A 55801-nucleotide genomic window follows, 5' to 3' on the forward strand; every position below is an offset into this window, starting at 1 on the left:
CACGAGTCGGAGAAGGAACTCTCCGCCGGCCTCCAGCGCTCGATGATGCCGACCGTCCAGCCGGACATCCCCGGGATGACCGTGGCGGCCCGCTATGTGCCGACCGGCGGCGGCCTGGAGGTGGGCGGCGACTGGTACGACATGATCCCGCTGCCCTCCGGCCGGCTCGCGCTGGTCATCGGGGACGTCCAGGGGCACGACGTCCGCGCCGCCGGACTGATGGGCCAGCTGCGGATCGCGCTGCGCGCCTACGCCTCCGAGGGGCACCACCCGGACGCCGTCCTCTCCCGCGCCTCCCGCTTCCTGTCCGGCATCAACGAGAGCGGCCTGTCCGGCGTCGACGACGGCGTCCCCCAGGACCCGCGCTTCGCCACCTGCCTCTACATCGAGGTGGACCCGGCGACCGGGCTGCTGGTCATCGCCCGGGCCGGCCATCCGGACCCGGCGATCCGGATGGGCGACGGCACGATGCTGGTGCGCGCCACGGCCGGCGGGCTGCCGCTGGGCATCGACCCGGACACCGACTACCCGACCACCCGGCTGCTCCTGGAACCCGGCGAGACGATGCTGGTCTGCACCGACGGCCTGATCGAGACCGGCGGGCACGACCTGGAGACCGGCTGGTCGCGGCTGCGGGAGGTGATCGAGGCCGAGCGGGCGGCGGACGACCCGGAGTTCCTGGAGACACTGGCGGACGCCCTCGTCCAGGCCGTCCACGGCCCGTCCTCGCACTACACGACCGGCCCGCTGGTGGACCGGCGGGAGGACGACATCGCGCTGCTGCTGCTCCGCCGCGAGCCGCCGGCCTCCGCCGCCGCGCGGGCCGGGGAGCTGCCGCCGCGGCGGACGGTGATGAGCATCGCCCAGGCCGAGCCGGAGCGCATCGCGGAGGCCCGGCAGCAGGTGCGGGACCTGATGCACGACTGGCCGGACGCGGACCAGACCGACTCGGCGGTGCTCATGGTCTCCGAGATGCTCACCAACGTGCTGGTGCACACGGACGGGGACGCGCTGCTGAGGGCCTCCGTGGCCGGGGAGCGGGGGCGCCGGCGGGTGCGGGTGGAGGTCGCGGACACCAGCGACGAGCTGCCGCACCGGCGCCACCCCGGCGAGATGGCCTCGTCGGGGCGCGGGCTGGTGCTGATGGAGTTGCTCGCCGGGGCCTGGGGGGTGGACCCGCAGGGCGAGGGCAAGAACATCTGGTTCGAGCTGTACGAGGCGGGGCGGCCGTCGCCGGACGAGCTGGCGGCGATCACCTGAGACGCCGGAGCGCGGGGCGGTGGGGGCTCACCCCCTGAACCGGGTGAGCCCCCACCGCGTCCGGGGCGCCCCTTCCGGTGGGCCCGGAGGGGCCGGGCCCGCGCGGGAGGGGCGGGCCCGATTACTTCCCCCGCGCCGGGCGAGGGGAACGCCGACCACCTTCACTCGTTGGAGTGATTCACCGGATGAATGGACCGGTCGTCGGTGGGCGCGGCGGCGCGGTCAGGACGCCGGGATCGTCCCCAGCCGTCCGGCCTTGAAGTCGTCGAAGGCCTGGGCGAGTTCGGCGTGGGTGTTCATGACGAACGGGCCGTAGTGCATCATCGGCTCGCGCAGCGGCAGCCCGCCGAGCAGGACGACCTCGAACCGCTCGCTGCGCGAGTCCTGGGCGTCCCCGGCCTGGACCACCAGCGCGTCCCCGGCCCCGAAGACCACCGCCTGCCCGCTGCGGAACGGCCGCCGCTCGGTGCCGGCCGTGCCGTGCCCGGCCAGCCCGTAGGCCAGCGCGTTGAAGTCGGGCCGCCAGGGCAGCACCAGGCGGGCGCCCGGGGTGAGCGAGGCGTGGATCATCGTTATCGGGGTGTGCGTGGCGCCCGGGCCGCTGTGGCCCGCGACGTCCCCGGCGATCAGCCGGACCAGCGCGCCGCCGTCCTCCGAGGCGAGCAGCTTGACGTTGCCGCCGCGGATGTCCTGGTACTTGGGCGCGATCATCTTGTCCCTGGCCGGCAGGTTGACCCACAGCTGGAGGCCGTGGAACAGCCCGCCGGAGACGACCAGTTCCTCGGGCGGCGTCTCGATGTGCAGCAGCCCGGAGCCGGCGGTCATCCACTGGGTGTCGCCGTCGGTGATCACGCCACCGCCGCCGTGCGAGTCCTGGTGCACGAAGGTGCCGTCGATGATGTACGTGACGGTCTCGAAGCCGCGGTGCGGGTGCCAGGGGGTGCCCTTCGGCTCCCCGGCCGCGTAGTCCACCTCGCCCATCTGATCCATCATGATGAACGGGTCGAGGTGCCGGTAGTCGATGCCGGCGAAGGCCCGGCGGACCGGGAAGCCCTCGCCCTCGAAGCCGGCGGGCGCGGTGGACACCGCCAGCACCGGGCGGGCCGCCGGGCCCACGGGTGCGGTCACGCGCGGCAGGGTCAGCGGGTTCTCCGCAGTTACAGCAGGCATGTCGCCCTCCTTCGGACGTTCCGTCCCCCGGGTTGCCTCCAATTTAGTTGAAGAGTGAACAACCTGCAAGGAGCGGGTGTTCCCGGCCGGTCTCCTGGGACACTTGATCAATGCGTGCCAGATCCGCCCGTCCCGGACCACGTCCCGGCCCCGGCAAGGCCGGGTACACATTCCTCTTCGCCGGCGTGCTGGCCCTGGCCCTGCTGGGCGTCCTGGTGGCGACCCGCGGCGCGGCCACCGACGGGCCGCTGGCCGCGGGCGAGCCCTCGGGGCACTACGCGGAGCCGGAGGGCGTGGGCGACGCGGCCGCGGACGCCATGGCCTCGGCGGTACGGATCGAATCGGGCGCGTCGGGGCGTCCCGCGGCGCGGGCGGCGGACCGGGGGGCGCGGCGCGTCGAGCCCCTGCCGCCCTCCCGGCCCCTGGAGGCGACCCCCCGGGAGCCCTCGCCCGCCATCGGCCCGCTCTTCTCCACCGAGCAGGACGAGCCCGGCCACGGCTGCACTGCGAGCGTCGTCCACAGCCGGCAGCGGGACCTGCTGGTCACCGCCGCGCACTGCGTGTACACCGACGGCTTCCACACCGACATCGCGTTCGCCCCCGGCTACCACGACGGCGAGGCGCCCTACGGCGTCTGGGTGCCGACCTCGATCGACGTCGACCCCGAGTGGATGACCGGCCGGGACGAGGACCACGACGTCGCGTTCCTGCGAGTGCGTCAAGTCGGCACCGACGCGCGGGTGGAGGACGTCACGGGCGCCGAACGCATCGCCTTCCGTCCGACGGCGGACCGCCCGGCCCGGGTCCTCGGCTACCCCGGGGACGCCGAGCGGCCGCTGGCCTGCCAGAGCGTGGTGCGGCGGGAGAGCGCTTCGCAGCTGCGGTTCGACTGCGCGGGGCTGCCCGGGGGGACGAGTGGGAGTCCGCTGCTCACGGATGTGGACGCGGGGTCGGGGCTGGGGACGGTGGTGGGTGTGCTCGGGGGGAAGGACGAGGGTGGGGACGATGAGACGTCGTACAGCTCGTACTTCGGGGACGCGGTGGAGCGGCTGTACCGGCGGGCGACCGCCGGGTAGGGGTGCCCCGGTCCCTCCCCCAGAGGGGGCACCCCCATTCACCGTTTCCTGCGGGGGCAAGCCCCCGCACCCCCTGAAACCGCGCTCCGCGCGGTTGTCCTCAAACGCCGGACGGGCTGAAGACCAGCCCGTCCGGCGCTTGAGGACGAGCGGCGAAGCCGCGAAAAAGGGGGTCTGGGGCGCAGCCCCAGGAAACGGCGAAGGGGCGGGTCCGGGGCACCCCCCTCACCCGTACATCCGCCGCATCGCGAAGTCCACCATCTGCTCGACCGCCTTCGCGTCGAACACCATCCGGTGGTCCCCCTCCATGTCGAGGACGAACCCGTACCCCGTCGGCAGCAGGTCGATCACCTCCGCCCCCGTGATGACGAAGTACTTCGACTCCTTGCCCGCGTAGCGCCGCAGCTCCTTCAGCGAGGTGAACATCGGGATCACCGGGTGCTGGGTGTTGTGCAGCGCGAGGAAGCCGGGGTTGTCGCCGCGGGGGCAGTAGACCTTGGAGTTGGCGAAGATGACCTGGAAGTCCTCGGCGGACATCGAGCCGGTGGTGAAGGCCCGTACCGCGTCGGCGAGCGACGGCGGGGACGGCTCGGGGTAGAGCGGCTGCTCGCCGTAGCCGCCGGGCTGCTGCGGCGGCGCGTAGCCCTGTTGTCCCACGTTCTGGTCGTAGCCGTACATGGGCCAAAGCGTAACCAGTCACAGTTGGCCCAACAGGGGTTGCTTCTTATTACCGGTGGGTAGCATCATGCAGATTACCGATCGGTACGCACTCGGTAAGCACGAGGAACGCCCTCCCGTCACCCCTTACGGAGCCGTTGTCATGGGCCACTACAAGTCGAATCTCCGCGACATCGAGTTCAACCTCTTCGAGGTGCTCGGCCGCGACAAGCTGTACGGCACCGGCCCGTTCGCGGAGATGGACGTCGAGACCGCCAAGGACATCCTGTCGGAGATCGCCCGCCTCTCGGAGAACGAGCTGGCCGCGTCCTACGCCGACACCGACCGGAACCCGCCGGTCTTCGACCCCGAGACCAACACCGCGCCCATCCCGGACACCTTCAAGAAGAGCTACCAGGCGTACATGGACGCCGAGTGGTGGCGCCTGGGCATCCCGGAGGAGATCGGCGGCACGGTCGCGCCGCGCAGCCTCCTCTGGGGCTTCGCGGAGACGATCCTCGGCTCCAACCCGGCCGTCTGGATGTACTCCTCCGGCCCGGCCTTCGCCGGCGTGCTGTTCGCGGAGGGCACCGAGCAGCAGAAGCACATCGCGAAGATCGCGGTGGAGAAGCAGTGGGGCTCGACCATGGTCCTCACCGAGCCGGACGCCGGTTCGGACGTGGGCGCCGGCCGCACCAAGGCCGTCCAGCAGGAGGACGGCTCCTGGCACATCACGGGCGTGAAGCGGTTCATCACGTCGGGTGAGCACGACATGGCCGACAACATCCTCCACTACGTCCTCGCCCGTCCCGAGGGCGCCGGACCGGGCACCAAGGGCCTGTCCCTCTTCCTCGTGCCCAAGTACGAGTTCGACTTCGAGACCGGTGAGCTGGGCGCGCGCAACGGCGTCTACGCCACGAACGTCGAGCACAAGATGGGCCTCAAGGCGTCCAACACCTGCGAGATGACCTTCGGCGACAAGCACCCCGCCAAGGGCTGGCTCATCGGCGAGAAGCACGACGGCATCCGCCAGATGTTCATGATCATCGAGTTCGCCCGGATGATGGTCGGCACGAAGGCCATCGCCACCCTCTCCACCGGCTACCTCAACGCCCTGGAGTACGCCAAGGAGCGCGTGCAGGGTCCCGACCTGGCCAACTTCACCGACAAGAAGGCCCCCAAGGTCACCATCACGCACCACCCGGACGTGCGCCGCTCGCTGATGACGCAGAAGGCGTACGCGGAGGGCATGCGCGCCCTCGTCCTCTACACGGCCGCCGTCCAGGACGAGATCATGGTCAAGGAGGCCGCGGGCGAGGACACCAAGGCGCTGAACGGCCTCAACGACCTGCTGCTGCCGATCGTCAAGGGCTACGGCTCCGAGAAGTCCTACGAGCAGCTGGCGCAGTCGCTCCAGACGTTCGGCGGCTCCGGGTACCTCCAGGAGTACCCGATCGAGCAGTACATCCGCGACGCCAAGATCGACACCCTCTACGAGGGCACCACCGCCATCCAGGGCCAGGACTTCTTCTTCCGGAAGATCGTCCGCGACCAGGGCCAGGCGCTGACCACCCTCTCCGAGGAGATCAAGAAGTTCCTCGCCGAGGCCGCCGGCGGCGAGGAGCTGGCCGCCGCCCGCGAGCAGCTCGCCAAGGCCGCCGGGGAGCTGGAGGCGATCGTCGGCACCATGCTGACCGACCTCGCCGCCACCGAGAAGGACGTCAAGTCCATCTACAAGGTCGGCCTCAACACCACCCGCCTGCTGATGGCCTCCGGTGACGTCGTCGTCGGCTACCTGCTCCTCCGCGGCGCGGCCGTCGCCGCCGAGAAGCTGCCGGCCGCCGCCGCCAAGGACAAGGCGTTCTACACCGGCAAGATCGCCGCCGCGAAGTTCTTCGCCGCGAACGTCCTGCCCGGCGTCTCGGTCGAGCGCACCCTCGCCGAGAACGTCGACCAGTCGCTGATGGAGCTGGACGAGGCCGCCTTCTGACAGCCCCCCACCCCCTGACGCACGAGGCCCGCTCCACGCCGGAGCGGGCCTCCGCGCGTTCCCGTCGCGCCCCTTGCCCCGCTCCTTATCCTGAGGCCATGAGCACTGCGCACCGCTTCGACCGCGGCCATACCGACGACCTCATGTCCTTCCTGGCGGCGAGCCCCTCGCCGTACCACGCGGTGGCCAACGCCGCGGCCCGGCTGGAGAAGGCGGGTTTCCGGCAGCTCGCGGAGACGGACGCGTGGGACGCGTCGGCGGGCGGCAAGTTCGTCATCCGCGGCGGTGCGCTCATCGCCTGGTACGTACCCGAGGGCGCGACGGCCGCCACCCCCTTCCGCATCGTCGGCGCGCACACCGACTCCCCCAACCTGCGCGTCAAGCCGCGGCCCGACACCGGCGCGCACGGCTGGCGCCAGATCGCCGTCGAGATCTACGGCGGCACCCTGCTCAACACCTGGCTCGACCGCGACCTGGGCCTCTCCGGACGGCTCACCCTGCGCGGCGGCGAGCACCGGCTCGTCCACGTCGACCGCGCGCTGCTGCGCGTCCCGCAGCTCGCCATCCACCTGGACCGCACCGTCAACGAGGGCCTGACGCTGGACCGGCAGCGGCACATGACGCCGCTCTGGGGCCTGGGCGACGTCCGCGAGGGCGACCTCGTCCGGTTCGTCGCCGAGGAAGCGGGCGTCGGCGCCGACGAGATCACCGGCTGGGACCTGATGACGCACAGCGTCGAGCCCCCGGCGTACCTCGGCCGCGACCGCGAACTCCTCGCCGGGCCGCGGATGGACAACCTCGTCTCCGTACATGCCGGCACCGCCGCCCTGGCCGCCGCCGTCAGCTCCGAGGCGCTGCCGTGCATCCCCGTCCTCGCCGCGTTCGACCACGAGGAGAACGGCAGCCAGTCCGACACCGGCGCCGAGGGCCCGCTGCTCGGAAACGTCCTGGAGCGCTCGGTGTTCGCGCGCGGCGGGACGTACGAGGACCGGGCGCGCGCCTTCGCCGGCACCATCTGCTTCTCCTCCGACACCGGCCACGCCGTGCACCCCAACTACGCGGAACGGCACGAGCCCGGCCACCACCCCGTCGCCAACGGCGGCCCGATCCTGAAGACCAACGCCAACCAGCGCTACGCGACGGACGGCGGCGGGCGGGCCGCGTTCACGGAGGCGTGCGAACGGGCCGGTGTGCCCTGGCAGCACTTCGTCTCCAACAACTCCGTCCCCTGCGGCAGCACCATCGGCCCGATCACCGCCGCCCGGCACGGCATCGCCACCGTCGACATAGGCATCGCTATCCTCTCCATGCACTCCGCCCGCGAACTCTGCGGCGCGGACGACCCGCATCTGCTCGCCTCGGTGCTCACCGCCTTCCTGGCGGGCTGACACCCCGTCGGGGCCCTGGCCGCGAACCGGCGGTCCCCGCGGGCGGGTTGGGCGGCGCACCACCGAACCACCGACATCCCACCCGGGGGACCCCATGACCCACCGCCTCCTGCGGACCACCGCCGTCGCCCTCACCGCCGCGGCCGCCCTGACCCTCACCGCCTGCGGCGGGGGTGGGGGCGGCGGCAAGGGCGACGGGGACGGCAAGAGCGACCAGGCGGCGGCGACGGCCTCCGACGCGCCGCCCGGCGGCGCGGGCGAGGACAGCGCGGGCAAGGGCGCCAAGAAGGGCGACGCCTGCGCGCCGGCCGACGTCAAGGTCGAGGCCCGGCCGGCGAAGAAGCCGGCCGGCGCGCTGCTCCTCGTCGCCACCGCGAAGAAGGAGTGCACCGCCTACGGCTTCCCCTTCCTCCGCTTCGACAAGGACCAGGCGACCGCCGACATGGACGCCGCCAGCAAGCCGAAGGAGCCGGTCCGGCTGGCGCCCGGGAAGGCCGCGTACGCCGGCGTCCGGCCCACGTCCCCCGACGGCGGGACGGCCCGCGAGGCCAAGGCGTTGTCCATCGGCCTCCAGGCGGCGAACGGGGATCCGGTGGAGGGCGGTGAGGTCCCGGCCGCGCTGCCGGGCGGGAAGCTGCGCATCGACGACTCGGTGCGGACGTCGTACTGGGTGGCGAGCGAGGCGGCTGCGCTGGGCGGGTGAGGGTGCGCCCCGGTCCCGCCCCTTCGCCGATTCCTGGGGGCTGCGCCCCCAGACCCCCTTTTTCGCGGCTTCGCCGCTCGTCCTCAAACGCCGGACGGGCTTGATTTCGCGCCCGGGCGCACACTTCAGCCCGTCCGGCGTTTGAGGACAACCGCGCGGAGCGCGGTTTCAGGGGGCGCGGGGGCTCGCCCCCGCAAGAAACTGGGGGCACCTCCCAGCGGTAGCTGGGGGAGAAAGGGCGGGACCGGGGGCACATCCCCACCCCACCCGGGGGTAGGCGCGTCGATGAACGGCCGACCGCTCCCGGAAGGAGACACCCCATGGGCATGGGATGGTGCATCGGCCTGATCGCGACAGGAGCGATCCTGACCTTCGCGGTCGACTGGCACATCGAAGGCGTCAACCTCACCCTCGCCGGCCTGATCCTCATGGCCGCCGGTCTCATCGGCCTCAACGCGTACGTCGCCGTCTTCAAGCGCCGCCGCACGCAGCCGCCCCCGCCGGCGGCCCCGGTGGTCGAGGAGGACCACCGGTTCGTCCGCTGACCCCCTGACGACGGTCAGGCGGTGTCGAGCCCGGCCAGGACCAGCGGCAGCCGGTCCGCCCCGCCGGGGACGATCCGGACCGGAACGCCCCAGTCCTGCTGGTGCACATGGCAGGCGGGGTACTCGTTGGCGGGGTCGTCGTCGCAGGACGCGGCCATCGCCGAGACGTGCAGCACGCCCTCCCCGACGCCGTCCGCGAGGACGACGCGCCGGGCGAGGTCGCTGCCCGCGCCGGCGCCCTCCGCGAGCAGTTCCGGCGGGGTGGCACTGACCAGCAGCCGCGTGGACGGCCCGTACCGGGTGTCCAGCTTCTGGCCGGCCGGCGCGTGGAAGACGACGTCGAGCAGCAGCTCGCCGGGCGCGACCTCGGTCGCCTCGCGCCGGGCGCGGTGGGCGACGGACTCGACCCGTACCGCCTCCTCCGGCAGCCGCAGCCGCGTCAGCCGGTGCCGGGCGGACTCCACGACGACGATGTCGTCGCCGTCGAGGACCGCGTCGGAGGGCTCGCGCAGGTCGGTCGCCAGGGTGGTGACCTGGCCGGTCGCCGGATCGTAGCGGCGCAGCGCGTGGTTGTAGGTGTCGGAGACGGCGACCGAGCCGTCGGGCAGCGCGGTCACGCCCAGCGGGTGCTGGAACAGGGCCTGTGCCGCGTCGCCGTCCCGGTGCCCGAAGTCGAACAGGCCGGTGCCGACGGCGGTCCGGACCGCGAAGCCGTCCCCGTCGCGCTCGACGTAACGCAGCGCAGACGTCTCCGAGTCGGCGACCCACAGCCGGTCCTCGGCGGCGGCCAGCCCGGACGGCTGGGCGAACCACGCCTCCGCGGCGGGCCCGTCGACCAGGCCCTCGTTGGTGGTACCGGCCGCGACTCCGACGGTGCCGGCGGCCGGGTCGTAGGCCCACAGCTGGTGGACGCCGGCCATGGCGACCCAGAGCCGGTCCGCGAACCAGGCCAGGTCCCACGGCGAGGACAGCGCGACCTCGCGCGCGGGGCCCTCGGTGGCCGCGCCCTGCCACCACTGGCGGCCGGTACCGGCCAGGGTGCCGACCTCGTGGGTCTCCGGGTCGTAGACGCGCAGCGCGTGGTTGACGGTGTCGGCGACGGCCACCCGCCCGTCGGGCAGCAGCGCGAGCCCCTGCGGCTCGCTGAACCGCGCCGGGCTGTCACCGAACCCGCGCTCCCCCGTCCCGATCCGCCGGACGACGGTCTCGCCGTCCGCGGCGAGCTCGACGAGCTGGTGCCGGGTGGTGTCCGAGACAAGGTAGCCGCCCCCGGGCAGGGCCAGGGCCTTCCCCGGGAACCGCAGTTCCCCCGCGACCGGCTCGGGAGCCACGTACGGGGTGTCGCCGCGCCGCAGCGTCCCCTTCGCCTCGTGCTCCGCCTCCAGCTCGCTGACCAGCGCCTCCAGGGCGTGCGCGTGCCCCTCGCCCGCGTGCTGCGCCACGACGTACCCCTCGGGGTCCACGACGACGAGCGTGGGCCAGGCCCGGACGGCGTACTGCTTCCAGGTGACGAGCTCGGGGTCGTCCAGGACGGGGTGGTGGACCTCGTACCGCTCGACGGCGTCGACGACGGCCTGGTGCTCGGCCTCGTGCACGAACTTCGGCGAGTGCACCCCGACGATCACCGTGGTGTCCCGGTGCTTCTCCTCCAGCTCCCGGAGCTCGTCCAACACGTGCAGGCAGTTCACGCAGCAGAACGTCCAGAAGTCCAGGATCACGATCCGGCCGCGCAGCGCGGCCAGGGAGAGCTCCTCGCCTCCCGTGTTCAGCCAGCCACCGGCACCGACGAGCTCGGGGGCGCGGACACGGGGGCGGCGGGGGGCGGGCGAAGCGGCGTTCATGGTTCAAGGGTGCCATCCGCTTGTGAACGCGGGATCACAGGCACCTGACGGGGCCGGGCGGACGGCCCTGCCCGCGGCGCGGGGAGCGCGCGGCCGTCAGACGAGGCCGATCCCGGCCTGCGCCTTGATCGTGGCCACGGCGTCACCGGTGAGCCACCGGAGCGGCACGACGGTCCAGCGGTCGCCCTTGCGCATGATCACGGCGTTGCCGTCCTTGGTGCGCCCGATGTGCACGAACCCGTGGTCACGTCGCAGGTCTTTCGCCAGGTGCTCGCCGTGGATCATGCGCTACTTCCCTTCGCGCTCCTCGTCGTCGGCCGGACTGCTGTAGACGCTACCGTTCTGGGAGACTTGTGTATCGGGGTCGGTGACCTGGTCACGATTCTCGTCCGGGTCCCAGCTGTCGTGCTTCTCCTCGCTCACGGACACGTACTCCTTTCGGGTCGGTGCTACATGGGCACAAGGGGGTCCTCATGCCGTTGTGCGGTGTCGGCGATCCACCGGGGCTCGACCGCCGCACGGAACCCGGAGCCGTCACGCCGGCCTGTGCGGGACCTGCGCGAGGTGTTCTCTCCACCCCTTGCGGTAGTCGGCGGCCTCGCGGCGAACGGCGTCGGCCTCGTCCTGGAAGCCTTGGACACGGGCCCATTGGGCGCGCCCCATCGCACCGTTGACGGCGCTGCGGTACCGGTCGCAGATCCCGCACTCGTCCCGGGTCGGATACATGGGCGGACCACTGGTGCGGCACGGCCGGCGCGCGCTCCAGGGCGGCCGGTGGTGCATCTCCTCGCTTGGCCATGCCGGTGATCCTCCTGCCGGAGGGCTGCGCCGACCAGCGGCCCCGTGTAGGCCGGGTGTCGGCCAGACTGGGGGCATGACGGGAAGCGTCGCGGCCAACATCAGGCGATTTCGTGAGCAACGCGGATGGAGTCAGGCGCGATTGGCGCGGGAGGTGTGCCGCGTCGCCGATGTTCAGGGGCAGCCGGTCGGACGGCAGGAAGTCAGCAGGTGGGAAACGGGAAAGCGGAGGCCCCGCGAGTGGTTGCCGTTTATCTCCGCGGCTCTTGGGGTTCCCGTGGAAGCGCTTCGGGCGTCGCGCGAGACCGTTGAGCCGCCCCCGCCGTCGCTGACCGACTACTTGCCCGAGGGCGATCCGCTCGCCCCGCTCGGCGCTCGCGAGGGGCGACGCGTCGGGGTGGCCGCCGTTGCCGACTTACAGCGGCGCGTCCACGGGCTCAGGCTCGCCGACGACGTGATCGCCGGGGGCGACTTGCTGCGTCCCGCACTGCGCGAGTTCGGCTCCGCCGTACGGCTGTTCAGGGAAGGCACCCACACGGAGGCCGTAGGCCGGTCCCTGCTGCGGGTCATCGGGGAGTTGGCACAGATCGCCGGGTGGATCGCGAGTGACGCCGGCCGGCACGCGGAAGCCGAGCGGATCTACCGACTGGGGTTGTCGGCAGCGCATACGGCGGAGGACACGACGCTGGCGGGCAACCTGCTGGGCTCGCTGGCCTACCAGCGCACGAACACGGGGGATGTACAGGAAGGGCTCGGCATGGCCCGCGCGGCCCTGGAGAACGCCCACGAAGCACCGCCGCGGGCGCGTGCCCTCTACCTGGACCGTGTGGCATGGGCGCATGCCAAGGCCGGGGAGGACCAGGCGGCCATCAGGGCCGTCAACGAAGCGGGCGAAGCACTGGCGGGCCATGGCGGGGAGGACGAACCCGGCTACCTCTACTGGGTGGACGCCGGGGAACTGCGCGTCATGGAAGCGCGCGTCTACACGGAGCTGCGTCGCCCGCTTCGAGCCGTCCCGGTGCTCCGGGACGTCCTCGGCCGCTACGACGCGACGCACACGCGCGAACTCGCGCTCTACCTGTCGTGGCTGGCCGTCGCCCTGACCGACGCCAACGAGCCGGAGGAAGCGGCGGCGACGGCGGAGCGGGTCATGACACTGTCCGCGAGCCTGGCCAGCGACAGGACGGCGCGGCGCACCGAGGTCGTACTCTCGCGTCTGGAGCGGTTCCGCGAGGTGCCGGAGGTGCGCGCCCTGCTCGGCAGCGCTGCTTGAGGCCCCGGATGGCGCGGCTCGCCCCCGACGGGGGCCTTTGCCTAAGCCCGAGAACCCGGTCCCACCTGAGTGCCGCGGCCGAAGGGCATGGTGGTGGCAGCCTAGGCGGTCGTCGCCGGCGGACACGGCCGCATTCTGCTGCGACGACCCGGTCACGGCCGTGCTTCGTGGTGCGGAGGCGGCGGTCCGCCGGTCGGCGTCCGCTTACCTCCGGCGTAATCGACCGCCCTGCCCGGCTCCGGCAACATCGAGCCGTCGGCGGGAACGGCTCGCCGGGCTCCGGCCTTGCGGCCGGCTCCAGAGGGGGTTTCATGTCCGCCACGTCCACCGCCGGAGCCGCCGGCAGCCCATGTCCCGCCGAGGCCACCCGGGCCGTCGTCCGGGAGTTCCTCGCCGCCCGGGCCGCTGCGGACACCGAGCGGCTCGTCGCCCTCTTCGCCGACGAGGTCGACTGGCTGCTCGCCGAGAACCCCGGTGTCCCGTGGATCCGTCCCCGCTCCACCGCGGCCGAGTGCGCGGCGCAGTTCACGGAGTTGAAGGAGCACACCGTGCCCGAGGACGCGTGGGCCTCCGTGGACACATTCCTCGTGGACGGCACCGACGCCGTCCTGTTGGGCCGCCTGTCGGGCCGGGTCCGGGCGACAGGGAAGACCTTCGCCGGCCCGTTCGCCCTCCGCCTCACCGTCGAAGGGGGCCGGATCACCCGGCACCACCTCTACGAGGACGGAGTGTCGATCACGGCGGCCTGTACGCCGTGAGCGCCTGACCGGCGCGCCCGTCAGCGCCCCAGCACCCGGTTCCGCAGCGCCGGGAACTCCTCGCGCGTCCGCGCCACCCGGGCCATGTCCAGGTCGGCGGTGAGGATCTGCTCGTCCGGGCCGGCCTCGGCCAGGACCTCGCCCCAGGGGTCGACGACGAGGCTGTGGCCCGCCTGGGGCACGCCCGCGTGGGTGCCCGCCGTGCCGCAGGCCAGGACGTACGCCTGGTCCTCGACCGCGCGGGCGCGGGCCAGCAGGGTCCAGTGGGCGCGGCGGCGTTCGGGCCAGCCGGCCGGGATGACGAGGGTCTGGGCGCCGGCGTCGACCAGGGCCCGGAAGAGTTCGGGGAAGCGGAGGTCGTAGCAGGTGGCGAGGCCGAGCACGGTCTCCGGGAGGGGCGCGGTGACGATGTCGTGGCCCGCGCTCAGCAGGACGGCCTCGCCCTGGTCGAAGCCGAAGAGGTGGATCTTGCGGTAGGTGCGGGCGAGTGTGCCGTCGGGAGCGAAGAGGAGCGAGGTGTTGAACAGCGCACCGTCCGGGTCGCGTTCGAGGATCGAGCCGGCGTGCAGCCAGACGCCGGCGTCCCGCGCGGCGGCCGACATCGCCGTCGCCGTAGGGCCGTTGAGCGGTTCGGAGCCGGTGGTGAAGGAGTCGAACGCGAAGGCGCCGATCGTCCAGAGCTCGGGGAGGACCACCAGGTCGCGGCCCCGCTGGGCGCGGACGAGGCCGGCCGCGCGCTCCCGCCGGGCGGCCGTCGGCTCCGCCGGGTCCACGGCGAGCTGGATCAGGGAGACGCGCACAGTACCACCACTCTCGGCCCGGGAAACCTCTGCCGTGCTGCCCGTGCGCAGCGTAACTTAACTGCTGAGACCCAGACAGCACTTGCCCCGTAACCATGCCGCCGAACGCACGCACCGCACGAGGGATCACGTGACCGTCCACCCCAGTCTGCAGCCCGCCATCGACGCCTGGACCCATTCCATCGAAGCGATCAACGAGTTGGTGAAACCGCTCGCCGAGGGCGACTGGAACCGGCCAACGGAGTGCCCGGGGTGGTCGGTGCGGGACGTCGTCTCGCACGTCATCGGCGTGGAGAGCGAGATGCTGGGCGAGCCGCGGCCCATCCACACGCTGCCCCGGGACCTGTTCCACGTCACCGACGAGTTCTCGCGGTACGTGGAGGTGCAGGTCGACGTCCGGCGCTGCCACACGGCGCTGGAGATGACCTCCGAGCTGGAGTTGACGATCATCCGGCGGTCGCGGCAGCTGCGGAACGAGACGCGGTCGCCGCGGACGACGGTGCGCTGGCCGCTGGGCGCGGGACCGGAACGGACGCTCGAACACCAGCTGACCATGCGGGCCTTCGACGTGTGGGTGCACGAGCAGGACCTGCGGCGGGCGCTGGGCGCGCCCGGCAACCTGGACGCGCCGGGCGCCCTGGTCGCCCGCGACGTGCTGCTGGCCGCGCTGCCGAAGGTGGTGGCGAAGGACGCGGGGGCGCCGCCCGGCAGCGCGGTGGTCGTGGACGTGCACGGGCCGGTGGAGTTCCTGCGGACCGTCCGGGTCGACGCGGACGGGCGCGGCACGCTCGACTCCAGTGTGTCGCTCGGGCCCGCGGTGACGCTCGCCATGGACTGGGAGACGTACCTCCGGCTGGCCTGCGGGCGGGTCCGTCCTGAGGGGGTGGCCGGCCGGGTCTCGGCGGAGGGCGATCCCCGGCTGGCGGAGGCGATCCTGCGGGCGTTCGCGGTGACGCCGTAAGGCTCGGGCCCCCGCCCGTCACACCGGCACGTGCACCGTCTCCACCCGCGACGCCACCACCCGTTCCCGCTCCCGCCGCCGGACCCGTTCGCGCAGGCGCAGGATCTGGGCCAGGCCCACCGCCTGGACGGCGAAGAAGGTGGCGAAGGCGGCCCGGTAGTCGTCGTCCGTCGCGTCGAGGATGACGCCGATGGCCAGCAGGGTGGTGATGGACGCGGTGAAGCCGCCCATGTTGACGATGCCGGAGGCGGTGCCCTGCCGCTCCGGCGGGTTGGCGGGCCGGGCGAAGTCGAAGCCGATCATGGAGGCCGGGCCGCAGGCGCCGAGGACCGCGCAGAGGGTGATCAGCAGCCACATGGGGGCGTGCGGTCCCGGCCAGGCCAGGGTGGCCGCCCAGAGGAGCGCGGTCGCGCCGATCGTGCCGAGGACGAGCGGCAGCCGGGCGGCGTGGTGCCGGGCGACGATCTGGCCGTAGACCAGGCCGACGGCCATGTTCACCAGGACGACGAGGGTGAGCAGCCGACCCGCGGTCTCCCGGCTCAGCCCCTCGGCCTCGACGAGGAACGGCATGCCCCACAGCAGCAGGAAGACGATGGCCGGGAACTGCGTGGTGAAGTGCGCCCACATGCCCAGCCGGGTGCCGGGCTCCCGCCAGGCGCGGGTGATCTGCTGCCGGACGTAGCCGGCGCCCGGGTGCGGGGCGGGCTCCGGCGCGTACCCCTCCGGGTGGTCCCGGAGGAAGACCAGGAGCAGGACGAGGACGACGACGCCGGCCGCCGCGCTGCCGCCGAACGTCGCGGTCCAGCCGCGGGAGTGCAGCAGCGGGGCGAGGACGAGGGTGGAGACGAGGTTGCCGGCCATCCCGAACAGGGCCGCCACCTGGGCGACCATCGGCCCGTGCCGGGCGGGGAACCAGCGGGCGCCGAGCCGCAGGACGCTGATGAACGTCATCGCGTCGCCGCAGCCGAGGAGGGCGCGGGCGGCGAGGGCCATCGCGTAGGAGTGGGAGAGCGCGAAGCAGAGCTGCCCGGCGGTGAAGAGAACGGCGCCGAGGGCGAGCACCTTCTTGGTGCCCATGCGGTCGACCATCAGGCCGACGGGTATCTGCATGCCCGCGTAGACGAGCAGCTGGAGTATGGAGAACGTGGACAGGGCCGAGGCGTTGATGTGGAACCGCTCGGCCGCGTCGATCCCGGCGACGCCGAGGCTGGTGCGGAAGACGATGGCGACGAAGTAGACGCCGACCCCGACGCCCCAGACCGCCGCCGCCCGCCGGCCGCCCGGCGGGTCCCCGGGCAGGCCGGGACAGGGGGCGGTCATCGGTCGTTTCCCTGGGCGAGGGTGCGCACCCAGCTGACGTGCCGGTCGACGACGGCGATGGCCGCGGGGGCGTCACCGGCCCGCAGGGCGTCCAGGATCTCGGCGTGTTCGGCGATGTTCTTGGCGATGCGGTCCGGGTGGGCGTGCATCGCGGCGACGCCCATCCGGAGCTGGCGGTCGCGGAGCTGGTCGTAGAGGCGGGACAGGATCTGGTTCCCGGCGTTGCGGACGATCTCCGCGTGGAAGGCGCGGTCGCTGACCGAGACGGCGGCGAGGTCGCCTTCGGCGGCCTGCCGGCGCATGTCCGCGAGCAGTTCCTCCAACCGGGTGACGAGGGCCGGCGGAGCGGGCACGGCCTTGGCCGCCGCGTGCTTCTCCACCAGCAGCCGGGTCTCCACCACATCCGCGATCTCCTGTGCGGACACGGCCAGCACGAGCGCCCCCTTCTTCGGGTACAGCTTGAGCAGTCCCTCGCCCTCCAGCCGCAGCAGCGCCTCCCGTACGGGCGTCCGGGAGACCCCTACGGCCTCCGCGAGACCGCCCTCCGTGAGCAGCGTCCCACCGGCGTACCGCCGGTGCAGGACGCCGTCCTTGACGTGCGCGTAGACGCGGTCGGCCGCGGCCGGCCGGCCCGTGGGCGCCATGGAGGGGGTCACAGCGGGGGTGGAAGGCATGCACACAGCATAGATACAAGACAGATGCTTTGATGAGGGCCTGTCCGCGATACGGACGGGACGTGGTACGGACCGCGACGCGGGCGGCGTGGACGGAGGTGGCTCGCCGCGGCGGTCGCGCCGTCCCGTCGGCACGGGGGGCGCGGGGCGCCCGGGCGGGCTCAGTCGGGCAGCGGTGTGATGAAGACGAAGCGCAGGTCCGGGCGTTGTATCGGCAGCAGCACATGGCTGGTCACCCGGATCTCGGCGCGGTCGTGGTACGGCAGCCGAAGACGGAAGACGTGGCCGTCGCGGTGCTCGACGACGTCGTGCTCCTCGGCCCAGATGCGGCGGCAGTCGGCGTCGGAGTCGAGGACCTCGCGGACCAGGGCCCGCAGCCCGCCGTCGCCCGGGTTGCTGTTGGCGGCGACCCGGAGCATGGCGAGGTAGACGCGGGCGCAGCTGTCCTCCCAGTCCAGCATCTGCTCGCGGGCCTCGGGGTGCAGCAGGGCCCACCGCATGAGGTTGGCTCCCGGGCGGAGCACCCAGGGGAACCACTCGCCCATCAGGTGGTTGGAGGCGACGATGTTCCAGGCGTTGTCGGAGAGGTAGGCGGGGTACGAGGTCTGCTGGACGAGCAGGTTCCGGACGCCCTGGGGGAGTTCGCCGGCCGGGCACGGGGAGCCGGGCGGGCGGCGCCCGCAGACGGCGAGGAAGAGCGTCAGCGTCTCCGCCTCGCTCAGCCGCAGGGCGGCGGCGACCCGGAGCAGGAAGCTCTCGGAGAAGTCCTGGCGGCGGCCGGCCTCCAGGGCGCGGTACCAGCCCTCGCTGACGCCGGTGAGCCGGGCGACGTGCCGCTGCGAAAGCAGACGGCCCGGTCTGGGATGGACGCCGCGCAGCTCGGGGACGGTCCGGGCGTCTACCCGCATCCGCCAGGCGCGGAGCAGACGGCTGATGGACTCGCCGTCCTCCGCGGGGTCCGGAACGCCTCCGTCCGCCCTCGCGCCGGTCAAGGGGAGCCTCCGATTCCGACACTGCAAGTGTCGGTCAATCTTAAGTAAATTGCCCCACACGGGCCATTCCACCCTGCCGATGGAATGGTCCGAGGCCGCTCTGCCATGAAACGGAGGGCCCGGACGGCGTCCGCTCCTCACTGGAGGGGGGTGAGGAATGGACGCGTCCGGGCCCTGCGTCGTGTCCGGTCAGGGATACGGCCGCACGGATACGGCCACACGGATACAGCCGCGTGGAAACGGCCACGTGGAAACGGCCGCACGGCGCGGAAACCGGCCCCCCGGTACGGAAAACATCCGGGGGTACCGCCCGCCCCGGAGGCCGATCAACCGGTCAGCCCCAGGTGAGCAGCCGCTTCGGGTGCTCCAGGACCGCCGCGATGTCGGCCAGCACCCGCGAGCCGAGCTCCCCGTCCACCAGCCGGTGGTCGAAGGAGAGCGCCAGCGTGGTCACGTACCGCGGCTTGACCTTGCCCTTGTGCACCCAGGGCTGGAGCTTGATCGCGCCGAACGCCAGGATCGCCGCCTCGCCCGGGTTGATGATGGGCGTCCCGGTGTCCACGCCGAATACGCCGACGTTGGTGATGGTGACCGTGCCGCCGGACATCTCCGCCGGGCTGGTCTTCCCCTCGCGCGCCGTGCTCACCAGGTCGGAGAGCGCCCGCGACAGCTCGGGGAGCGTCTTGGCCTGCGCCTCCTTGATGTTCGGCACGATCAGTCCGCGCGGCGTCGCCGCGGCGATGCCCAGGTTGACGTAGTCCTTGCGGACGATCTCCTGGTTCTCCTCGTCCCAGGAGGCGTTGATGTCCGGGTTGCGGCGGATCGCCACCAGGAACGCCTTGGCCACCAGCAGCAGCGGGTTGACCCGCAGCCCGGCCATGTCCGGGTCGTCCTTCAGCCGCTGGACGAGCTTCATCGTGCGGGTGACGTCGACGGTGACGAACTCCGTGACGTGCGGCGCGGTGAAGGCGCTGGCCACCATGGCCTGCGCGGTCGCCTTGCGGACGCCCTTGACCGGGATCCGGGTCTCCCGGGCGGCCCACGCGCTCGCGGGGGCCTCGGCCGGGGCGGCAACGGGCGCCTCCTGGACCGGCGGGGCCACGCTGGCCTGGTGGGCGGCGTGCACGTCCTCGCGGGTCACGATCCCGTCCGGCCCGGTCGGGCTGACGGCGGCGAGGTCGATGCCGAGGTCCTTGGCCAGCTTGCGGACGGGCGGCTTGGCCAGCGGACGGGCGCTCCCCACGACGGCGGGGGCGCCGGTGACCGCCGGGGCTGCGGTGACCGCCGGGGCTGCGGGGGCGGCCGGGGCCACCGGTGCAGCGGCGGGCGCCGCGTGCCCGTTCAGCTCCGCCTGGACCGCCGCGCCGACCGTCGACGCCTCGGGCCGGGCCTTGCGCGGGCGCCGCTTGGTGGACGACGGCGCGGCGCCGTAGCCCACGAGGACGGCCTGCCGGCCCTGCCCCTGGCCCTCGCCCTCCGGCGCGGCCGCCGTCTCGGCGTGCGCGGCGGGCTGGGCCGGGGCGCCGGCCGCGGCCGGGTCGATCACATCGCCGGTCGCGGTGACGGGCCCCTCACCGGGCCGGGTGTCGACCGAGATGATCGCCGTACCGACGTCGACCGTCACACCCTCCTCGAAGCGCAGCTCGTGCACCACGCCGTCGAAGGGGATGGGCAGTTCGACGGCGGCCTTGGCCGTCTCGACCTCGCAGACCACCTGGCCGTCGGAGACGGTGTCCCCCACCGCCACGTACCACTTGAGGATCTCGGCCTCGGTGAGGCCCTCGCCCACGTCGGGCATCTTGAACTCGCGGAAGCGCTGGTCGCTCGCTGTGCTCGCAGTCATCGTCACGACTCTCCTCAGCCCTCAGTACGCAAGCGCGCGGTCTACGGCGTCGAGCACCCGGTCCAGTCCGGGAAGGTACTCGTCCTCCAGCCGCGACGGGGGGTAGGGGGCGTGGTAGCCGCCGACCCGCAGGACGGGGGCCTCCAGGTGGTAGAAGCAGCGCTCGGTGATCCGGGCCGCGATCTCGGCGCCGGAGCCGAAGAAGACCGGGGCCTCGTGGACGACGACGAGCCGGCGGGTGCGCTCCACGGACGCCTGGATGGCGTCGAAGTCGATCGGGGAGATCGACCGAAGGTCGAGCACCTCCAGGTTCTTGCCCTCCTCGGCGGCGGCCGCGGCCGCCTCCAGACAGGTCTTGACCATGGGCCCGTAGGCGGCCAGCGTCAGGTCCGTGCCCTGGCGCACCGTGCGGGCGGTGTGCAGCGGGCCGGGGATCGCGTCGGTGTCGACCTCGGAGCGGTCGTGGTAGCGGCGCTTGGGCTCGAAGTAGATGACCGGGTCGTCGCTCTGGATGGCCTGCTGGAGCATCCAGTAGGCGTCGGACGCGTTCGACGGCGACACGATCTTCAGACCGGCGACGTGCGCGAACAGCGACTCCGGGGACTCGCTGTGGTGCTCGACGGCCCCGATGGCACCGCCGTAGGGGATGCGGACGACGACCGGCATCTTGATCTTGCCGAGCGCGCGGGCGTGCATCTTGGCGAGCTGGGTGACGATCTGGTCGTACGCCGGGAACACGAACCCGTCGAACTGGATCTCCACGACCGGCCGGTAGCCGCGCAGGGCCAGGCCGATGGCGGTGCCGACGATGCCGGACTCGGCGAGCGGGGTGTCGATGACCCGCTCCTCGCCGAAGTCCTTCTGGAGCCCGTCGGTCACGCGGAAGACGCCGCCGAGCTTGCCGACGTCCTCGCCCATGATGACGACCTTGGGGTCGTTCTCCAGGGCGGTGCGCAGGGAGGCGTTGATCGCCTTGGCGATGGAGAGCTTCTCGGTGGCCATTACTTGCTCTCCTCGTCGGCGAACGAAGCCTGGTAGGCGATGAATTGTTCGCGTTCCTCGTCGACCAGCGCGTGGCCGTCCGCGTAGATGTTCTCGAAGATGGCCGTGCTGTCCGGGTCAGGCATGGCGCGCACGGTCTCGCGGACGCGCTTGGCCAGCGCGTCGCTCTCGGCCTCCAGGGCGGCGAAGAACTCGGCGTCGGCCAGGCCCTCGCGCTCCAGGTGGCGACGGAGCCGCAGGATCGGGTCCTTGGCCTCCCACAGCTCCCGCTCCTCGTCCCGCCGGTAGCGGGTGGGGTCGTCGGAGGTGGTGTGGGCGCCCATGCGGTAGGTGAACGCCTCGACGAAGGTGGGGCCCTGGCCGGTGCGGGCGCGCTCCAGCGCGGCCCGGGTGACGGCGAGGCAGGCCAGCACGTCGTTGCCGTCGACGCGGACGCCGGGGAAGCCGTAGCCCTGGGCGCGGCGGTAGAGGGGCACGCGGGTCTGCTTCTCGGTGGGCTCGGAGATGGCCCACTGGTTGTTCTGGCAGAAGAAGACCACGGGGGCGTTGTAGACGGCGGCGAAGGTGAACGCCTCGGCGACGTCGCCCTGGCTGGTCGCGCCGTCGCCGAAGTAGGCGATGACGGCCGAGTCGGCGCCGTCCTTGGTGATGCCCATCGCGTAGCCGGTGGCGTGCAGCGCCTGCGAGCCGATGACGATCGTGTAGAGGTGGAAGTTGTTCTCGTTGGGGTCCCAGCCGCCGTTGTTGACGCCGCGGAACATTCCCAGGAGGTTGGTCGGGTCGACGCCCCGGCACCAGGCGACACCGTGCTCGCGGTAGGTCGGGAAGACGTAGTCGTCGTCGCGGGTGGCCCGGCCGGAGCCGATCTGGGCGGCCTCCTGGCCCAGCAGGGAGGCCCACAGGCCCAGTTCGCCCTGGCGCTGGAGGGTGGTCGCCTCGCCGTCGAAGCGGCGGGTCAGCACCATGTCGCGGTACAGGCCGCGCAGTTCCTCGGGCGTCACGTCGATGGCGTAGTCCGGGTGCTCGACCCGCTCGCCCTCGGGCGTCAGCAGCTGTACGAGCTCCGGCTCGCCCGCCCCGGCGGCCGGCTTCTTCGCTCCGGCGCGTTTGCCGCCCCGCGGCTTGCGCGCGGCGGTGCTGTCCACGGTCACGTGTGCTCCTCCGTCTGTCCGGCCCCCGGGGTCGCCGGTGGCCGTAGGGGGTCCCCCCGCCGTGGGGCTGGGGGATGCTCGCCCGCTTCCCGACGGCACACGGGGTGGGTGTGCCGAGGCCGAACCGGGCGTGACAGGTGTCCCGCCGAATGGCCTGCAATAAGCACGTTACCCAGTACTCCGCATTCCTGCGAAACCCTCTCTGACCTGCGATTTTGCTTGGATTTCCAAGTAAATCGAGAAAGGGCCGACAAAGCACTGGTCACAGCGTTGCGAGCCGTCCCCGCCGAGGCAGGGTTACCGCCGGAACGACGGCACGTTATCCCGGAGGACAAGAGCAGGGGAAGACTCGATGTGTGAGACTGACACTGTGCGCGAACAAGGAAAAATCACGGTATTTCTGCTCGACGACCACGAAGTCGTGCGGCGCGGCGTTCACGAGATGCTCTCCACGGAGGCGGACATCGAGGTCGTCGGAGAGGCCGGTACCGCCGCGGACGCACTGGTGCGCATTCCCGCCACCCGGCCTGACGTCGCCGTTCTGGACGTTCGGCTTCCGGATGGCAGCGGGGTCGAAGTCTGCCGTGAGATCCGTTCGCTCGATCCGGGAATCAAGTGCCTGATGCTGACGTCGTTCGCGGACGACGAGGCGCTTTTCGACGCGATCATGGCCGGGGCCTCGGGTTATGTACTCAAGGCGATTCGCGGCAATGAGCTGCTCTCCGCCGTGCGGGACGTGGCGGCCGGGAAGTCGCTGCTCGACCCGGTGGCGACCGCCCGGGTGCTGGAGCGGCTGCGCGACGGCAAGAGCCCGCGCGGCGACGACCGGCTGGCGTCACTGACGGAACAGGAACGGCGGATCCTGGACCTGATCGGGGAAGGGCTGACGAACCGCGTGATCGGCGAGCGGCTGCACCTCGCGGAGAAGACCATCAAGAATTACGTCTCCAGCCTGCTCTCCAAGCTGGGCATGGAACGGCGTTCGCAGGCCGCGGCCTACGTCGCGCGTCTGCAGGCGGAGAAGCGGTGAGGGGGATGGGGGCCGGCGGCCCGCGCCTCCGGGGAGTCCCGTACGGGTCGGCCGCTCAGGGACGCGCGTGCCCGTTCATGGCCGCCGGTGCCCGTTCAGGGACACCAGTGCCCGTTCAGGGACACCAGTGCCCGTTCAGGGACGCCGGTGCCCGTTTAGGGACCAACGTCCCGGCCGCGACGGGGCGGGTGGCTCTACGTGTACCGGACGTGACGGTGCAGAGTAAGGCGCATGCCCGCACCGGTACCGCCGGCCGCCCCGCCGGCCACAGACGAACACCGAGCGCTCGAACTGCTCGGACGCGCCCCCTACGGGCACCTCTCGGTGACCCTGCGCGCGCTCCCGTTCGTCATCACCACCCGGCACATCGTGTCCGACGGCCGGGTGCTGGTGCGGCTGCACGGCGGCTACGGCTACAGCAGGGCCTGCGACGGCAGCGTCATCGCCTACAACGCCGACAACTTCGGCGGGCGGGAGGACGGCGACGAGGACGTCTGGCACGTCCAATTCGTGGGCACCGCACGGCGGTTCACTCCGGAACCGGCGGAACTGCTGCGCTTCGGACCGGCCCCGCGGGCGGCGGACAACGCACCCTTCCTGCCCGAATACCTGTGCATAGAACCGCAGTTCATCACCCTGCACCACCTCGAAGGCGTACCCGCGCGACAGGCCGCGCACTCGTCGTGAACTAACATTTGGGGCGTGCCGCGCTCACTTGTCCCCCCTGTCGCACCTCCCGACGGCGGCACCCTGCGCTCCCTGCTGCGCCGCTACCGGCACGCCGGCGAGCCCCTCGCCTGCGAGCCGCTCACCGAGGGACTGCTCAACCACGGCTACCGGCTCTCCACCAGCAGGGGCCACTTCTTCCTCAAGCACCACCTCGACGGCGACCGGGCCGCCATCGCCCGGCAGCACGCGGCGACGCAGCGGCTCGGCGCCCTCGGCCTGCCGGTCGCCCCGCCGGTGGCCGCGGAGGACGGCTCGACCGTCGCGGTCCTCGGCGGCCGCTGCTACGCGCTGCACCCCTGGGTCGAAGGGCGGCACCGGGACGGCGGCGAGCTCACCACGGCCCAGTCGCGCGGCCTGGGCGCGCTGCTCGGGACCGTCCACGTCAGCCTGGAGACGGTGATGCGGGAGGTCGCCGGGCCGGGTGGCGCGGGGGCGGCCGGGGGAGCGTGGGCCGAAGGGGCCTGGGCGGAAGGGGCGTGGGCTGAAGCGGCCTGGGCCGGCGGGGGCGACCGGGCCGTGAACGCCGGGGGCGGTGCCCGGACGGCGGGAGCCGGGACGGCGACGGGCGGGGGCACGGCGTCGGACGGGGGCACGGACACCCGCCCGGGCGGATGGAACGGGGCGGGCGGACGGAACGGGACGCTGACGGCCGCGCGGGCGGGGACCGGCACCCGGCTCGGGGACGGCCCGGGCGCTCGGCACGGGGCGTGTTCGGTGCTCGTGCCCGGCGGCGTCGGGGCGGCGGTGGACAGCGGGCTGCCCGGTGCCCCCGGAAGGTGTTCCACGGGTCTCAGGGGCGCGCCGTCCGGGGCGACGCCGCGCCGGGCGCCCGAGAGTGCCCCTGAGGGCCCTCAGGGCGCCCCTAGGGGCGCGGCGCGCGCCTCCGAGGCACACGGCACCCTCGACGCGCTGGACGCTGCCGCCGACCCCGAGGACACGTACGCGCTCATCGAGGAGTTGCTGGTCCTGGTCCGCCGGGGCCCCCGCGACTCCTTCGACGAACTGGCCGAGCACCGCCTCGTCGAACGCCGGGCCCTGCTGGAACGGCACGCCCACCGCCGCCCGCCCCCGGCCGCCATCCCGGCACGCGGCTGGGTGCACGGCGACTTCCACCCGCTCAACCTGCTGTACCGGGACGCCGAACCCGCCGCGATCGTCGACTGGGACCGCCTCGGCGTCCGCCCCCGCGCGGAGGAGGCCGTCCGCGCCGCCGTGATCTTCTTCCTGCGCCCCGACGGCACCCTCGACTTCGCGAAGATACGCCCGTACGCCCGCGCCTACCGGCGCACCACCGGCGCCGGCCCGGAGGAGCTCGCGGCGGCCGTGCACCGCGTGTGGTGGGAGCGCCTCAACGACTTCTGGATGCTCCGCTGGCGCTACCAGCTCGGCGACCACCGCGCCGACCCCGGCTTCCCGGCGTCGGCGGCGCTGGCGGTGTGGTGGACGGGCGCGTACGAGGACGTGCGGGCGGCGTTCACGGACTGAGGCGGGGGCGGGCGGGCCGCGGACATGGGACGAGGCGGGGCCGGAGCCCCGCCTCGACGTCGGAACGGTCCCGTCACCGGGACCGCGCGCTCACGGCGCGGAGTCGCTGGTGACGTTGGTGTTACCGGGGTTGTTCGCGGAGCCCGGGTTGTTCGCCGACCCGGGGTTGTTCGCGGAGCCCGGGTTGTTCGCCGACCCGGGGTTGTTCGCGGTGCCCGGGTTGTTGGCGGTCCCGGGATCACTGGTGGGGCTGGTCCCGTTGCCCTCGCTGGTGCCCTTGGACGTGGTGCCCTTGCCGTCGTCGGTCGGCTTGTTGCCGGTCGGCTCGCCCGTCGGCTGCCGGGTCGGGTCGGTGCTGGGCTCCTTCGTCTGCCGGTGCCGCGACCCGCCGGTGCTGCCGTAGCTGTCGTTCTCGTCGGAGCCGCCGCCCGTCGTGCCGGTCCCGTTGTCGGGCTCGGAGGACTTCTCGTCCTTGGGGGTGGAGGTGGGGCCGGTGGGCTCGGGGGTCTGGGAGGCGGAGTGGCTGGGCTTCTTGACGGGCTCCTTTTCCTTGGTGCCCTTGTCCTTGTCCATCGCCGCGTACGCCGCCACCGCGGCTACCACCGCCGCCACCAAAACAACGATGGCGATGAGCTTGCCGCGGTTGCCACCGCCCCCACCCCGCCCGTGCCCGCCCGGCTCGTAGTCGTCGTCGCCGGCGCCGCCCATGCCCTGCGGCAGGATGCGCTGCGGGGAAGTCTGGCCGTGCTGCGGGTGCGGCATGGCCGTGGTCTGGCCCAGGCCGACGCCGCCCAGAACCTGGGTGGCCGCGGCGGCGGGCACCTGGCCGGTGTCCCAGGCGCCGGAGTGGCCGCCGGCCTCGTGCAGCATCTGGAGGCTGTACTGGACGAGCGAGCGCATCTCCTCGGCGCTCTGGAACCGGTCGTCCGGGTCCTTGGCCAAGGAGCGCATGACGAGCCCGTCGAGCTCCGGCGGGACGGAGTCCAGCACCTGGGACGGCGGGACCGGATTGTCCTGAACGTGCTGGTAGACGACGGAGAGCGGGGTCTCGCCGGTGAACGGCGGGCGCAGCGCCAGCAGTTCGTACAGCAGACAGCCGGTCGCGTAGAGGTCGGAGCGGGCGTCGACGGTCTTGCCGAGCGCCTGCTCGGGGGAGAGGTACTGCGGGGTACCCATGACCATGCCCGTCTGGGTCATGGTGGAGGCGGCGCCGTGCAGGGCGCGGGCGATGCCGAAGTCCATCACCTTGACGGCGCCGTTGTTGGTGATGATGACGTTGGCGGGCTTGATGTCGCGGTGGACGATGCCGTGCTGGTGGCTGTAGGCCAGCGCGTCGAGCACGCCGGAGACGATGATCAGCGCCTGCTCGGGCGGCGGCGCCTCCGCGTTGAGCAACAGGTCGCGGATGGTGCGGCCTTCAACCAGTTCCATGACGATGTACGGCACGGTCTGGCGGCCGACGATGTCCTCGCCGGAGTCGTAGACGGCCACGACGGCGTGGTGGTTCAGCCCGGCGACGGACTGTGCCTCGCGGGTGAAGCGGGCCTTGGAGACCGGGTCCTCGGCCAGGTCGGCGCGGAGCAGCTTCACCGCGACCGTGCGGCCGAGGCGTACGTCCTCCGCGGCGAAGACCTCGGCCATGCCGCCGCGGCCCAGCCGGTGGGTGAGGCGGTAGCGGCCGTCGCCGACCATGCCGCCGTTACCCCACATTTCCGGCACATCGGGCATTCCGCCCCCGTTGGCGTCAGGGTCGGACGGACCCTGGGCGCTCTGCGTCTGTGCCATCAGTCCTCGCCGTCGTGTCTGGCCGCTCGCGGGGGCCAAGCCTTGGGGCAGTGCTCACGCTGCTGAGCCGTACGCGGAGCAATGCAGTCTTCCGATAAGGCACGCTACAGGTTCCGCGGCGCGCGCCGGTCGGGGATGGACGGGCAATCAAACCCGCAGCGGCCCGGGCAAGGCAAATTCCGTGACGGCTTGTCGCGCATCCGGTCACGGAACGGGCACGCGGCTTGACGTGCCCCTGGCCTGCGGCACACTTGGCCGGGATACGTGTCCGGCCGGATGGGATCCGGCCGGATCCAACCTATGAGCCGGGCCCGGCCCGGGTGTCGCGTCACCGACCGACGCCGGTCGGCGCCGAGGGGGAAGCAACACCATGAGCCAGGACGGCGCACAGGGCCGCTACGCGGGACGGGCCGTCGGCGGCGGCCGCTACCAGCTGCGCGACCTGCTCGGCGAGGGCGGCATGGCCTCCGTGCACCTCGCGTACGACTCGGTACTCGACCGCCAGGTCGCCGTCAAGACCCTCCACACGGAACTCGGCCGGGAGTCGTCCTTCCGCGAGCGCTTCCGCCGCGAGGCCCAGGCCGTGGCCAAGCTCACGCACACCAACATCGTCTCCGTCTTCGACACCGGCGAGGACGAGCTGGACGGCTCGACGATGCCGTACATCGTCATGGAGTACATCGAGGGCAAGCCGCTGCGCTCGGTCCTCGACGCGGACGTGGCGCAGTACGGCGCGATGCCGACCGCCAAGGCGCTGAAGATCACGGCCGATGTGCTGGCCGCGCTCGAGGTCAGCCATGAGATGGGCCTGGTCCACCGGGACATCAAGCCCGGCAACGTGATGATGACCAAGCGTGATGTGGTCAAGGTCATGGACTTCGGCATCGCCCGCGCCATGCAGTCGGGGGTCACCTCGATGACGCAGACGGGCATGGTCGTCGGCACCCCGCAGTACCTCTCCCCCGAGCAGGCCCTGGGCCGCGGCGTGGACGCGCGGTCCGACCTGTATTCGGTCGGCATCATGCTCTTCGAGCTGCTGACCGGCCGGCTGCCCTTCGACGCGGACTCGCCGCTGGCCATCGCGTACGCGCACGTCCAGGAGGAGCCGGTCGCGCCCTCCACGATCAACCGCTCGATCCCGCCGGCGGTGGACGCCCTGGTGGCCCGGGCGCTGAAGAAGAACCCGAACGAGCGCTTCCCGAGCGCCGCCGCCATGCGGGACGAGTGCGCGCGGGTGGCGGGGACGGCACGGACGGCCGGCTCGCCGGTGATCTCCGGGGACGCGCCCGCGCCGGGCAGCGGCGCCGGGGTCTCCTCGGCGGTCTTCCCGCCGGTGGACCAGCAGGCGGTGCCCGGCCCGGGCATCCAGTCCGTCCAGACGCCGTACCAGGCGCCGCAGCAGCAGAACCCCTACGGGTCGTACGGATCGGGCTACGCGGCTCAGGGCCCGGGCCCGGCTGCCGCCTCTTCCCCTGCGTATCAGACGCCTCCGCCGTACCAGGGCGCGCACACGCCCCCGCCCGGCGGCCTGCCCGCGTCCTCCGCCCCGGCTTCCGGCGGCGGCAGGGGCAACAAGCCGGTCATCATCGGATCGGCCATCGTCGCCGCGCTGGCGGTCATCGCCGTGATCACCGTCGTCACCCTCAAGAACAACAAGGACGACGACCCGGCCAAGGCGGACGGGCCGGCCGTCCAGGTCACCCGCTCCGCGGCCCCGGTGGGCGGCTCGGCCGGAGGTTCCTCCGGCGGCTCTTCCGGCGGCTCCTCCGGTGGTTATTCCGGTGGCTCCGGCGGCGGGTCCAACGGCTCGACGAGCGGCGGCAACGGGGGTGGCAACGGCGGCGGCACCGGAGGCGGCGGCGTGGGCAGCAAGCACGTCGACGGCGACAAGGCCAAGGTCATCGAGCCCGAGAAGTGCACGCAGGCGCGTCCCAGTTTCCTCGACAAGACGAAGACGAGCATGCCGGACGTCAGCTTCGTCTACATCGACTCGGTGAAGCAGTGCTTCCAGCAAGCCGGCTGGAAGTACCGCGAGGACAAGCAGAACGAGAACGTGTTCGGCAAGGGCACGGTCGTGATGCAGAACCCTCAAAAGAATGATCCGTTCGACCCGAAGACCACCACGATCGTCATCACGGTCTCGACGGGCGACCCGGCTTCCTGACCCCGAACGGCCGGAGGCCGGCCGCCGCTGTACGGCAACCGGCCTCCGTCGTACGCCTCTTGGCCTTGCGGTCCCCCAAGGGCCGAGGATCGCGGGTACGGGTTACAGGCAAGGGGGCAGACACGGGCTTACAGGTACGGGCCCGAGCGCGCTCCGTGCTGGTTCCGGCCGCCGCCTTCGCCCTCGTCGTCGCCGAGGCCCGCCGGGAGGGCGCGGCGCATCTGCTCCAACTGGGCGCGGGCGGCCATCTGCTGGGCGAACAGCGCCGTCTGAATGCCGTGGAAGAGCCCCTCGAGCCAGCCGACGAGCTGGGCCTGGGCGATGCGGAGTTCGGCCTCGGTGGGGATGGTGTCGTCGGTGAACGGGAGCGACAGGCGCTCCAGTTCCTCCACGAGCTCGGGGGCGAGCCCGTCTTCCAGCTCCTTGACGGAGCTGTGGTGGATCTCCTTGAGCCGCACCCGGCTCGCCTCGTCCAGGGGCGCGGCGCGCACTTCCTCCAGCAGTTGCTTGATCATGCTGCCGATGCGCATGACCTTCGCGGGCTGTTCGACCTGCTCCGTCACGGGGACCTCGCGCGACTCGTCGTCACCCGCCCCGCCGCCGGGGCTGGTGCTGCCGAGAGCCATGCCGTCCGGGCCTACGACCAGGATGTGCGGGCTCTCCTGCGACCGTTCGTTCCTCGGCATATCCATGCCGCCATTCTCTCGCACAGATGATTTCCCCCTGGTGATGCCCCCGTACGCGTCTGATCCAACGGGGTGCGCGGTGCGGTTGTGCCCGGTCGTACGGACCGGCGCGCGATCCGGTCAGCGCCGCCGCAGGCGCAGGGCGAGGAACCCCAGGCCCAGGCCGGTGAGGGTCATACCGGTCCCCAGGGGCAGGACCCGCATCACGGGTTCCTCGTCCGCGGCGGCACGGCCGTTCCGTCCGCCGGCGCGGGCGGGCGCGGGCCGTGCCGGGCGTTCCGGGACGATCTGCGCCGGGGTCCAGACGGGTGTCGGCTCGATCCCCGCGTCGGGGGTGGCGGACCCGTCGCCGTAGGGGTCCTTCTCCGCCCCGGAAGGGTTCTCGGGGTTCTCAGGGTCCCCGGGGCCCTCGGGGGCGCGGCCGGGGTGCGGGCGCCCCTCACCCGCGACGGTTCCCGCGAGGCGCCCGGCGTCGGCGGCGGACGGAGAGGGGGGAGGGGCGGGAGGGAGTACGGGAGGGGGCGCGGGCGCGGGCGGCGGCAGCGGGCTGAGGGGCAGGACCGGTCCAGGAGGCGCGAGCGCCGGAAGGGAAGGCACTGGCCCGAGAGGCCCAGGCTGCGCCAGGGGTTCCGCTGGCGTCAGGGGTCCCGCTGGCGTCAGAGGTCCCGCTGGCGTCATGGGTGTCGAAGGCGCCAGTGACACGGACGGTACGGGCGGGCCGCCCTCGGCCCGGGCCGCGTCGGACGGACCCGCGAGGACGGCCGTCAGCGCCCAGCCCGTCAGGAGGGCCAGGCGCCCGGCCCTCCGGGACGTCCGTGCCGGCGGGGCCACCCGCCGCGTCCTGCGTACCCGGGACGTACCCGGCCGGGCGACGGCCACGGAGCGAAGCGTTCCGGCGATCACTGCCATCACCCGTCCACCGTCACACGCCCGCAGGACCCGGGCACGCCGGACGGCCGGACGGGTGACGGCCGGCCGACGCGCGCGCGTCGGCTCACCAGAGCAACCGCCCCCGCACCGGCCCGGGCCCCGCTCCCCTCACCCCGTGGTGAGCAGCACCTTCCCCACGTGGGAGCTGTCCTCGACGACCCGATGCGCCTGGGCCGCGTCCCGGAGTGGCATCGTCCGGTCGACGACAGGACGGACCCGGCCGCCCGAGACGAGGGGCCAGACGTGTTCGCGCACGGCCGCCAGGATGGCCGCCTTCTCGGCGAGCGGACGGGAGCGGAGGGCGGTCGCCATGACGGCGGCCCGCTTCGTCAGCAGCTTGCCGAGGTCGAGTTCGGCCTTCCGCCCGCCCTGCAGGCCGATGATGGCGAGGCGGCCGTTGACGGCCAGGACGTCCACGTTCCGGTTCAGGTACTTGGCGCCCATGATGTCGAGGACGACGTCGGCGCCGGCCCCGCCGGTCACCTTGTGGATCTCCTCGACGAAGTCCTGTTCCCGGTAGTCGACGAGGATGTCGGCGCCGAGCTCGCGGCAGCGCTCCAGCTTCTCCCGGCTTCCGGCGGTGACCGCGACCCGCGCGCCGACCGCCTTGGCGAGCTGCACGGCCATGGTGCCGATGCCGCTGCCGCCGCCGTGCACGAGCAGCGTCTCGCCGGGCCGCAGGTGGGCGAGCATGAACACGTTCGACCAGACGGTCGCGGTGACCTCGGGCAGGGCGGCGGCGGTCACGACGTCCAGGCCGTCGGGCACGGGCAGCAGTTGGCCGGCGGGGACGGCGACCTTCTCCGCGTACCCGCCGCCGGCGAGCAGCGCGCAGACCTCGTCGCCGACGGCCCAGCCGCTGACCCCCGGTCCGAGGACCGCGATCCGGCCGGAGCACTCCAGTCCGGGGTACGGGGAGGCGCCGGGCGGCGGGTCGTAGAACCCCTGCCGCTGCATCAGGTCGGCGCGGTTGACGGCCGTCGCGGCGACCTCGACCAGCACCTCCCCCTCACCGGGCACGGGGTCGGGTACCTCGGACCAGACCAGGGCGTCGGGTCCGCCGGGCTCGGGAATGGTGATCGCATACATGGCGCGAGGCTACTCCCCGCCCGTCGAACCCCCTAGGGACCCGCGGGGGACGGCGCCGACGCGGCCGACCGCGACCCGTAGGGGCCACTGAGGTCCCCCTGAGGCCGCATAAGGAATCATGGACGGGTGCCGAACCCCTCGTCCTCCGCGCCCCGGAACCGGATGACCGGCGGCAACCACGCCCACTCCCCGGAGCCCCCGGCCGTCCCCGACCACCGCAGGGGCGGCGGGCTGCTCCTCAAGTCGCTCTGGCGCCGCACCCGCGCGGAGGCCGAGGACGCGGAGGCGGGCCGGTCCGTCGTCCTGCCCGTCCAGCGGGTGACCGCACCGCTGCAACAGGTGCTGCGGCGCCTGGTGATGGCGCTGCTGGTGCTGGTGGTGACGACGTTCGTGGTGTGGCTGGACAGCGACGGCTACCACGACAACGCGGACGGCCCGGTCGGCTTCGTCGACGCCGCGTACTACGCGACCGTCACCCTCTCGACCACCGGCTACGGCGACATCACGCCGGTGAGCGACGCCGCGCGGCTGACGAACATCTTCGTCGTCACCCCGCTGCGCGTGCTGTTCCTGATCATCCTGGTCGGCACCACGCTGGAAGTGCTGACCGAGCGGACGCGCCACCAGGTCCGCATACACCGTTGGAGGTCCCGGATGCGCGACCACACCGTCGTCATCGGCTACGGCACCAAGGGCCGGCACACCATCGAGACGCTGGTCGGCCAGGGCCGCCCGAAGGACAGGATCGTCGTCGTCGACCCGCAGAAGAAGGCCGTCGACGCCGCCGCCTGCGACGGAATCGTGGGCGTGGTCGGCGACGGCACCCGCTCCGACACCCTCCTGCGCGCCGAACTCCAGAACGCCTCCCACGTGGTGATCACCACGGAACGCGACGACACCGCCGCCCTCGTCACCCTGACGGCACGTCAGCTCAACAAGCGGGCCACGATCGTCGTCGCCGTCCGCGAGGACGAGAACGTGCCGCTGCTACGGCAGAGCGGCGCGAACACCGTGGTGACGAGCTCCAGTTCGGCGGGCCGCATGCTCGGTATGTCGATGGTCAGCCCCTACGTGGGCACCGTGCTGGAGGACCTGCTGACCTACGGCACCGGCCTGGATGTCGTCGAACGCCCGATCACCAAGGCGGAGGCGGGCCGCTCCCCCCGCGACTGCGCCGATCTCGTCGTCGCCGTGGTCCGCGGCCACCGCCTCCTCAACTTCACCGACCCCGAGGCGACCCCCCTTCACCTCACCGACCGCGTCATCACCATCCGGCAGGCGTCGGGGGCGGCCGAGTAGCGCGCCGGGTCAGTCGGCGAAGTCCTTCAACTCCTCGGTCTCCAGGGTGAAGTCCACCGGTTCGGGGAGGCTGACGGGCGCGCCGTACGGCCGGGAGACCGAGCTGAGGTACGTGCCGTCCTGGGGGTCCGAGTACACGGTCACCATGCGGCGCTCACGATCGACGAGGAGGTAGACGGGAATGCCCGCGGACGCGTAGCCGACGGGCTTCTCCATCCGGTCGCGCCGGTTGGTGTCCGCGTCGTCGGAGGTCACCTCGACCACCATGAGCACGCCCTTCGGGTCCGACCAGTCCCCGTGCCCGGCGAAGTGCTTGCGGGGCGCGAGGGCGGCGTCGGCGATGGCACGGCCTTTCCGGTAATTCTCCACCTTCAGACTCGCCTCGGCGTAGAGGCGCATGTCCGGTCGCCGGTCCCGGCAGACGTCCTGCAGCCACATCACGATCTCGCGGTGGTCCCCGTCCGGCACCGGCTTGACCTCGATCCTTCCGTTGATGAACTCCAGGCGCACGGTCTCGGGCGCCGATCGGGCCAGTTCCTCGAACTCCTCGACACCGAGCAGGGGACGTGCGGCGGGGACCGGGGTCATGTGATCGCCTCCTCGCCTCCATGGTGCCCCGGCGAGCGACAGCATGTCGTGTATGGCGGTCATGGCTTGCCCCTTCTTCTGTGCCGACCGTCGCGCGTGCCGCAGGCTACGCATCGGCTACGCAGTGCGGCAAACCCGGCACCGAGCGTCAGGCCCCTGTGGTATGTGCGCCTCCACCAGGTACCCCGACGAACCGGGCTACGCCCCGCCGACGCTCCGCAGCCACGCGTCGAGGGTGATGAAGTCCCCGTCGGTGAGGCCCCTTACGGGATCGACCCGGTGGAGGAGGGCGTCCGCGGGGTGGTGGGCGCGGACCCAGTGGTCGTCGGCGGGGCCGATCTCGTCGTCGACCCAGGCGAACGGGCGTCCGTCCGCCCACTCGACGAGGGCCCGGGTCTTCCAGTGGATGCCGCCCCGCCGCCAGGGCCCGACCGGTGCGTCGGGTTCGTCCGCCGGATCGGGCTCGTCCTCCGGGTCGGGCCAGAACACGACGGGGAGCGGGGGCAGGCCGAGCCAGGGGGAGAGGCAGTCGTTGGCGTCGGACATCCACGTCGTCGCCCACACCAGCCGGCAGGGCAGGGCCGCGAGCCGGGGGCCGAGGGCGGGATCGACCCTGGCGATCAGCGGGTTGCCCCCGGCGTCCGGCGACTCGGAGGGGAGCCAGGGGCTCCGGTACGTCGGGTAGCCGCCCGGGAGTTGCCGGCTCGTCGCGCCGAAGGGGATGAGGGGCCCGTCGACGTCGAGGAAGAGGAGCGGCGGGAGTGCGTCCATCGTGCCTGCCATGTGCGGAACGTACCGGGCGGACGGCCGGGAGCGGCCGTCGCGCCCCGGGCCTCAGCCGACGCCGCCGCCGGTGGCCGTCCACGGCAGGTCGAGCAGGGCCACCCGGCCCCGCGCCGTGCTCCCGCCCGGCGGGATGACCGCGATGGCGTCGGCCGCGGCCAGCCCGCGCAGCATCGCCGGGCCGTGGAAGCGCAACGGGCGCGCCCCGTCGCCGCCGCGCAGGACCACCGGCACCAGGCGGGTGTCGGTCGGGTGGCTCGGGACGGGACCGGAGAGCGCCGCGCGGCGGAGGGACGGCGCGGCGCGCCCGGAGAGGCCGCGCAGCAGGGGCTCGGCGAGGGTGAGCAGGCCCGCGACCGCCGCCAGCGGGTTGCCGGGCAGGCCGACGAGATGCCGCTCGGGGGTGAGGCGGGCGAGCAGCATGGGGTGCCCGGGGCGGACGGCGACGCCGTCGACCAGCAGTTCCGCGTCGAGGCGGCGCAGGGTGGGGTGCACATGGTCACGCGGGCCGGACGCCGTACCGCCGGTGGTGATCACCAGGTCGGCGTCGGTCGCGGCGAGCGCGTCGTGCAGCGCGTCGGCGTCGTCGCCCAGGCGCACAGTGTCGATCGCCTCGGCCCCCAGCGCACGCAGCCAGGGCGCGAGCATCGGCCCGAGCGCGTCCCTGATGCGGCCGTCCTGCGGCAGCCCCTCGTGGACGAGTTCGTCCCCCAGGACGACGATCAGCACGCGCGGCCGGGCGGTCACGGGCAGCTCGTCGTGGCCCGCGGCGGCGGCGAGGCCGAGGACGGCCGGGGTGATCAGGGTGCCCGCGGGCAGCAGTTCGTCGTCGCGGCGACACTCCTGGCCGCGCGGGCGGATGTCCTGGCCCTGGGCGGTGCGGCGGGTCGTGTGCAGTTCGTTCCCGCTGGTCCGGCCGTGTTCGGAGCGCAGTACGGCCGTGGCTCCGGCCGGTATGCGGGCGCCCGTCGCGATCGGTACGGCGTGTCCGTCGCGCAGCGCGTCGTCACCGGCCTGGCCCGCGACGATGCCCTGGTCCGCGTCCTCCGGCAGGCGCCAGGGACCCGGGCCGGCGACCGCCCAGCCGTCCATCGCCGAGGTGTCGAACGACGGCAGGTCCGTCAGCGCGGTGAGCGGCACGGCGAGCGTCCGGCCGACCGCGTCCGCCAGAGGGCTGGTCAGGGCGGGCAGGGGCTCGGCGGCCCCGGCCGCGACGCCACCGGCCATGGCCCAGGGCATGGGACGGCGCGGGGTCGCCGTCGGGGGGCGGCTGTGGTCGGGGTGCCGACGGGGTTCGTGCTCGCTCGCGGCCGTCGTTCCGCGGGCGGCGTCCGCGTCGGCGCCGGGCTTCCCGTCTGCGCCGCCCTTCACGTCTGCGCCGGCGGTCACGTTCGCGCCGGTCTTCGCGTCTGCGCCGGCGGGGCGGTCTCCGGCCGCGTGCTCCTTGCCGCTCGCGGTGTCCGCTCCGTTCCCGTTCCCGTTCTTTTTCCCGTTCCCGTTTCCGTTCCCGTGCCCGGTCGCGCCCGTGCCGTCGGCGGGTGCCGACGACGGCGAAGTCCGCGCCGCCTTGCGGGGCTTGGCGGACTTGCGCGTTCCGCCCCGCCCCTGACGGGGTCCGGTCGGCCCGTCAGGGCCCGGCTCCCCTCCGCCGGCCCCGCTGCCGCCACCGTGAGCGGGCCCGTGTTCCCCGTCGTCCGTGCCGACGGTCACGTCACAGACCGACCGCCAGACATCGGTCAACTCCTCATGGTCGCCGGCCGGCTGCCGCCGTCCGCCGCGCCGCCGGTTCTCGTCGCCGTTCCCGGACCCGGACGCCGTCGCGCCCACCGGGGCCTCCGGGCCGTGTACCGGCGGCGGCCCGTCGCATCCCCCGGCGCGTGGGGAGCCGCCGGAGACGACGGCGTCCCGCACGGACCGCCAGATGTCCGTCAGCCCCTCGCCCGCGTCGGTGTCCGGCTCACCCGCCGCGCCGGAGCCGTTCCGCATCGGCGCGGACACCGACCCGGAGCGTGGACCGTCATCGCCGGTACCGCCGGTCATGTCGCGGATCGACCGCCACACGTCCGTCAGGGCCTCGGCGCCGCGGTGCCCACTGTCGGGCTCCTGGCCGGGCGGGCCGGACGGGGTGCTTCCGGACGGACGCGCCCCCACTCCTACGGCGTCCCGGGCGAGGGACGGCTCGTCGGCGCCGGCCACCTCGCGGATCGACCGCCAGACGTCCGTCAACGCCTCACCGGCTCCCGGCCGTTCCCCAGGGGTCTCGGCGACCCCAGGGGCCCCGGGGAGAGTGCGGGCATCCCGCGCGCCCGGCACGGCCGTTCCCCTGGCACCGGGGGCGACACCGCTCGTACCGCCGTCGAACGCATCCCCGACAGGGGCGCCCGCGCCCGGCTCCTCGAACGGCAGGTACCCGCCCTCCACCGGCGCCACCTGCCCTTCCGCACCATCGTGTGCGCCGGAGGCGTGCGCGTCGGAGAGCAGGGCCAGGGCCTCGTCCGTGGCACGGTCCAGCGCCGCCGCGTCCGCCTCGCGGTCCCGTCCCCTCATGAGGGAGGTCCCGCGGGGGTGCCGGCCGGGGAGCCGTCCTGCTCGGCGGCCCACCGTTCGGCCAGGGCGGCGGCCTCGCGGGCGGCCTGCGCGACCGCTTCGGGGCCGCCGCCGCGCAGGGCGGCCGCGTAGCCGACGAGGAAGGTGGTCAGGGGGGCGGCGGGGCGGGCCACGCCGTGCGCGGCGTCACGGGCCACGTCGAGCAGGAGCGTTCTGTCGACGTCGAGTTCCACGCCGAGTTCGGCCTTGACCGCGGCGATCCATTCATCCAGCACGGCCCCATCGTCCCTGATCCTGGCGCGGGCCGCGCCGATGTCGTCCCAGGTGTCGCAGTCGAACGACGCTTCGGGGCGGGGCAGCCGCCTCAGCTCCAGCCCCTGGGTGAGCAGCCGTACGGGAAGCCCCGTAAGGGTCCCGTGCTCGGCCGCCAGCAGGGCCAGTTCCCGGCGGACCGGTTCCGCGCGGTACGCGGCGACGAGGGGCTGGTCGCGCCCGTCGGCGTCGGTGAGCAGCGCCCCTTCCGCACCGTCCGGCGCGGCCGCCACCAGGGCCCGTACCGTTCCCGCGTCGAGGAAGGGCAGGTCGGCGGAGAGGGCGAGGACGATCTCCGCCGAGGTGTGGCGCAGCCCGGCGGACAGGGCGGCCAGCGGGCCGCCGCCGGGCGGCTGTTCGCGGGTCCAGGTGACCGGCCGGACCGTGGCCCGGCGCGGTCCGACGACCACGGTGGTACGGGCGCCGGCGCACGCCCCGAGCACCCGGTCGAGCAGGGCGCGCCCGCCGACCCGCAGACCGGGTTTGTCCGCCCCGCCCAGCCGCCGGGCGGCCCCTCCGGCGAGTACGACCGCGTCGAAAACCGTGTCCGTCACCCCCGCAGTATGCGCCCGCGCGAGGACGGCCGTGCGCCGGAGGGCGGCCCCCCCGTCCTCAGAGCGAGCGGAGGAGCAGGGCGGGCCGCTCCACGCAGTCGGCGACGTACCGGAGGAACCCGCCGGCCGTACCGCCGTCGCACACCCGGTGGTCGAAGGTGAAGGAGAGCTGGACCACGTGGCGCACGGCCAGTTCGCCCTCGTGCACCCAGGGTTTGGGGACGATCCGGCCGACGCCCAGCATGGCCGCCTCGGGGTGGTTGATGATCGGCGTGGAGCCGTCGACGCCGAAGACCCCGTAGTTGTTGAGGGTGAACGTGCCGCCGGTCAGCTCGGCCGGGCTCAGCCTGCCCTCGCGGGCGGCCTCGGTGAGGCGGGTGATCTCCTCGTGGAGGGAGGCCGTGCCGCGCGTGTGCGCGTCCTTGACGACCGGGACGACCAGGCCGCGTTCGGTCTGGGCGGCGAACCCCAGGTGCACGGCCGGCAGCCGGACGATCTCCCGGGCCTCGGTGTCCACCGTCGCGTTGAGCTCCGGGAACTCGGCGAGCGCGGCCGTGCAGACGCGGGCCAGGAGGGCGAGCAGGGAGATCTTCGTGCGGCCGGGTCCGTCGTTCATGGCCCGGCGGGCGGCGAGCAGTTCGGTGGCGTCGGCGTCCACCCAGCAGGTGGCGTCCGGGATCTCGCGCCGACTGCGGCTCAGCTTGTCGGCGACGGTCCCGCGCAGCCCGCGCAGGGGGACGCGCTCACCGGCAGCGCGCTCGGGCGCCGGAACCGGTACGGGCGCCGGGGCGGTGGCGCGTTCGACGTCCGCGCGCAGGATGAGCCCCTCGGGCCCGGTGCCGCGCAGGCTCGCGAGGTCCACCCCGCGCTCCCGGGCCAGCCGTCGTACGAGCGGCGATATGACGGCCACGGTCGCCGGCGCCTCCGTCGGGGCGGCGCGGCCGTCGAGGACCACGCCGTCCGCTCGCACCCCGTCCCTCGCCCCGTCCGCCGGCTCCGGCGCGCGGCGGCCCGGGGGCCGGATCCGCGCCCGGCGGGCGGCCGGCGCCTGGGTCCCGTATCCGACGAGGACGTTCCCCGACCCCTCGTCACCCTCCTGGCTCCCCTGACCCGTCCCCTGTCCGGCCCCGTCGGTCGGCTCCCCCACCGCCACCGTCAACAAGGCGGCGCCCACGGGCAGTTCCGAACCCTCCTCGCCGAAGCGCGCCGTGACGACACCCCCGTAGGGGCAGGGCACCTCGACCATCGCCTTGGCCGTCTCCACCTCCACGACCGGCTGGTCCACGGCCACGACGTCACCGACGTCCACGAGCCAGCGGACCACCTGCGCCTCGGTGAGCCCCTCGCCGAGGTCGGGCAGCGCGAACTCCTTCACGACGGCCATCAGCGCACACCCCCCTGAGCACCCGACACTCCGCGCGCCCCCTGGGCGCTCCCCTGAGAGACCCCGGAACCGCTCCCCGGGGACGTCCAGTCCGCCTCCCACTGCAACCGCGCGACCGCGTCCAGCACCCGGTCCACACCCGGCAGATGGTGCTTCTCCAGCATCGGCGGCGGGTACGGGATGTCGAATCCGGTCACCCGCAGCACCGGCGCCTCCAGGTGGTGGAAGCAGCGTTCGGTGATCCGCGCGGCCAACTCCCCGCCGGGGCCGCCGAACCCGGTCGCCTCGTGCACCACGACCGCCCGTCCGGTCCGCCGGACGGAGGCGCAGACGGTCTCCTCGTCGAGCGGGACCAGCGAGCGCAGGTCGACGACCTCCAGGTCCCAGCCCTCCGCCGTGGCGGCCTCGGCCGCCTCCAGACAGACGGGCAGGGACGGCCCGTAGGTGATCAGCGTCGCCGAGGTGCCGCGCCGGCGGACGACGGCGGTGCCGATGCCGGGCACCTCCTCGGGCCGGTCCGGCTCCCAGTCGGCCTTCGACCAGTACAGCCGCTTGGGCTCCAGGAAGACGACCGGGTCGTCGGAGGCGATGGCGGCGCGCAGCAGCCCGTAGGCGTCGGCCACGGTGGCGGGGGTGACGACGTGCAGGCCGGGGGTGGCCATGTACAGCGCCTCGGAGGAGTCGCTGTGGTGCTCGACGCCTCCGATGCCGCCCCCGTAGGGGACGCGGACGGTGATCGGCATGGGGAGGGCGCCGCGGGTGCGGTTGCGCATCCGGGAGACGTGGCTGATGAGCTGCTCCAGCGCCGGGTAGGCGAACGCGTCGAACTGCATCTCGACCACCGGGCGCAGCCCGTACATGGCCATGCCGACGGCCGTGCCGAGGATGCCCGCCTCGGCCAGCGGCGTGTCGGTGCAGCGGTCCTCGCCGAACTCCTTCGCCAGCCCGTCGGTGATCCGGAAGACGCCGCCCAGGGTGCCGACGTCCTCGCCGAGGACGTGCACCGCCGGGTCGTCGGCCATGGCGTCGCGCAGGGCCCGGTTGAGGGCCTGGCTCATCGTCGCGGGCTTGCGGCCCGTCGTGGCGACCGCGGTGGTCATCGGTCCGTTCCTTCCCGCTCGCCGCCGTGCGCGGAGCCGTCGGCGGCGGCCGCCGCGAGTTCGGCGCGCAGCAGCTCGGCCTGTTCGCGCAGGCGCGCGGTGCGCCGGGCGTAGACGTGGTCGAAGAGTTCCATCGGATCCAGGGCGGGATCCTCGTTCATGCGTTCGCGCAGGTCGGCGGCCATGCGCTCGGCGGCCTCACGGACGGCGGCGAGGCCGTCGGCGTCCACCAGGTCGCGCCGGACCAGCTCGCGTTCCACCAGCTCGACGGGGTCGTGCGAGCGCCAGGCGGCGACCTCGGCGTCGCTGCGGTACCGGGTGGCGTCGTCGGCGTTGGTGTGGGCGTCGAGGCGGTAGGTGACGGCCTCGACGAGGGTGGGACCGCCGCCCGCGCGGGCCCGCCGGACGGCCTCGGTGAGCACCTCCAGCACGGCCGGCGCGTCGTTGCCGTCGACCAGGCGGCCGGGCATGCCGTAGCCGACGGCCTTGTGGGCGAGCGAGGGGGCGACGGTCTGTTTGGACAGCGGTACGGAGATCGCGAACCCGTTGTTCTGCACCAGGAAGACAACGGGTGCCCGCCACACCGCCGCGAAGTTCAGCGCCTCGTGGAAGTCGCCCTCGCTGGTGCCGCCGTCGCCGACCATGGCGAGGGCCACGACGTCGTCCCCCTTGAGCCGCGCGGCGTGCGCCAGCCCCACGGCGTGCGGGAGTTGGGTGGCCAGCGGGGTGGCCAGCGGGGCGACGCGGTGCTCGTGCGGGTCGTAACCGGTGTGCCAGTCGCCGCGCAGCAGGGTGAGGGCCTGCACGGGGTCGAGGCCGCGGGTGACGGCGGCCAGGGTGTCGCGGTAGCTGGGGAAGAGCCAGTCGCGGTCCTCCAGGGCGAGGGCCGCCGCGATCTCGCACGCCTCCTGGCCCGTGGAGGACGGGTAGACGGCCAGCCGGCCCTGCCGGGTCAGCGCGGTGGCCTGGGTGTTGTAGCGGCGCCCGCGCACCAGGTGGCCGTGGAGCAGCCGGAGCCGCTCGGGGTCGAGCGCGTCCGCGGCGGGGGTGCCCAGCAGCCGGTACGGCTCGTCGTCGGGCAGCAGCGGGGCGGGATCCGTGCGGGGCTGCCAGGCGGGGGGCGGGGTCGGCCGGTAGGCACCGGGCTGCTCCAGGACCGTCATGACGAGCACCTCCTCTGGGGGCGGGCGTGAGGGGCGGGCGTGAGGCAGGCGTGACCGGAAAGCGCCCTGCGCTCTCCCTACCGATTGTTCGGTTGCCGGTGCATTTTGGCTACAGGCGGCCCGGGCCTGTGGACAAACGGTTCTCCACAGCCTGAGATATGAACAGCGCGTCCACTCAGGGGAGGCATGGCGGTATGCCGGACGAACAGATGGCCAAAACGAGCCCCAGAACGCCCGCACGACCGCTCGACGAGATCGACCGCTCGATCCTGCACATGCTCCAGACCGACGGGCGGGCGTCGATACGCTCCGTGGCCGAGCGGGTGCACGTGTCCCGCGCCAACGCCTACGCGCGGATCAACCGCCTGATCGACGACGGGGTGATCCGGGGCTTCGGGGCGCGCATCGACCAGGAGCGGGCCGGGCAGGGGGCGTCCGCGTACATCACGCTGAAGATCGTGCAGAACTCCTGGCGCACCGTGCGCGAGAAGCTCCGGGTGCTGCCGGGGGCCGCGCACATCGCCCTGGTCAGCGGGGACTTCGACGTCCTGCTGCTGGTCCACACCAAGGACAACCGCGCCCTCCGCGAGCTCGTGCTCACCCGGATCCAGGCCATAGAGGAGGTGCTGAGCACCCGCACTCTGCTGGTCTTCGAGGAGCAGGACCTCAAGGAGGGCGTGGACGGATGAGGCGTGCGGGGCAGCCGGGCGCACGGCACCGCGTGCGCCCGCCTCAGTGCGCCCGCAGGCCCGCGAACGCCGTGGTGATCACCGCGTCGGCGACCTCCTCGCTGGTGGCGGCGTTGCCGCGCTGCGGCCGGTACCACTCCACCACGGAGTTGATCATTCCGAAGAGGAGCCGGGTCGCCAGCCGGACGTCCACGTCGGCCCGCAGGTCGCCGTCGGCCGCGGCCTCCTTGAGGAGGGCCGCGACCCGGTGGTCGAACTCGCGCCGGCGCTCCATCGCCCAGCGCTCCGTGTCGGTGTTGCCGCGCACACGCAGCAGCAGCGTCACATAGGGCAGTTCGGCGATCAGCACCTCGACGGTACGGCGGGTGACGTGTTCCAGCCGGTCCACGGCGGGGCCGGTGGTGGCGCCCGGCTCGTCCAGGACGGCGAACAGCCCGTCCAGGGCACGGCTTATGGCCCGCCGCAGCAGCTCCTCCTTGCTCCGGACATGGTGGTAGATCGAGGACTTGGAGATCCCCGCGGCGCGCGACAGGTGCTCCATGGAGGTGCCGTCGTAGCCGCGCTCGTTGAACACCGCGACGGCGACCGCGAGCAGCGAGTCCGGCGTGTAGGTGTCGCGCTTGGGCATGGTCATGATGGAAGCAGGCTCTCCTTGACGGCGGCGGCCGCTCGGCGGCGCAGCGGCTGGGACGGCGCGTAGCGACCGCCCGGGTACTCGTACTCCATGTTCGCCAGGAAGCGGCGGACCCAGGCGGAACCGAGCTCCCGGCCCCACTCGAGCGGCCCGCGCGGGTAGTTGACCCCGAGCCGCATGGCGGTGTCGATGTCCTCCGGGGCGGCGACGTCCCGGCCGGCGGCGTCCTCGGCGAGGTCGACGAGCAGGGCGACGGTCCGCGCGACGATCAGGCCGGGCGCGTCCGCCACGACGCTGACCTTCTTGCCCAGCGCCTGGAACAGGCCCACGGCGGCCCGCAGATCGTCCGCGGCGGCGCCGGCGGAGGCCGCGAGGGCCACGCGGGAGCAGGAGCGGTAGTCCAGGGCCAGGTCGAAGCGGACGGCCGGCTCCCCGGCGTCGCCCGTGGCGGAGCGGCCGTCGGTGAGGGCCAGCCGGGCGCCGCCGGGCAGCGCGAAGTACCCGTCGCCGTCGGCTTCCGCCCGCGTCAGGGCTATGCCCGCGGCTTCGACCAGCTCCGGCAGGACGTCGGCGGCGGGCGGCAGGGCGCCGTGCAGGACGAGCGCCCCGGGCGCCTTCTCGGGGGCCGCGGTGTGCGGTTCCGGCCGTGCGGCGCCCTCGGCGTGGTCGTACCAGCCCCGCCCGCTCTTCCGGCCCAGCAGCCCCGCCTCCACCAGGCGCCGCTGGGCGAGGGAGGGGGTGAACTTCGGGTGGTGGAAGAAGGCTTCGTACACCGAACGGGTGACCGCCTCGTTCACGTCCTGCCCGATGAGGTCGGTCAGTTCGAACGGGCCCATGGCGAAGCCGCCGCTCTCGCGCAGCACCGCGTCGATGGTCGCGGGGTCCGCGGCCCACTCCTCCAGGAGCCGGAACGCCTCGGCGTAGAACGGCCGGGCGAGCCGGTTGACGATGAAGCCGGGGGTGTCGGCGCAGCGTACGGGCGTCTTGCCCCAGGCCGCGGCGGTGGCGTACGCGCGGTCGGCGGCGGCGGTGTCGGTGGCGTGCCCCCGGACGACCTCGACCAGCGGCAGCAGCGGCGCCGGGTTGAAGAAGTGCAGGCCCACCAGGCGTCCGGGGCGGCGGAGCGGCCCGGCGACGGCCGTCACGGGCAGGGAGGAGGTGTTGGTGGCGAGCAGGCAGTCGTCGTCGACGACCTCCTCCAGCTCGCCGAACAGCCGCTGTTTGACGTCCAGCCGCTCGACGACGGCCTCGACGACGAGCGCGGAGCCCGCGAGCCCGGCGGGCTCGGCGACGGGGCGCAGGCGGGCGACGGCCGCGTCCCGGGCGTCCGCCGGCATCCGGCCCTTGGCCACGAGGCGGTCCAGCCGGGCGGCGACGGCCCGCGCGGCCTCCTCCGCGCGGCCCGGGAGGGCGTCGTACAGCCGCACGGGATGGCCCGCGACCAGGGCGACCTGGGCGATGCCCTGGCCCATGGTGCCCGCGCCCACGACGGACACGGTCTGCTCCGGCTCGATTGCGGTCATGGCAGTGATCCTCCCCGATGAGGTGGTCCCGGATTCGCCGGGCCCCCTTGTCCCGACCGATCGTTCGGTTAATGTATCTGGCGGGTACGACAACGGCACCCGGCCGTACGGATCCGGCACCACCGCTTCACCTGGCTCCACTGCTTTCCCAGCTTTCACGGCTTTCACCGCGTTTTTCACCAGCACTGTTCCCAGGTCCACCGCCACCGCATCCATGCCCGTCCGACGAGGAGTTGGTCAACCGTGACCGCCGGACTCACCATCGACCAGTTGGCCGAGAAGCACTCCGCCACGCTCGACACGGCCCTCGACGTCATCCGCACCCGCGCCTACTGGTCCCCGCACCCCGAGCACCCCAAGGCGTACGGCCCCGACCAGGACGGCGGCCTGGACGCCGCCGCGGGTCAGGCGGCCTTCGACGCCCTCCGGGACCGGCGCTTCGAGCTCGACCAGCCCGGCACGGACGGCTGGACGGGCTCCGAGGTCTCCCCCTACGGCCCGCGGCTCGGCATCGAGTACCCCCACGCCGACCTCTCCGTACTGCTCCCGGCCATGCGGTCCGCGATGCGCCCCTGGCGCGACGCGGGCCCCCGCCACCGGGCGCTGGTGTGCCTGGAGATCCTCAAGCGGATCAGCGCCCGGACGCACGAGATGGCGCACGCGGTCATGCACACCAGCGGCCAGGCGTTCATGATGGCGTTCCAGGCCGGCGGCCCGCACGCCCAGGACCGCGGCCTGGAGGCCGTCGCCTACGCGTACGCCGCGCAGGCCGAGGCGGAGCGGACGGCCGAGTGGGTCAAGCCGCAGGGCAAACGCGACCCGCTGAAACTGGCCAAGGAGTTCACCGCGGTGCCGCGCGGCATCGCCCTCGTCATCGGCTGCAACACCTTCCCCACCTGGAACGGTTACCCCGGCCTCTTCGCCTCGCTCGCCACCGGCAACCCCGTCCTGGTCAAGCCCCACCCCCGCGCGGTGCTGCCGCTCGCGCTGACCGTGCGCGTGGCGCGCGAGGTGCTGCGCGAGGCCGGCTTCTCCCCCGACCTCGTCGCGCTGGCCGCCGAGCGGGACGGCGAGGGCATCGCCAAGTCGCTGGCCGTCCACCCGGACGTCCGGATCATCGACTACACCGGCTCCACGGCGTTCGGCGACTGGCTGGAGACCAACGCCAGGCAGGCCCAGGTCTTCACGGAGAAGGCCGGCGTCAACACCGTGATCCTCGACTCCACCGACGACTACAAGGGGATGCTGTCCAACCTGGCCTTCTCGCTCTCCCTCTACAGCGGCCAGATGTGCACCACCCCGCAGAACCTGCTGATCCCGCGCGGCGGCATCGGCACGGACGCCGGCCACAAGACGTACGACGAGGTGGTGGCCGACCTGGCGGAGGCCGTCGGCAAGCTCCTGGGCGACGACGCCCGGGCCAACGCCCTCCTCGGTGCCATCGTCAACGACCAGGTCAAGGAGCGGATCGAGGCGGCCGGCCGGCTCGGCGAGGTGGCGCTCGCCTCCCGCGCGGTGGCCAACCCCGACTTCCCCGACGCCACCGTCCGCACCCCGGTGATCGTCAAGCTCGACGGCGCCAAGCCGGACGCCGAGGCCGCCTACTTCTCCGAGTGCTTCGGCCCGGTGTCGTTCGCGGTGGCCGTGGACTCCACGGCGGAGGCGGTGGAACTGCTGCGCCGCACGGTGCGGGAGAAGGGCGCGATGACCGTCGGCGCCTACACCACCTCCGCGGAGGCGGAGCGGTTGATCGAGGAGGCGTGCCTGGAGGAGTGCGCACAGCTCTCGCTGAACCTCACCGGCGGCGTCTACGTCAACCAGACCGCCGCGTTCTCCGACTACCACGGCTCGGGCGGCAACCCGGCGGCCAACGCGGCGCTGTGCGACGCGGCGTTCGTGGCGAGCCGGTTCCGCACGGTGGAGGTGCGCCGCCAGGCGTAATACGGCGGTCGGTCCGGGGGCGGGCCTGACCCGTCAGCCCGCCGCCTTCGGCCCGCCCCAGTGGAACAGCGCCATCCCGACGCTCGTGGCGAGGTTGTAGCTCGACACCTGCGGGCGCATCGGCAGCGAGACCAGCCGGTCCGCCCGCGCCCGCACCTCGTCCGAGATGCCGTGGCGTTCGGATCCGAAGGCGAGGACGGCGTCGTCCGGCAGGACGACGGACCGGATGTCCTCGCCCTCCGGGTCCAGTGCGAACAGCGGCCCCGGGGGCAGGCCGTCGGTCTCCACCCGCTCCACGGCCGTGGCGTAGTGCAGCCCCGCGCCCGCACGGACGGCGTTCTGGTGCCACGGGTCGAGGTCCCCGGTGGTGACGACGCCGGTCGCGCCGAAACCGGCGGCCAGCCGGACGACCGCGCCCACGTTCCCGAGGTTGCGCGGGTTGTCGAGGAGCACGACGGGCGCGGGGCGGGGGCGGCGGGCCAGCGCGGCGAGGTTGTCCTCGCGGGCCGGCCGGGCGGCCAGCGCGGCGACCTCGGTGGTGTGGCCCCGGGGCACCAGCCCGCGCAGGGCGTCCCGGTCCACCTCCGTCAGCAGCCCGCGCAGCACCTCGGTCACGTCGTCGGCGAGCCGGTCCGCGAGCGCCAGGACGGCGGCGGCGTCGGTGGTGAGCACGGGACCGACCCGGGCCCCGAAGCGCAGGGCGTGCTTGATGGCGTGGAATCCGTCGAGCAGCACGGCGCCGGGGGCCAGCTCGCCCCACTGCCGCACGGCGATACCGGTCGCGTCCTCGGTCATGGGCTCAGCCTACGGCGCTGACCTGGGGGGGTCGTGGAACGGAGACCGGCAGACCGGCGGCGTACGGAGCCCGCTCGCCGTCGCTCAGCCGGTCTTCGAACGAACCTCGGCCGCCTCGTCTCCCACCGTGGCCTCAGGGATCCGGTCGGCTGCCTTCCGGTTCCACTGGGCCGGAATCTCGCGCCGATTGAAGCGGACGAGCAGGCTCCAGGCCCGGGACGCCGTCCGCCCCACCGCGCCGCCCACGCGCACCAGGAAGGTGGTCGGCAGGAACACGGCGTCCGCGACGATCATCACCAGGGAGAAGAAAGGCAGCCCCAACAGGACCGCGATCCCCAGGTGCTCCGCGATCATCACCACCACCAGGGCGTTCTTCACCCGGCGGTTGATCAGCGTGAGGGGGAAGGCCGCCTGGACCGCCACCGTCCCGTAGCTGAGCAGCAGTACGACGACGCCACTGGCGGCCAGCGCGTGCGACAGGCCCGGCCAGGGGGAGAAGTAGTCGAGGTGCAGGGGGTAGTAGAGGGCGGTGCCGTCCTGCCAGAGCGAGCCCTGCACCTTGTACCAGCCGGCCGCTCCGTAGATCAGGCAGACCTCGGCGAGTATCACCAGCAGGGCGGCGTTGTGCACCAGGTGCCCGAACGCGGCCATCACGGCACGCGGTTCGGTGCCGCCGTACCGCCGCACGGCCCACCAGAGCCCGTGCCCGCACCACAGGGACCACAGCACCGTGGCCCAGCCGATGCCGGGGACCGGCCCGTGCGCCGCCCAGGCGAGCCGGGTGCCGGCGTCCGTCGTCGCCAGGGCCAGCGCGAGGCCGCAGAGCGTCCACAGCACGACCCCGGTGACGTCCCGGTCCCGGCCGGGCTCCGGTGCCGTGTCCGGCCGGGCGGCCGGCCGGCGCCGGGCCCGCCGGGCGTCGAGCGACCACACCTGGCCGCAGCGGGTGAACACCGTATAGATGGCCATCAGGTGCAGGACGTTGTCCCCGCCGTCGCCGACGAAGACGCTGCGGTTCTGCAGTGAGAGCAGGCCGATCATGTAGAGGACCGACATGGTCCTGGTCCGCCAGCCGAGCATGAGCAGGAAGGCCGAGACCATCGCCATGAGGTAGACCAGCTCGAACCACCAGCCGCTGTCGGACCACACGAGCACCGTGAAGGCGCCGTTGTCGTCCGTCAGCCGCCGGGCGAGGTCCCGGCTCCAGGCCGCGTCCGGGCCGTACAGCTCGTGGCGGTTGACCCACTCGCGGGCCAGGAAGAACAGCCAGGTGAAGGAGAACCCGATCCGGATGAGGGCGGTCTGGTACGGGCCGAGCGAGCGGCCCGTGACCCGGGCGTAGGCGTTCGACCAGGCGGTACGTACGGAGGAGACGTTCACCAGGCCCGCACCGCCTTCAGGTCCTCGGCGCCGACCGTCCACCAGGCCAGCTCACGCAGGACGGGATCGCCGGTCTGGCCCTTGCTCCAGGGCGGCGGTGCGACGTTCGAGGTCACCGAGCGGAGCTGGACGCGCTCCAGGTCGCCCGCGTCGCGGTCGAGGACGATCCGGGAGACGGCCAGCCGGCGCAGGTACTCCTCGGCGAGCGGGCTCCGCTTCCCCAGCGGCCGGCCCTGGTCGTCGTGCCAGGAGAGGTAGAAGTCCCAGGCGCGGCGGAGCTGGTTCTGCCGCGCGTGGCTCGGGAGCGGGTTGTGGTGGATGGCGGCACCGTCCTGGGCGGAGAGGTCGGTCCACGGTGTGACCGTGACCTTGCCGTCCGGGGCGCGCACCTGGCCGCGGACCTGGACGTGGATGTTCTGCTGGAGCGGATTGGGCGCGAAGAACTTCCAGTTCTGCTCGAACTCGGGCAGGACGTAGTCCGCGATGGTCGAGGCGTGCTGCTTGCTGACCGTGTTCGGCGGCGCCACATGCAGAAACATCATGCCCAGGTGCACCGCCGTCACCAGGGCTACGACCAGGGCACCGAGCGCGATGACGCAGCGGGCGGGCCGGGACAGTCCGGCGGGGGCGGCCGGAGCCGCCCGTTCACCGACGCCGTCCTTCCGCTCGCGTCCGTCGTCCGTGTCCATGTACGCCCCGTTTTCCGCTCGTCGATCCGCGCGCGGACGCCTTCCGCGCACCCGAACGGTACCGACCCGACCGCGGCCGACACAGCGGCCATAAGACCTCGGTCCGGCCGGGCGGCCGCCCGCCGGGTTCCTCGACACATCGATCCATGGGCCCGCAGGAGGGCCCGGCACCCCCCTCCGCAGGGCCTCCGGGTCACTTCGGCAGCGGTTGTCCACAGCCGGTCACAGCCGGTTATCCACAGGCTTGACACCGCTCCGGAGCCACCTCACCATTGAACCGAACGATCGGTCGGTAGGTCGCCGAGCTCCACCCGGCGCCGCCGGACGCGCGTTCACGCGCTCACATCGGACGAGGGGGCAGAGGGGCATCGAGATGACCACGACCGCACCGGAAACGGTGGACACGGCGGCTCTGGAGGCGGTGTTCGACGCCGCGGTGGCGGCGGACGAGCGCATCGAGCCGCGGGACTGGATGCCCGACGCCTACCGCGCCACCCTCATCCGGCAGATAGCCCAGCACGCCCACTCCGAGATCATCGGCATGCAGCCCGAGGCCAACTGGATCACCCGGGCCCCGTCGCTGCGGCGCAAGGCCATCCTCATGGCCAAGGTGCAGGACGAGGCCGGCCACGGCCTCTACCTCTACAGCGCCGCCGAGACCCTCGGCGTCAGCCGGGACGAGCTGCTGGACAAGCTGCACGCCGGCCGCCAGCGCTACTCCTCGATCTTCAACTACCCCACGCTGACCTGGGCCGACGTCGGCGCCATCGGCTGGCTGGTGGACGGCGCGGCCATCACCAACCAGGTCCCCCTCTGCCGCTGCTCCTACGGCCCGTACGCGCGCGCCATGATCCGCGTCTGCAAGGAGGAGTCGTTCCACCAGCGCCAGGGGTACGAGCTGCTGCTCGCCCTCAGCCGCGGCACCGAGGCACAGCACGCCATGGCCCAGGACGCGGTGAACCGCTGGTGGTGGCCGTCGCTGATGATGTTCGGCCCGCCGGACGGCGAATCCCCGCACTCCGCCCAGTCCATGACCTGGAAGATCAAACGGCACTCCAACGACGAGCTGCGCCGGCGCTTCGTCGACATCTGCGTCCCGCAGGCCGAGTCCCTCGGCCTCACCCTCCCCGACCCCGACCTGCGGTGGAACGAGGAGACCGGGCACTACGACTTCGGCCCGATCGACTGGGACGAGTTCAACGAGGTCCTGCGCGGCAACGGCCCCTGCAACGAGCAGCGGCTCGCCCGCCGGCGGGAGGCCCACGAGGAGGGCGCCTGGGTACGGGAGGCCGCCGCCGCGTACGCCGCCAAGCACGCCCCCGGATCCCACTCCGGCGGCACCCCGCACAGCACCCCCGAGCGCGGGACCGCCGCGTCCGGCACCCCCGAGCACCCGGAGGCGATGGCATGACCGGCACCGACTGGCCGCTGTGGGAGGTGTTCGTCCGCAGCAGGCGCGGCCTCTCGCACACCCACGCCGGCAGCCTGCACGCCCCGGACGCGCGGATGGCCCTGCGCAACGCCCGGGACCTGTACACCCGACGGTCCGAGGGCGTCTCGATCTGGGTCGTGCCCTCCGACGCCATCACCGCCTCCTCACCGGACGAGAAGGACCCCTTCTTCGAGCCGGCCGGCGACAAGGCGTACCGCCATCCGACGTTCTACGAGATCCCCGAGGGGGTGCGGCACCTGTGACCCCCACGACCACCCGTGCCTCCGCCGACCCCGTGCCCGTCACGGCCGCCCTCGCGCTCGGCGACGACGCCCTGGTCCTCGCGCACCGACTGGGGGAGTGGGCGGGCCGCGCCCCCGTCCTGGAGGAGGAGGTCGCGCTCGCCAACATCGCCCTCGACCTGCTCGGCCAGGCCCGCACCCTGCTCTCGCTCGTCGGCGACGAGGACGAACTGGCCTACCTGCGCGAGGAGCGCGCCTTCCGCAACGTCCAGCTCGTCGAGCGGCCCAACGGGGACTTCGCCCACACCATCGCCCGGCAGCTCTACTTCTCCGCCTACCAGCACCTGCTCTACACCCGGCTCGCCGAGGGCGACGGACCGTTCGCCCCGCTGGCGGCGAAGGCCGTCAAGGAGGTCGCCTACCACCTCGACCACGCCGAGCACTGGACCCTGCGGCTCGGTGACGGCACACCGGAGAGCCACGAGCGGATGCGCCGCGCGGCAGAGGCCCTGTGGCGGTACACGGGCGAGCTGTTCGAGCCCGTGGAGGGCCTGGACGGCGTCGATCCGGCCGCTTTCCGCGAGGCGTGGACGGAACGCGTCGGGGAGACCCTGCGGCAGGCCACCCTGGAGCTCCCCACCGGCCCCTCGTCGGTCACCTGGGCCGCCGGTGCCGGGCGCCAGGGCATCCACACCGAGCCCTTCGGCCGCATGCTCGCCGAGATGCAGCACCTGCACCGCAGCCACCCGGGGGCGTCATGGTGACCGGATCCCCGTCCCTGCCCCGGGCCGCCGAGAGTCTGACGCCCCTGGAGGAGCGGCTGCGCGCGCTGGCCGGCGCCGTCCCCGACCCCGAGCTGCCCGTCATCTCCCTGGAGGAGCTCGGCGTCCTGCGCGACCTGCGCGTCACCGCCCCCGGCCGGGTGGAGGTGGACCTCACCCCCACCTACACCGGCTGCCCCGCCGTCGAGGCCATGTCCGCCGACATAGAGCGCGTCCTGCACGCCGAAGGGGTAGCCGACGTCGAGGTCCGCACCGTGCTCTCGCCGCCCTGGACCACCGACGCGATCAGCGCCGAGGGCCGGCGCAAGCTCGCCGAGCACGGCGTCGCCCCGCCCCGGCCCACCGGCCCCGACGGCCCCGTCCCGGTCCGGCTCGCCATCCGCTGCCCGCACTGCGGCTCCACGGACACCACCCTGCTCAGCCGCTTCTCCTCCACCGCATGCAAGGCCCTGCGCCGCTGCGAGGCGTGCCGCGAACCGTTCGACCACTTCAAGGAGTTGCACTGATGGCAGCGGCCCGCCACGGCACCTTCCACCGCCTGCGGGTGGCGTCCGTCGACCCCCTCACCGACGACGCGGTCGCCGTGACCTTCGCCGTCCCCAAGGAGCTCCGGGACGCCTTCCGCCACGCCCCCGGGCAGCACCTGACCGTACGCCACACCGCCGAGGGCACCGAGATACGCCGTACCTACTCCGTCTGCGGGCAGGCCCCCGGCCCCGAGGGGCCCAGCGCCCTTCGGGTGGGCGTCCGGCTGGTCGACGGCGGCGCGTTCTCCACCTACGCGTTCAAGGAGCTGCGCGCGGGGGACGAGCTGGAGGTGATGACGCCGGCGGGGCGGTTCGTGCTGGAGCCCCGCCCCGGGCACTTCGCCGCGGTCGTCGGGGGCAGCGGGATCACTCCCGTCCTGTCCATGGCGACGACCCTGCTCGCCCGCGAGCCCGCGGCCCGCTTCACACTCCTGCGCAGCGACCGCACCACGGCCTCCACGATGTTCCTGGAGGAGGTCGCCGACCTGAAGGACCGCTACCCCGGCCGGCTCCAGGTCGTCCAGACCCTCTCCCGGGAGGAGCAGCAGGCCGGCCCGGCCTCCGGGCGGCTCGACGAGCGCCGGCTGACCGGTCTGCTGCCCGCGCTGCTTCCCGTCGACTCGGTCGACGGCTGGTTCCTGTGCGGACCGCACGGGCTGGTCCTGTCCGCCGAGCGTGCCCTGCACGGCCTGGGAGTGCCCCGGGAGCGCGTCCACCAGGAGATCTTCCACGTCGAGGACGGCCCGGCCGCCCCGGCGGCGGACCGGCCCGCCGCCGCGCCCACCCGTGGCACGGTCACGGCCACCCTGGACGGCCGCGGCGGCCGCTGGCCCGTCCGCGAGGGCGAATCCCTGCTGGAGGCCGTTCTGCGCAACCGCCCCGACGCGCCCTACGCCTGCAAGGGCGGCGTCTGCGGCACCTGCCGGGCGTTCCTGGTCTCCGGCGAGGTGCGCATGGACCGCAACTTCGCCCTGGAGGACGACGAACTGACGGCGGGCTACGTCCTGGCCTGCCAGTCGCGACCGGCGACGGAGGAGGTGGAGCTGGACTTCGACCGCTGAGCCGGCCGATTCCGGCACCGGCCGCCGGACTCCGAGGGGCCGCCGGACTCCGGGGCCCCAAGGCCCCGACGCCTGCCTCAGATCACCGCGCCCGGGCCCCCGCCCGACGCGACGACCGGACGGCCCGCGGCCTCCCACGCCTGCATGCCGCCGCCGACGTTCACCGCGTCCATGCCCTGCTGCACCAGATAGGCGGTGACCTGGGCCGAGCGGCCGCCCGAGCGGCAGATCACATGGATCCGGCCGGCGTCGGGCGCCTTCTCCGTGAGCTCGCCGAAGCGCGCGGTGAACTCGCTCATGGGGATGTGCAGGGCGGCCTCGGCGTGCCCGGCCTCCCACTCGTCGGCCTCGCGCACGTCCAGCAGAAAGTCGTCCGCCGCGAGCGCGCCGACCTCGACCGTGGGAACTCCGGAACCAAACATCATGCGCCCGACGCTACCCGACCGCCGGGCCCCCTGACCGCCCCGGCCGCCCCGACCGCCCCGACCGCCCCGGCCGCCCCAACCGGCCTGGGCGCTCCGGCAACCCCGGCAACCCCGACAACCCAGACCAGCCTGGCATCCCCGGCCGCCCCGACAACCCCGACCGGCCCGGCAGCCCAGCCGCCCCGACAACCCCGACCGCCCCGACAACCCCGGTGCCGCCGCCGGGCGCCGGCCCGCTACCCGACCAGCGAGGCCAGTCGGGTCTCGCGCTCGGCGATCTGCGCCAGCAGCCCGCCCGCGATCTCGTCGAGCAACCCGTCGGGGTCCTCCGGCGCCATCTTGATCATGGCGCCGATCGCCGAGGACTCCAGCTCGGCGGCCAGCTCGGCCAGCAGTTCCTTGCGCCGGGCCAGCCACTCCAGCCGCGCGTAGAGCTCCTCGGCGCGGTCCGGGCGCCGCTGCCCGGGGACGGGCCCGGCGGCCCACTCCTCGGCCAGCTCGCGCAGCCGCTGCTCGTCACCCGCCGCGTACGCCTCGTTGACCCGGACGACGAACTCCTCGCGCCGCCGGCGCTCCCCCTCCTCCGTGGCCAGGTCCGGGTGGGCCCGGCGGACGAGGTCGCGGTACGCCTTGCGGGCCGCGTCGCTGGGCCGGACGCGCTCCGGCGGCCGGACCCGCTGCCCGGTGAGCATGGCGGTCGCCTCGGGCGACAGCCCGTCGGAGTCCATCCAGCCGCCCAGCAGCTCCTCGACGTCCGGCATCGGCTGCACCAGCGCCCGCGCCTCGCGCGCCCGCCGCAGGTCGTCCGGGTCGCCGGAGCGGGCGGCCACGGCCTCGGCGATGCGCGCCTCCAGCTCGTCCAGCCGCCCGTACAGCGGGCCGAGCCGCTGGTGGTGGAGCCGGGAGAAGTTCTCCACCTCCACCCGGAACGTCTCCACCGCGATCTCGAACTCGATCAGCGCCTGCTCGGCGGCCCGCACGGCCCGCTCCAGCCGCTCGGTGCCCGGTTCGGCCGGCATGTCGGTCTCCGGATTCATCACCCGCCCAGCCTACGAGCTCCGGGCCCCCTCCCGCCTCAGACGCCGACGGCTTCCTCCATCTCCTCCTCGGCATCGGGACCGGCCCCGGAACCCGCCGCGGGCGCTCCGGACGCCGCCGCCCGGGCCCCGCGCCGACGCTCCACCGCCCATGCGGCCCCCAGCACCACGAGCCCCACGGCCAGCCAGACCAGCAGCGTGGCCACATGACCGCCCAGCCCGGAGTGGCCGAAGTAGACCAGGCTGCGGGTGCCCTCCACGAAGCCCGCGCCGTTCCAGAAGCCGTGCAGCCCGGCGAAGAAGCCGTTCTGCAACTCGGGCCGGAAGACACCGCCGGCGCTGGTGAAGTTCAGCATCACGAACAGCACCATCACCCCGAGCGTGGTCCACCGCTTGAGGAAGGTGTGCAGTCCGGTGCCGACGAAGAGCACACCCGCCGAGTACAGCCACGCCAGACCCCACAGCCCCCACAGCCCGTGGTCCACCAGGTTGAAGACGGGTCCCGCCAGCACCACGCCGATCACGCTGACCACGAGCGACGTCGCGGCGGCCAGCACCGCCCGTATCCGCAGCGCCAGCGCCCCGCCGGCCCCGCCGATCACCGCGACGGAGGCGTAGGAGCCGATGCTGAGCGCGACCAGCAGGAAGAAGATCCCCTGCCCGGTCGGGTCGCCCTCGGAGGGCGGCACCACGTCCGTCACCTTCAGCGGGGCGTTCTGCCGGGCGGCGACGGGCGTGAACACCTTCTGCACCGCCGACGCCGTGGTGTCCGAGCCGGCCGAGGCGATCAGCAGCTCCGGCGCCCGCCGGTCGG

The 55801-nt window shown here is 73.3% G+C and carries 52 protein-coding genes and 2 pseudogenes (2 of these 54 cut by a window edge); 22 read left to right on the forward strand and 32 right to left on the reverse strand.

Annotated elements, in window-relative coordinates:
- Window positions 1-1260: the 3' portion of an ATP-binding SpoIIE family protein phosphatase gene (locus tag J7W19_RS15565; RefSeq protein WP_004947407.1), read on the forward strand. Its footprint begins 885 nt before the window's first position; only the last 1260 of its 2145 coding nucleotides appear in the window; its start codon lies off the left edge, out of view; its stop codon occupies window positions 1258-1260.
- Between the two features lie 222 nt (window positions 1261-1482).
- Here J7W19_RS15565 and J7W19_RS15570 read toward each other — a convergent pair whose 3' ends face one another.
- Window positions 1483-2430, reverse strand: coding sequence for a pirin family protein (locus tag J7W19_RS15570; RefSeq protein ID WP_040890532.1), 948 nt, complete (start codon window positions 2428-2430; stop codon window positions 1483-1485).
- A gap of 110 nt (window positions 2431-2540) precedes the next feature.
- On the opposite strand from J7W19_RS15570, the gene J7W19_RS15575 reads away from it, so the two are divergent.
- The gene (locus J7W19_RS15575) at window positions 2541-3506 is read left to right on the forward strand and encodes a trypsin-like serine peptidase (protein ID WP_004947401.1); all 966 of its coding nucleotides are present in this window, start codon (window positions 2541-2543) and stop codon (window positions 3504-3506) included.
- Between the two features lie 225 nt (window positions 3507-3731).
- On the opposite strand, the gene J7W19_RS15580 is transcribed toward J7W19_RS15575, so the two are convergent.
- Complete coding sequence (locus J7W19_RS15580) at window positions 3732-4184, reverse strand: SseB family protein (RefSeq protein WP_004940035.1); 453 nt, start codon at window positions 4182-4184, stop codon at window positions 3732-3734.
- Window positions 4185-4326: 142 nt separating this feature from the next.
- Here J7W19_RS15580 and J7W19_RS15585 point away from each other — a divergent pair, with 142 nt between their 5' ends.
- The 4 genes from J7W19_RS15585 to J7W19_RS15600 all read left to right on the forward strand — a co-directional run bounded on the left by J7W19_RS15585 (window position 4327) and on the right by J7W19_RS15600 (window position 8789).
- Complete coding sequence (locus tag J7W19_RS15585; RefSeq protein ID WP_004940034.1) at window positions 4327-6153, forward strand: acyl-CoA dehydrogenase; 1827 nt, start codon at window positions 4327-4329, stop codon at window positions 6151-6153.
- A 98-nt stretch (window positions 6154-6251) separates the two neighbouring features.
- The gene (locus tag J7W19_RS15590) at window positions 6252-7541 is read left to right on the forward strand and encodes a M18 family aminopeptidase (RefSeq protein ID WP_004940031.1); all 1290 of its coding nucleotides are present in this window, start codon (window positions 6252-6254) and stop codon (window positions 7539-7541) included.
- A gap of 94 nt (window positions 7542-7635) precedes the next feature.
- Window positions 7636-8244: a DUF4232 domain-containing protein gene (locus J7W19_RS15595; RefSeq protein ID WP_004940029.1), complete on the forward strand. Its 609-nt coding sequence runs from the start codon at window positions 7636-7638 to the stop codon at window positions 8242-8244.
- Between the two features lie 320 nt (window positions 8245-8564).
- The gene (locus J7W19_RS15600; RefSeq protein ID WP_004940028.1) at window positions 8565-8789 is read left to right on the forward strand and encodes a DUF6458 family protein; all 225 of its coding nucleotides are present in this window, start codon (window positions 8565-8567) and stop codon (window positions 8787-8789) included.
- 14 nt (window positions 8790-8803) lie between these two features.
- Here the strand turns inward: J7W19_RS15600 and J7W19_RS15605 are convergent, their stop codons facing one another.
- The 4 genes from J7W19_RS15605 to J7W19_RS15620 all read right to left on the reverse strand — a co-directional run bounded on the left by J7W19_RS15605 (window position 8804) and on the right by J7W19_RS15620 (window position 11356).
- The gene (locus J7W19_RS15605) at window positions 8804-10630 is read right to left on the reverse strand and encodes an NHL domain-containing thioredoxin family protein (protein ID WP_004940025.1); all 1827 of its coding nucleotides are present in this window, start codon (window positions 10628-10630) and stop codon (window positions 8804-8806) included.
- A gap of 96 nt (window positions 10631-10726) precedes the next feature.
- Window positions 10727-10915: a hypothetical protein gene (locus J7W19_RS15610; protein WP_004940024.1), complete on the reverse strand. Its 189-nt coding sequence runs from the start codon at window positions 10913-10915 to the stop codon at window positions 10727-10729.
- Window positions 10916-10918: 3 nt separating this feature from the next.
- The gene (locus J7W19_RS15615) at window positions 10919-11059 is read right to left on the reverse strand and encodes a hypothetical protein (RefSeq protein WP_158688728.1); all 141 of its coding nucleotides are present in this window, start codon (window positions 11057-11059) and stop codon (window positions 10919-10921) included.
- Window positions 11060-11164: 105 nt separating this feature from the next.
- Window positions 11165-11356 carry a hypothetical protein gene (locus J7W19_RS15620; RefSeq protein WP_004940017.1) on the reverse strand — a complete coding sequence of 64 codons (192 nt, stop codon included), beginning with the start codon at window positions 11354-11356 and terminating at the stop codon, window positions 11165-11167.
- A gap of 148 nt (window positions 11357-11504) precedes the next feature.
- Here J7W19_RS15620 and J7W19_RS15625 point away from each other — a divergent pair, with 148 nt between their 5' ends.
- Window positions 11505-12701: a helix-turn-helix domain-containing protein gene (locus J7W19_RS15625; RefSeq protein WP_040887926.1), complete on the forward strand. Its 1197-nt coding sequence runs from the start codon at window positions 11505-11507 to the stop codon at window positions 12699-12701.
- Between the two features lie 311 nt (window positions 12702-13012).
- Window positions 13013-13459, forward strand: coding sequence for a nuclear transport factor 2 family protein (locus J7W19_RS15630; protein WP_004940014.1), 447 nt, complete (start codon window positions 13013-13015; stop codon window positions 13457-13459).
- A 20-nt stretch (window positions 13460-13479) separates the two neighbouring features.
- Here J7W19_RS15630 and J7W19_RS15635 read toward each other — a convergent pair whose 3' ends face one another.
- Window positions 13480-14259, reverse strand: coding sequence for a carbon-nitrogen family hydrolase (locus J7W19_RS15635; protein ID WP_004940013.1), 780 nt, complete (start codon window positions 14257-14259; stop codon window positions 13480-13482).
- A gap of 130 nt (window positions 14260-14389) precedes the next feature.
- Here J7W19_RS15635 and J7W19_RS15640 point away from each other — a divergent pair, with 130 nt between their 5' ends.
- Window positions 14390-15220, forward strand: a complete 831-nt coding sequence (locus J7W19_RS15640; RefSeq protein ID WP_004940011.1) for a maleylpyruvate isomerase family mycothiol-dependent enzyme — start codon at window positions 14390-14392, stop codon at window positions 15218-15220.
- 18 nt (window positions 15221-15238) lie between these two features.
- Here J7W19_RS15640 and J7W19_RS15645 read toward each other — a convergent pair whose 3' ends face one another.
- The 6 genes from J7W19_RS15645 to pdhA all read right to left on the reverse strand — a co-directional run bounded on the left by J7W19_RS15645 (window position 15239) and on the right by pdhA (window position 22202).
- Entirely contained in the window at window positions 15239-16540 is a 1302-nt protein-coding gene (locus tag J7W19_RS15645) for an MFS transporter (protein WP_004940009.1), read from the reverse strand.
- On the reverse strand, window positions 16537-17214 hold the full coding sequence (locus J7W19_RS15650) for a GntR family transcriptional regulator (RefSeq protein ID WP_063825750.1): 678 nt from the start codon (window positions 17212-17214) through the stop codon (window positions 16537-16539). The genes J7W19_RS15645 and J7W19_RS15650 overlap by 4 nt, the downstream gene beginning before the upstream one ends.
- Before the next feature lie 161 nt (window positions 17215-17375).
- Window positions 17376-18206, reverse strand: a complete 831-nt coding sequence (locus J7W19_RS15655; protein WP_004940005.1) for a helix-turn-helix transcriptional regulator — start codon at window positions 18204-18206, stop codon at window positions 17376-17378.
- Between the two features lie 334 nt (window positions 18207-18540).
- Window positions 18541-20049 (reverse strand): dihydrolipoamide acetyltransferase family protein, encoded by a 1509-nt coding sequence (locus J7W19_RS15660; protein WP_004940003.1) that lies wholly within the window; start codon window positions 20047-20049, stop codon window positions 18541-18543.
- A gap of 21 nt (window positions 20050-20070) precedes the next feature.
- The gene (locus J7W19_RS15665; protein WP_004940000.1) at window positions 20071-21051 is read right to left on the reverse strand and encodes an alpha-ketoacid dehydrogenase subunit beta; all 981 of its coding nucleotides are present in this window, start codon (window positions 21049-21051) and stop codon (window positions 20071-20073) included.
- Window positions 21051-22202: a pyruvate dehydrogenase (acetyl-transferring) E1 component subunit alpha gene (pdhA, locus tag J7W19_RS15670; RefSeq protein ID WP_004939998.1), complete on the reverse strand. Its 1152-nt coding sequence runs from the start codon at window positions 22200-22202 to the stop codon at window positions 21051-21053. The genes J7W19_RS15665 and pdhA overlap by 1 nt, the downstream gene beginning before the upstream one ends.
- A 370-nt stretch (window positions 22203-22572) precedes the next feature.
- Between pdhA and J7W19_RS15675 the strand changes: the two genes are divergently transcribed.
- The 4 genes and pseudogenes from J7W19_RS15675 to J7W19_RS32970 all read left to right on the forward strand — a co-directional run.
- Window positions 22573-23232 (forward strand): response regulator, encoded by a 660-nt coding sequence (locus J7W19_RS15675; protein WP_004939996.1) that lies wholly within the window; start codon window positions 22573-22575, stop codon window positions 23230-23232.
- 231 nt (window positions 23233-23463) lie between these two features.
- Window positions 23464-23919: a pyridoxamine 5'-phosphate oxidase family protein gene (locus J7W19_RS15680; protein WP_004939993.1), complete on the forward strand. Its 456-nt coding sequence runs from the start codon at window positions 23464-23466 to the stop codon at window positions 23917-23919.
- Between the two features lie 15 nt (window positions 23920-23934).
- A pseudogene (locus J7W19_RS32965) lies at window positions 23935-24396 on the forward strand (phosphotransferase); the annotation flags it as partial.
- A gap of 420 nt (window positions 24397-24816) precedes the next feature.
- Window positions 24817-25446, forward strand: a pseudogene (locus tag J7W19_RS32970) (phosphotransferase); the annotation flags it as partial.
- Window positions 25447-25536: 90 nt separating this feature from the next.
- On the opposite strand, the gene J7W19_RS15690 reads toward J7W19_RS32970, so the two are convergent.
- Window positions 25537-27231 carry a protein kinase domain-containing protein gene (locus tag J7W19_RS15690; RefSeq protein ID WP_210455338.1) on the reverse strand — a complete coding sequence of 565 codons (1695 nt, stop codon included), beginning with the start codon at window positions 27229-27231 and terminating at the stop codon, window positions 25537-25539.
- Between the two features lie 370 nt (window positions 27232-27601).
- On the opposite strand from J7W19_RS15690, the gene J7W19_RS15695 reads away from it, so the two are divergent.
- Window positions 27602-29395: a protein kinase domain-containing protein gene (locus tag J7W19_RS15695; RefSeq protein WP_004939990.1), complete on the forward strand. Its 1794-nt coding sequence runs from the start codon at window positions 27602-27604 to the stop codon at window positions 29393-29395.
- Between the two features lie 128 nt (window positions 29396-29523).
- On the opposite strand, the gene J7W19_RS15700 is transcribed toward J7W19_RS15695, so the two are convergent.
- The 3 genes from J7W19_RS15700 to J7W19_RS15710 all read right to left on the reverse strand — a co-directional run bounded on the left by J7W19_RS15700 (window position 29524) and on the right by J7W19_RS15710 (window position 32100).
- The gene (locus J7W19_RS15700; RefSeq protein ID WP_004939989.1) at window positions 29524-30087 is read right to left on the reverse strand and encodes a bacterial proteasome activator family protein; all 564 of its coding nucleotides are present in this window, start codon (window positions 30085-30087) and stop codon (window positions 29524-29526) included.
- Window positions 30088-30201: 114 nt separating this feature from the next.
- A complete protein-coding gene (locus J7W19_RS15705) occupies window positions 30202-30678 on the reverse strand; it encodes a hypothetical protein (protein ID WP_004939986.1) in 477 nt (158 codons plus the stop codon).
- A 441-nt stretch (window positions 30679-31119) separates the two neighbouring features.
- Entirely contained in the window at window positions 31120-32100 is a 981-nt protein-coding gene (locus J7W19_RS15710; protein ID WP_004939984.1) for an NAD(P)H-quinone oxidoreductase, read from the reverse strand.
- A gap of 126 nt (window positions 32101-32226) precedes the next feature.
- On the opposite strand from J7W19_RS15710, the gene J7W19_RS15715 reads away from it, so the two are divergent.
- A complete protein-coding gene (locus tag J7W19_RS15715; RefSeq protein ID WP_004939981.1) occupies window positions 32227-33399 on the forward strand; it encodes a potassium channel family protein in 1173 nt (390 codons plus the stop codon).
- A gap of 9 nt (window positions 33400-33408) precedes the next feature.
- Here the strand turns inward: J7W19_RS15715 and J7W19_RS15720 are convergent, their stop codons facing one another.
- From J7W19_RS15720 to J7W19_RS15750, 7 genes are all read right to left on the reverse strand, one after another.
- Entirely contained in the window at window positions 33409-33987 is a 579-nt protein-coding gene (locus J7W19_RS15720) for a Uma2 family endonuclease (RefSeq protein WP_004939980.1), read from the reverse strand.
- A 198-nt stretch (window positions 33988-34185) separates the two neighbouring features.
- Window positions 34186-34758: an HAD domain-containing protein gene (locus J7W19_RS15725; protein ID WP_004939978.1), complete on the reverse strand. Its 573-nt coding sequence runs from the start codon at window positions 34756-34758 to the stop codon at window positions 34186-34188.
- 63 nt (window positions 34759-34821) lie between these two features.
- Window positions 34822-36159, reverse strand: coding sequence for a molybdopterin molybdotransferase MoeA (locus tag J7W19_RS33830; protein WP_411848859.1), 1338 nt, complete (start codon window positions 36157-36159; stop codon window positions 34822-34824).
- Between the two features lie 1154 nt (window positions 36160-37313).
- Entirely contained in the window at window positions 37314-38183 is an 870-nt protein-coding gene (locus J7W19_RS15735) for an NTP transferase domain-containing protein (RefSeq protein ID WP_004939974.1), read from the reverse strand.
- Between the two features lie 58 nt (window positions 38184-38241).
- Window positions 38242-39567, reverse strand: a complete 1326-nt coding sequence (locus tag J7W19_RS15740; protein ID WP_004939972.1) for a dihydrolipoamide acetyltransferase family protein — start codon at window positions 39565-39567, stop codon at window positions 38242-38244.
- On the reverse strand, window positions 39567-40667 hold the full coding sequence (locus J7W19_RS15745) for an alpha-ketoacid dehydrogenase subunit beta (RefSeq protein ID WP_004939971.1): 1101 nt from the start codon (window positions 40665-40667) through the stop codon (window positions 39567-39569). The genes J7W19_RS15740 and J7W19_RS15745 overlap by 1 nt, the downstream gene beginning before the upstream one ends.
- The gene (locus tag J7W19_RS15750) at window positions 40664-41830 is read right to left on the reverse strand and encodes a thiamine pyrophosphate-dependent dehydrogenase E1 component subunit alpha (RefSeq protein WP_004939968.1); all 1167 of its coding nucleotides are present in this window, start codon (window positions 41828-41830) and stop codon (window positions 40664-40666) included. The genes J7W19_RS15745 and J7W19_RS15750 overlap by 4 nt, the downstream gene beginning before the upstream one ends.
- 194 nt (window positions 41831-42024) lie before the next feature.
- Here J7W19_RS15750 and J7W19_RS15755 point away from each other — a divergent pair, with 194 nt between their 5' ends.
- The gene (locus J7W19_RS15755) at window positions 42025-42519 is read left to right on the forward strand and encodes an Lrp/AsnC family transcriptional regulator (protein WP_004939966.1); all 495 of its coding nucleotides are present in this window, start codon (window positions 42025-42027) and stop codon (window positions 42517-42519) included.
- Window positions 42520-42562: 43 nt separating this feature from the next.
- On the opposite strand, the gene J7W19_RS15760 is transcribed toward J7W19_RS15755, so the two are convergent.
- Window positions 42563-43153, reverse strand: coding sequence for a TetR/AcrR family transcriptional regulator (locus tag J7W19_RS15760; RefSeq protein WP_004939965.1), 591 nt, complete (start codon window positions 43151-43153; stop codon window positions 42563-42565).
- Window positions 43150-44676 carry a 3-hydroxyacyl-CoA dehydrogenase gene (locus tag J7W19_RS15765; RefSeq protein WP_004939962.1) on the reverse strand — a complete coding sequence of 509 codons (1527 nt, stop codon included), beginning with the start codon at window positions 44674-44676 and terminating at the stop codon, window positions 43150-43152. The genes J7W19_RS15760 and J7W19_RS15765 overlap by 4 nt, the downstream gene beginning before the upstream one ends.
- Window positions 44677-44919: 243 nt before the next feature.
- Here J7W19_RS15765 and paaN point away from each other — a divergent pair, with 243 nt between their 5' ends.
- The gene (gene paaN / locus J7W19_RS15770; RefSeq protein WP_004939959.1) at window positions 44920-46617 is read left to right on the forward strand and encodes a phenylacetic acid degradation protein PaaN; all 1698 of its coding nucleotides are present in this window, start codon (window positions 44920-44922) and stop codon (window positions 46615-46617) included.
- Window positions 46618-46650: 33 nt separating this feature from the next.
- Here paaN and J7W19_RS15775 read toward each other — a convergent pair whose 3' ends face one another.
- The 3 genes from J7W19_RS15775 to J7W19_RS15785 all read right to left on the reverse strand — a co-directional run bounded on the left by J7W19_RS15775 (window position 46651) and on the right by J7W19_RS15785 (window position 49481).
- Window positions 46651-47412: a TrmH family RNA methyltransferase gene (locus J7W19_RS15775; RefSeq protein ID WP_004939958.1), complete on the reverse strand. Its 762-nt coding sequence runs from the start codon at window positions 47410-47412 to the stop codon at window positions 46651-46653.
- Between the two features lie 84 nt (window positions 47413-47496).
- Window positions 47497-48792: an HTTM domain-containing protein gene (locus J7W19_RS15780; RefSeq protein WP_004939955.1), complete on the reverse strand. Its 1296-nt coding sequence runs from the start codon at window positions 48790-48792 to the stop codon at window positions 47497-47499.
- Window positions 48789-49481 (reverse strand): DUF5819 family protein, encoded by a 693-nt coding sequence (locus J7W19_RS15785; RefSeq protein WP_004939954.1) that lies wholly within the window; start codon window positions 49479-49481, stop codon window positions 48789-48791. The genes J7W19_RS15780 and J7W19_RS15785 overlap by 4 nt, the downstream gene beginning before the upstream one ends.
- Before the next feature lie 373 nt (window positions 49482-49854).
- On the opposite strand from J7W19_RS15785, the gene paaA reads away from it, so the two are divergent.
- From paaA to J7W19_RS15810, 5 genes are read left to right on the forward strand one after another with little or no spacing between them, the layout of a single operon-like run.
- Window positions 49855-50892, forward strand: a complete 1038-nt coding sequence (paaA, locus tag J7W19_RS15790) for a 1,2-phenylacetyl-CoA epoxidase subunit PaaA (protein WP_004939951.1) — start codon at window positions 49855-49857, stop codon at window positions 50890-50892.
- A complete protein-coding gene (gene paaB, locus J7W19_RS15795; RefSeq protein ID WP_004939950.1) occupies window positions 50889-51176 on the forward strand; it encodes a 1,2-phenylacetyl-CoA epoxidase subunit PaaB in 288 nt (95 codons plus the stop codon). The genes paaA and paaB overlap by 4 nt, the downstream gene beginning before the upstream one ends.
- The gene (gene paaC / locus J7W19_RS15800; protein ID WP_004939948.1) at window positions 51173-51919 is read left to right on the forward strand and encodes a 1,2-phenylacetyl-CoA epoxidase subunit PaaC; all 747 of its coding nucleotides are present in this window, start codon (window positions 51173-51175) and stop codon (window positions 51917-51919) included. Before paaB ends, paaC begins: the two co-directional genes overlap by 4 nt.
- Window positions 51913-52443: a 1,2-phenylacetyl-CoA epoxidase subunit PaaD gene (gene paaD / locus J7W19_RS15805; RefSeq protein ID WP_051072474.1), complete on the forward strand. Its 531-nt coding sequence runs from the start codon at window positions 51913-51915 to the stop codon at window positions 52441-52443. Before paaC ends, paaD begins: the two co-directional genes overlap by 7 nt.
- Complete coding sequence (locus tag J7W19_RS15810) at window positions 52443-53525, forward strand: 2Fe-2S iron-sulfur cluster-binding protein (protein WP_004939943.1); 1083 nt, start codon at window positions 52443-52445, stop codon at window positions 53523-53525. The genes paaD and J7W19_RS15810 overlap by 1 nt, the downstream gene beginning before the upstream one ends.
- Window positions 53526-53602: 77 nt before the next feature.
- On the opposite strand, the gene J7W19_RS15815 is transcribed toward J7W19_RS15810, so the two are convergent.
- From J7W19_RS15815 to J7W19_RS15825, 3 genes are all read right to left on the reverse strand, one after another.
- Window positions 53603-53950, reverse strand: coding sequence for a rhodanese-like domain-containing protein (locus J7W19_RS15815; RefSeq protein ID WP_004939941.1), 348 nt, complete (start codon window positions 53948-53950; stop codon window positions 53603-53605).
- A gap of 236 nt (window positions 53951-54186) precedes the next feature.
- A complete protein-coding gene (locus tag J7W19_RS15820; protein WP_004939940.1) occupies window positions 54187-54987 on the reverse strand; it encodes a hypothetical protein in 801 nt (266 codons plus the stop codon).
- Between the two features lie 38 nt (window positions 54988-55025).
- On the reverse strand, window positions 55026-55801 hold the 3' portion of the coding sequence (locus J7W19_RS15825) for an ABC-2 transporter permease (RefSeq protein ID WP_004939937.1). Its footprint extends 280 nt past the window's final position; the window shows 776 of its 1056 coding nt (coding positions 281-1056); its start codon lies off the right edge, out of view; its stop codon occupies window positions 55026-55028.

It is taken from the genome of Streptomyces mobaraensis NBRC 13819 = DSM 40847 (assembly GCF_017916255.1).
In the GTDB taxonomy this organism is placed as follows: Bacteria; Actinomycetota; Actinomycetes; order Streptomycetales; family Streptomycetaceae; genus Streptomyces; species Streptomyces mobaraensis.

Excerpts from the sequence above, each read along its gene's own strand:
- J7W19_RS15765 (WP_004939962.1), bottom strand. The coding sequence starts at position 44,676 with ATGACCGCAATCGAGCCGGAGCAGACCGTGTCCGTCGTGGGCGCGGGC.
- J7W19_RS15810 (WP_004939943.1), top strand. The coding sequence starts at position 52,443 with ATGGCAGCGGCCCGCCACGGCACCTTCCACCGCCTGCGGGTGGCGTCC.
- J7W19_RS15620 (WP_004940017.1), bottom strand. The coding sequence starts at position 11,356 with ATGTATCCGACCCGGGACGAGTGCGGGATCTGCGACCGGTACCGCAGC.
- J7W19_RS15815 (WP_004939941.1), bottom strand. The coding sequence starts at position 53,950 with ATGATGTTTGGTTCCGGAGTTCCCACGGTCGAGGTCGGCGCGCTCGCG.
- J7W19_RS15580 (WP_004940035.1), bottom strand. The coding sequence starts at position 4,184 with ATGTACGGCTACGACCAGAACGTGGGACAACAGGGCTACGCGCCGCCG.
- J7W19_RS15740 (WP_004939972.1), bottom strand. The coding sequence starts at position 39,567 with ATGGCCGTCGTGAAGGAGTTCGCGCTGCCCGACCTCGGCGAGGGGCTC.
- J7W19_RS15820 (WP_004939940.1), bottom strand. The coding sequence starts at position 54,987 with ATGAATCCGGAGACCGACATGCCGGCCGAACCGGGCACCGAGCGGCTG.
- J7W19_RS15690 (WP_210455338.1), bottom strand. The coding sequence starts at position 27,231 with ATGGCACAGACGCAGAGCGCCCAGGGTCCGTCCGACCCTGACGCCAAC.
- paaA (WP_004939951.1), top strand. The coding sequence starts at position 49,855 with ATGACCACGACCGCACCGGAAACGGTGGACACGGCGGCTCTGGAGGCG.
- J7W19_RS15570 (WP_040890532.1), bottom strand. The coding sequence starts at position 2,430 with ATGCCTGCTGTAACTGCGGAGAACCCGCTGACCCTGCCGCGCGTGACC.
- J7W19_RS15750 (WP_004939968.1), bottom strand. The coding sequence starts at position 41,830 with ATGACGGTCCTGGAGCAGCCCGGTGCCTACCGGCCGACCCCGCCCCCC.
- J7W19_RS15590 (WP_004940031.1), top strand. The coding sequence starts at position 6,252 with ATGAGCACTGCGCACCGCTTCGACCGCGGCCATACCGACGACCTCATG.
- J7W19_RS15645 (WP_004940009.1), bottom strand. The coding sequence starts at position 16,540 with ATGACCGCCCCCTGTCCCGGCCTGCCCGGGGACCCGCCGGGCGGCCGG.
- J7W19_RS15710 (WP_004939984.1), bottom strand. The coding sequence starts at position 32,100 with ATGTATGCGATCACCATTCCCGAGCCCGGCGGACCCGACGCCCTGGTC.
- J7W19_RS15700 (WP_004939989.1), bottom strand. The coding sequence starts at position 30,087 with ATGGATATGCCGAGGAACGAACGGTCGCAGGAGAGCCCGCACATCCTG.
- J7W19_RS15625 (WP_040887926.1), top strand. The coding sequence starts at position 11,505 with ATGACGGGAAGCGTCGCGGCCAACATCAGGCGATTTCGTGAGCAACGC.
- J7W19_RS15760 (WP_004939965.1), bottom strand. The coding sequence starts at position 43,153 with ATGACCATGCCCAAGCGCGACACCTACACGCCGGACTCGCTGCTCGCG.
- J7W19_RS15665 (WP_004940000.1), bottom strand. The coding sequence starts at position 21,051 with ATGGCCACCGAGAAGCTCTCCATCGCCAAGGCGATCAACGCCTCCCTG.
- J7W19_RS15660 (WP_004940003.1), bottom strand. The coding sequence starts at position 20,049 with ATGACTGCGAGCACAGCGAGCGACCAGCGCTTCCGCGAGTTCAAGATG.
- J7W19_RS15610 (WP_004940024.1), bottom strand. The coding sequence starts at position 10,915 with ATGATCCACGGCGAGCACCTGGCGAAAGACCTGCGACGTGACCACGGG.
- J7W19_RS15745 (WP_004939971.1), bottom strand. The coding sequence starts at position 40,667 with ATGACCACCGCGGTCGCCACGACGGGCCGCAAGCCCGCGACGATGAGC.
- J7W19_RS15680 (WP_004939993.1), top strand. The coding sequence starts at position 23,464 with ATGCCCGCACCGGTACCGCCGGCCGCCCCGCCGGCCACAGACGAACAC.
- J7W19_RS15585 (WP_004940034.1), top strand. The coding sequence starts at position 4,327 with ATGGGCCACTACAAGTCGAATCTCCGCGACATCGAGTTCAACCTCTTC.
- J7W19_RS15575 (WP_004947401.1), top strand. The coding sequence starts at position 2,541 with ATGCGTGCCAGATCCGCCCGTCCCGGACCACGTCCCGGCCCCGGCAAG.
- J7W19_RS15755 (WP_004939966.1), top strand. The coding sequence starts at position 42,025 with ATGCCGGACGAACAGATGGCCAAAACGAGCCCCAGAACGCCCGCACGA.
- J7W19_RS15695 (WP_004939990.1), top strand. The coding sequence starts at position 27,602 with ATGAGCCAGGACGGCGCACAGGGCCGCTACGCGGGACGGGCCGTCGGC.
- J7W19_RS15595 (WP_004940029.1), top strand. The coding sequence starts at position 7,636 with ATGACCCACCGCCTCCTGCGGACCACCGCCGTCGCCCTCACCGCCGCG.
- J7W19_RS15630 (WP_004940014.1), top strand. The coding sequence starts at position 13,013 with ATGTCCGCCACGTCCACCGCCGGAGCCGCCGGCAGCCCATGTCCCGCC.
- J7W19_RS15725 (WP_004939978.1), bottom strand. The coding sequence starts at position 34,758 with ATGGACGCACTCCCGCCGCTCCTCTTCCTCGACGTCGACGGGCCCCTC.
- J7W19_RS15600 (WP_004940028.1), top strand. The coding sequence starts at position 8,565 with ATGGGCATGGGATGGTGCATCGGCCTGATCGCGACAGGAGCGATCCTG.
- J7W19_RS15650 (WP_063825750.1), bottom strand. The coding sequence starts at position 17,214 with ATGCCTTCCACCCCCGCTGTGACCCCCTCCATGGCGCCCACGGGCCGG.
- paaB (WP_004939950.1), top strand. The coding sequence starts at position 50,889 with ATGACCGGCACCGACTGGCCGCTGTGGGAGGTGTTCGTCCGCAGCAGG.
- J7W19_RS15720 (WP_004939980.1), bottom strand. The coding sequence starts at position 33,987 with ATGACCCCGGTCCCCGCCGCACGTCCCCTGCTCGGTGTCGAGGAGTTC.
- paaD (WP_051072474.1), top strand. The coding sequence starts at position 51,913 with ATGGTGACCGGATCCCCGTCCCTGCCCCGGGCCGCCGAGAGTCTGACG.
- J7W19_RS15785 (WP_004939954.1), bottom strand. The coding sequence starts at position 49,481 with ATGGACACGGACGACGGACGCGAGCGGAAGGACGGCGTCGGTGAACGG.
- J7W19_RS15605 (WP_004940025.1), bottom strand. The coding sequence starts at position 10,630 with ATGAACGCCGCTTCGCCCGCCCCCCGCCGCCCCCGTGTCCGCGCCCCC.
- J7W19_RS15775 (WP_004939958.1), bottom strand. The coding sequence starts at position 47,412 with ATGACCGAGGACGCGACCGGTATCGCCGTGCGGCAGTGGGGCGAGCTG.